Below are 53,785 nucleotides of genomic sequence, written 5' to 3' on the forward strand. Positions count from 1 at the left end.
GCCGACGCGGTTGAGGAATACCTGGTGCAGCTGGTGATGGCCACCCGCACCCCGGCCAAGTTCGACGCCGAACTGGCCGACTGGATCGCCTACGGCGCCAGCCCGCGCGGCTCCATTTCGCTGGACCGCTGCTCGCGCGCGCACGCCTGGCTGGCCGGGCGCGACTTTGTCAGCCCCGAAGACATCCAGGCGGTGCTGTTCGACGTGCTGCGCCACCGCATCATCCTCTCGTTCGAGGCCGAGGCGGCGGGGATCGACCAGGACCGCGTGGTCCAGCGCATCCTCGACGTTGTCGCCGTTGCCTGAACCCATGCCCACCACCCAGCTGGCACAACCCGGCATCCGCATCGGCCTTGCCGAGCTGATCGACATGCGCCATCGCGTGCGCGAAATCCAGCTGTTTTCCAAGCCCGGCCAGCGCAGCCCGCTGGTAGGCCTGCACCACTCCAAGTTGCGCGGGCGCGGCGTGGATTTCGACCAGGTGCGCGTGTACCAGGCCGGCGACGACGTGCGCAACATCGACTGGCGCGTCACCGCCCGTACCCAGGAGCCGCACACCAAGCTGTTCCACGAAGAGCGCGAGCGGCCAATCTTCATCCTCGTCGAGCAGAGCCAGCGGCTGTTCTTCGGCTCCGGGCTGATGTTCAAGTCGGTGCTCGCGGCCCAGGCTGCAGCGCTGTTCGGCTGGGCCGCGCTGGGTCATAACGACCGCATCGGCGGGCTGGTGTTCGGCGACAACGAGCACCACGAAATCAAACCCCGGCGCAGCAAGCAGAGCCTGCTGCAACTGCTCAACCGCCTGGCCAAGGTCAACCAGGGGCTGCACACCGAGGCCACGCCCGGGGCCGACAGCCTGGGCCTGGCCCTGCGCCGCGCCCGCGAAGTGCTGCGCCCCGGCAGCCTGGCCATCGTGATTTGCGACGAGCGCTCGCTGAGCGCACAGGTGGAACAGCACCTGGCCATGCTCTCGCGCCATTGCGACCTGCTGCTGCTGCCGGTGTCCGACCCGCTCGACCATGCCCTGCCCGCCGCCGGCCTGCTGCGTTTTGCCCAGCGCAGCGCGCAGCTGGAGCTCGACACCCTCGACGCCAACCTGCGTCAGGCCTACCGTCAGCAGGCCGAAGCGCGCATCGAGCGCTGGGAGCTGATGGCGCAGAAGCTGCGCGTGGTGCTGCTGCCACTGAGCACGCAGAGCGAAATGATCGAGCAACTGCGTGAACACATGAGCGCCCAGCGGCCGCGGAGCGCCTCATGAACCCGCTTGACCAGCTGCACCCGCTGATCGAGCCGGCGCCGGTCGGGCTGTGGCCACCCGCGATCGGCTGGTGGCTGCTGCTGGCCTTGCTGCCGCTGCTGGCCTGGGGCCTGTGGCGGCTGCGCCGCTGGCGCCCCACCAAGCGCCGCATCGTGCGTGCCGAACAACCGCTCGACCCGGTGCGCGTCGAAGCCCTGGCCGAGCTGGCCCGCCTGCCTCGCCCGTACGACGGCGCCCCGGCCGGTGCGTGGCTGCAGCAGATCAACGCCCTGCTCAAGCGCCTGTGCCGCAACCATTATCCGGGGGCCAACAGCCATACCCTCAACGGCCGCCAGTGGCTGGCGTTTCTCGACAACCGCTGTCCGGCCGCCGGCCTGACCCGCTGGATGGTGCTGGTCGAAGGCGCCTACAAACCCGAGTGCAAGCTCGACGACAAAGCCATCGTCGGGCTCAGCCAGGCCGTCGAAACCTGGATCCGCAAGCATGTTTGAACTGGCCTGGCCTTGGGTCTTCACCCTGCTGCCGCTGCCATGGCTGGCGCGCCTGCTGCTGCCTGCCGCCGACAGCGGCGAGCCAGTGCTCAAGGTGGGCTTCCTGAACGAACTGGAAAGCCTGGCCGGGCGCCGTGCGCGGCTCAACCTCCCAACCTGGCGCCAGCAGGCGCCGTTCGTCATCATCTGGCTGTTGCTGCTGTGCGCCGCCGCCCGCCCGCAATGGCTGGGCGAGCCGGTGCCGGTGGCCGCCAGCGGCCGCGACCTGCTGGTGGCGGTCGATGTGTCCGGGTCCATGGACTTCCCCGACATGCAGTGGCAGAACGAAGACATCAGCCGCCTCGATCTGGTCAAAGCGCTGCTTGGCGACTTTCTGCAAGACCGTGAAGGCGACCGCGTGGGCCTGATCCTGTTCGGCAGCCAGGCCTACCTGCAGGCCCCGCTCACCTTCGACCGGCGCACCGTGCGCACCTTCCTCATGGAGGCGCAGATCGGCATCGCCGGCAAGAACACCGCCATCGGCGACGCCATCGGCCTGGCGGTCAAGCGCCTGCGCGAGCGCCCGGCACAAAGCCGGGTGCTGGTACTGATCACCGACGGTGCCAACAACGGTGGGCAGATCCACCCGCTGACCGCCGCGCGCCTGGCAGCCCAGGAAGGCGTGCGCATCTATACCATCGGTATCGGCGCCAACCCCGAAGCCAGTGGCACCCCCGGCTTGCTCGGCCTCAACCCGAGCCTGGACCTGGACGAAGCCGCGCTCAAGGAAATCGCCGACATCAGCCACGGCGCCTACTTCCGTGCCCATGACGGCGCCGAGCTGGACGCCATTGGCGACACCCTGGACCAACTGGAGCCGGTGGCCCAGCAACCGACCCAGGCGCGCACGGCCAAGGCCCTGTACGCCTGGCCCCTGGCCCTGGCGCTGCTGCTCAGCGTGCTGCTGGTAGGAGCGGTGCAATGGCCCGACAACCTGCTGCATCGCCTGCTGCGCAAGCCGCGCTTCCTGCAGCCGCACCCGGAATGGCGCCAGCGCCTCAAGCGCCTGCGTCTGAGGAGACGGCGATGATCGACCTGTGGCCACAATGGCTGCGCCCGCTCTGGCTGCTGGCCGTGCCGCTGCTCGGCTGGCTGCTGTACAAGCTGTGGCATCGGCGCAAACGTGCCGGGCGCTGGCAGATGATTCTACCGCCGGCGTTTCATGGCGTGCTGCTGGGTGGCGGCAGCGGCAGTAGCAGCAAGCTGCCGTGGGTGGCCCTGGGCCTGGCCTGGGCGCTGGTGATCCTGGCCCTGCTCGGGCCCAGCTGGCAGCGCCTGGAAGAAAACCGCCAGCGCCCGGCCGACCCGCTGGTGATCCTGCTCGAACTGACCCCGCAGATGCTCGCCGAGGACAGCCCGCCCAACCGCCTGGAGCAGGCCCGGCGCAAGGTTCTCGACCTGCTCGAACACCGCCGCGACAGCCAGACTGCACTGGTGGTCTATGCGGGCTCCGCGCACACACTGGTGCCGTTGTCCGATGACCTGGCCACCACCCGCAATCTGCTCGAGGCCGTCGACCCGTCGATCATGCCCAAACCCGGCCAGCGCGCCGACCTGGCCGTGCAAAAAGGCCTGGCGCTGCTGGCCCAGAGCGGCCTGGGCCAGGGCCGCCTGTTGCTGATCGGTTCGGCGCTCAGTGCAGCCGAGCGCCAGGGCATCGCCCAAGCCCTTGGCCGCCAGGGCCCGAGCCTGTTGATGCTGGGCATCGGCAGCCGCGAAGGCGCACCGGTGCGCCAGGCCAACGGTGAATACCTCAAGGACGATCAGGGCGGCATCCTGGTACCGCGCCTGGACAGCAGCAGCCTCAAAAGCTTCATCAGCGGCACCGGGGGGCGCTACCGCCATGCCCGCATTGACGACCTCGACCTGCGTGGCCTGGGCCTTTTCGACAACCCGCGCAGCGCCCGCAACGACGGCCAGACCCTGCAGCTGGACAGCTGGGCCGACCAGGGCTACTGGCTGCTGATCCCGCTGTTGCTGCTGGCCGCCTGCGCCGGCCGGCGTGGCTGGCTGTTCTGTTTGCCGCTGCTGCTGGCACTGCCTCAGCCCAGCCAGGCGTTCGAGTTCAACGACCTGTGGCTGCGCCCCGACCAGCAAGGCCAGCGCCTGCTTGAGCAAAACCGTCCGGCCAGCGCCGCGCGCCACTTCCACGACCCGCAATGGCGTGGCATGGCCCTGTACCAGGCCGGCGATTATGCCGCTGCCGCCGACGCTTTTTCCCAAGGCGACACGGCCGCAGCCCACTACAATCGAGGCAATGCCCTGGCCCGCAGCGGCGAGCTGGAAGCCGCGCTCGACGCCTACGAGCAAGCCCTGGAGCGCCAGCCCGACCTGCAACTGGCGCTGGACAACCAGGCGCTGGTGCAACAAATGCTGCAACAGCGCGAAGCCCAGGCCGAAGAACAGCCGCCACACAGCGATGCCCAAAGCACACCCGGCAGCGAAACCGAAGGCAACAGCAGTTCGGCCAGCAGCCCCGCGCAAGGCACGCCCGGCAGTGACCCACAAGCCAACGCCGAACAACCCGGCGAAGGCAGCAACAACACCCAGGCCACACCCGGTAACCAGGCAGGCGCGGATGACAGCGTCATCCAGCCGCCCCAGCGACCGGTATCGACCAGCCTCGATGCCGAACAGCGCCAGGCCCTGGAACAATGGCTGCGGGAGATCCCGGATAATCCGGCGGAGCTGCTGCGGCGCAAATTCTGGTATGAACAGCAATTGCATCAGGAAAACCCACGATGAGTCGCTTCGGCGTCTTTATTCTCAGTGCACTCTGGGCCGTACTGGCCCAGGCCGAACCGCTGCTACAGGCGAGTGTTGACCGTACCCGCCTGGAAGCCGGCGAAAGCCTGGAGCTGACCCTGGAAAGCCAGGACGTGACGCAGTTCGGCAAGCCCGACCTGCGCGCCCTGGAAGGCGACTTCGAAGTGCGCGGCACGCGCCAGCTCAACAGCCTGCACACGCTGGACGGTGAAACCCGCGCCAGCACCCGCTGGATCATCACCCTGCTGCCACGCCGCAGCGGCAGCCTGCGCATCCCCGAGCTACAGCTGGGCCAGTCGCACAGCCAGGCGATCGAGCTGCAGGTGCTGCAGGCCGATGCCAGCCGCCAGGACAGCGCCCAAGTGTTCGTCGAGGCAACCCTCGACAGCACCGAGGTCTACGTGCAGGCCCAGGCCGTGCTGACCTTGCGCATCTACCATTCGGTGGCGCTGTACGACGACAGCAGCCTCAGCCCGCTGCAACTGGAAAATGCCAAGGTCGAGCCGCTGGGCGAATCGCGCACCTATGAAAAGGAAATCAATGGTGTGCGCCACGGCGTGATCGAGACCCGCTATGCGCTGTATGCCCAGCAAAGCGGCAGCCTCGACATCCCGCCACTGACGTTCACCGCCACCGCCGCTGCCAGCAGCGATGAAGCGCCGCAAGGCAACGGCACGGCCCGCGCCGGTCGCCAGGTGCAGGTCAGCTCGCTGCCTTTGCGCCTGGCCGTGCGGCCGATTCCGCCGGCCTGGCCCGCGGGTGTGCCGTGGTTGCCAGCGCGCAGCCTGACCCTGGAAGAACACTGGAACCCCGACCCCGGCACCCAGCAGGTGCAGATTGGCGATTCGCTGACGCGCAACATCACGCTGCGTGCCGATGGCCTGTCCAGCACCCAGCTGCCACCGCTGCCGGCCACCGAAATCACCGGCCTGCGCCGCTACCCGGACCAGCCGTTGCTGCGCAACGAAATCAGCGAGCGTGGCATGACAGCCAACCGCGAAGAGCGTGAAGCGCTGGTGCCGACCCACAGCGGCACACTGGCGCTGCCGGCGCTGGAGGTGACCTGGTGGAACACCCGCGAAGACCATCTGGAGCACAGCAGCCTGCCGGCGCGCACACTGGATGTGCAGGACAACCCGGCCTTGAGCGCCGACACGCCGGTGGGTGAAAGCAGCAGTGTCAGCGCCCTGCTGTGGCCGTGGCAGCTGGCCACCCTGATGTTTGCCCTGAGCACAGTGCTGGGCTTTGCCCTGTGGTGGCGTGCGCGCTCGCGACCGGCGGTGCTGCGTGCCGCGCAGACCGGGCCCAGCCCGCGCACCTTGCTGGATGACCTCAAGCGCGCGTGCCAGGCCAATGATCCCCATGCCACTCGCCAGGCGCTGGATGCCTGGGCGCGACAGCAGCCGGAGACCCTGGCTGAGATGGCAGCGCGCTTTGTGCCGTTGTCGGATGCGCTGGATGGGTTGAACGGGGCGCTGTACAGCGAGAGCGGGCAGTATTGGCAGGGGGAGGATTTGTGGCGGGCGATCGGGGTTATTCCCTCGGCGGAGCAGGTGTTGGTGCCGGCTGGGGAGAATGGCAGCTTGCCGCCGCTTTATCCGAAATGATCCGGCTGGTGGGCGGCGTATCCGGGGGGGGGGGATCACAATGGGCCTGCCGACAATTCTCCGGCTTGGGTTACCATACCCCCTTCACGCAACGCCCATCCCCAGCCAAGCCCTCGCTTGCTCGACTCGACACCAACAGGTCATCCATGCGTCTGTTTCATACCTCCGACTGGCACCTGGGCCAAAGCCTGCACGGCCAGGAACGCGACTTCGAACACGCCTGCTTCCTCGACTGGCTGCTCGGCCAGCTGCGCCTGCGCCAGCCGGATGCGCTGCTGATCGCGGGCGATATCTTCGACACCGTCAACCCGCCGGTCAAAGCCCAGGAACGCCTCTACGACTTCATCGTCCAGGCCCACGAGCAACAGCCCAAGCTGGACATCGTGATGATCGCCGGCAACCACGACTCCGGCTCGCGCATCGAGCTGCCCGCCGCGCTCATGCGCCGCCTGCGCACCCATGCCCTGGGCCGCGTGCACTGGCTGGACGAGGGCCAGCTGGATGCCGAACGCCTGCTGATCCCGCTGACCAACGGCCGTGGCAAGGTCGCCGCCTGGTGCCTGGCCCTGCCGTTTCTGCGTCCGGCCGAAGTGACTGGCCCGCAACTGGGTGACGACTACCTGCAGGGCATCACCCAGGTGCACCAGCAACTGATCGCCGCCGCGCAGAAAAAGCGCAAGAAAGACCAGGCGCTGATCGCCATCAGCCACGCCCACATGGCCGGTGGCGCGGTGTCGGAAGACTCCGAACGCAGCCTGATCATCGGCAACGCCGAAGCCCTGCCGGCCAAGCTGTTCGACAAGGCCATCAGCTACGTCGCCCTGGGCCATCTGCACAAGCCGCAGAAGGTCAACCGCGAAGAGCGCATCCGCTACAGTGGCTCGCCGATCCCGCTGTCGTTCGCCGAAGTCAACTACCCGCACCAGGTGCTGGAAGTGGAGCTGAACGGCAGCGATCTGGTCAGCATCGAACCCCGCCCGGTACCGCGCGCCGTGGCGCTGCAACGGGTCGGCCCGGCGCCGCTGGGCGAACTGCTGCAGCAACTGGCCGAACTGCCGGTGATCGACCTGCTCGAAGACCCCAACCGCCAGCCCTGGCTGGAGGTGCGGGTGATACTGGATGAACCGCAACCGGACCTGCGCCAGCAGATCGAAAGCGCACTCCAAAGCAAGGCCGTGCGGCTGATCCGCATCAGCGCCGAATACGCCGGCCGCAACAATGCCGAAGACGATGGCCTGGCCTTTGTCGAACTGTCGCAGATGACCCCGCAGGACCTGTTCAGCCGGGCCTGGGAACAGGCCTACGGCAACCCCGCCGACGAGCAGGCGCTGGCCGACTTTGCCCTGCTGTTGCAGGACGTGCAGCTGGAAGAGGAGCAGCCATGAAGATTCTCGCCATTCGCCTGAAGAACCTGGCATCGCTGGCCGGCCCGATCGACATCGATTTCACCGCCGAACCGTTGGCCAGTGCCGGCCTGTTCGCCATCACCGGGCCTACCGGCGCCGGCAAAAGCACCCTGCTCGACGCCCTGTGCCTGGCGCTGTTCGGCACCGTACCGCGGCTCAACGACATTGGCCGCGAGGCCAAGGTGCCGGACGCCGACGGCGAGATCCCCACCTCCGACCCGCGCAACCTGCTGCGCCGTGGCACCGGCAGCGGCTTTGCCGAGGTGGATTTCGTCGGCATCGACGGCCGTCGCTACCGCTCCCGCTGGGAAGCCAACCGCGCCCGCGACAAGGCAAACGGCAAGCTGCAACTCAGCCGCCAGAGCTTCTACGACCTCGACAGCGAGCAGGTGCTGGCCAGCGCCAAGAACGAATTCAAGGCACTGGTCGAAGCCCGTCTGGGCCTGAACTTCGAACAGTTCACCCGTGCGGTGATGCTGGCCCAGAGCGAGTTCGGCGCCTTCCTCAAGGCCGACGACAAAGACCGCAGCGAACTGCTGGAAAAGCTCACCAACACCGCCATTTACACCCGCCTGGGCCAACGTGCCTTCAGCAAGGCCCGCGAGGCCGGCGACACCCACAACGCCCTGAAGGACCGCGCCAGCCACCTGCTGCCGATGGCCGCCGAAGCCCGTGCCGAGCTCGACCAGCAGTTGGAGCAGGCGCAGCAGCAGTTCAAGGCCGACCAGGCCGGCGAGCGCCAGCTGGAACAGCAACGCAGCTGGCTGAATGAACAACGCCAGCTGCAGGCCCAGCACAGCGAGGCCAGCAACGCCCTGCAGGCCGCCGAACAGGACTGGCAGCAGCTGGCCGAGCCACGCCTGGACCTTGCGCGCCTGGAGCGCCTGGCCCCGCAGCGCCACCAGTTTCACCGCCAGCAGACGCTGAATGCGCAGTTGCTGCCACTGGCGACGAAGATCACTGAACAACACCAGCAGCAAACCGAACTGCAGGTGCGTACTACCGAGCTCGAACAAGCGCAGGTCACCGCGCGCCAGGCCCTTGCCGATAAGCAGGCACAGCACGGCGAAAATGCCCCGCGCCTGCGCCAGGCTTTTGCCGTCCAGGACAACCTGGCGCGGCTGGATCAGGAGCTGGTGACACAACACAGCACCCGCCAACAGGCCGAGCAGGAAGTTACCGACGGCCAGCAGCACGTGCAGCAGCTGGAGGCCAATCAACAGCGCAGCCTGCAACAATTGGCACAGATCGACACGGCGCTCGCCGACAGCCAGCACCTGGCGGGCCTGGCCAACGCCTGGCACGCCTACCTGCCGCAACTGAAGCAGGTGATGCAGATCGGCGCCCGCCTGGCCAAAGGCCGTGAAGAACTGCCCGGCCTGCAAGCTCTGGCCAGCCAGGCCAATGTGCACCTGCAAGCCGAGCGTGACGCCCATGACCTGCTGTTCCGCGAGGCCAAGGCCGAGCCCCAGGCCCTGGCGGAGCAGATCGACCTGCTGGGCAGCATGCTGCAGGAAAACCGCAAGCAGCAACGCGCCGTTGAAGTGCTCGCGCGCCTTCATGGCCGTGAACAGGAGCTGCGCCAACAGCTGAATGCCGTGCGCGGGCGCCAGCAGCAGGCCATGCAGCAGCGCCAGCAGCTGATCAGCCAGGGCACCGCAGCCAAGGCCGAACTGGAAGCCGCCGAGCAGGCGCTCAACCTCACCCGCCAGTTGCTGGAACGCCAGCGCCTGGCGCGCAACACGAGCGTCGAAGAGCTGCGTGCCCAACTGCGCGACGGCGAGCCTTGCCCGGTGTGCGGCAGCGCCGAGCATCCCTTCCATCAACCCGAAGCGCTGCTGCAAAGCCTGGGTCGCCATGACCAGGCAGAAGAAGCCGCCGCGCAAAAGCAGGTGGAAAACCTCAACAGCACGCTGGTGGAGCTGCGCACCCAGCTGGGGGTGATCAACGCCCAGCTCAAGGATTATCAGCAGCAACAGCAGCAACTGGATGAGCAGCTGCAACCCTTGATGGCCGAGGTGCAGGCGCACAGCCTGTGGCCGGCACTTGCGCCGCAGGACGACAAGGCCCGCCGCGCCTGGCTGGACAGCCAGCTACGGCGTCTGGACGAAGTGATCAACCAGGACGAGAAGCGCCAGAGCGCGCTGCTCGCCCTGCAACGCGACGCCGCCCGCCTCAACCAGCAGCTGCAAGCCGCGCACGATGCCCAACAGCAGGCCCAGCGCCATCTGGAGCAACAGCATCAGGCCCTGGCAAACGACGAGCAGCAGCTGCAGCAAGGCCTGAACGACCTGGCCGGCGTGTTGCCCGATGAAGCCCTCAAGGCCTTGAACGACGACCCGGCCAATGCCTTTCTCGCCCTCGATCAGCAAATCGCCCAGCGCCTGCAACAACTGGAACAACGCAAGGACGAGCAGGAGGAACAGCAAGCCCGTCAAGCTCAGCTGGACAAGCTGCGCGACCAGCAACAGGCGCGCGCACAGGCGCTGCAGCAATTGCAGCAGAAACTCGCCACACTCGACCAGCAGCGCCAGCAGGCCCAGGCTTCGCTGGCCGAACTGCTGGGCGAACATGCCAGCGCCGAAGCCTGGCAACAGCACATGGACGCCGCGCTGGAGCACGCGCGCGCCCTCGACGCCGACACCGCCCAGCGCCTGCAGGCGTTGCGCACCCAGGGCGTGCAGCTGGCCAGCGAGCTCAACGCCAATGCTCAACAGCATCAGGCGCTGGACAACGAGTGCCAGCAGTTGCAAGGGCAGATTGCGCAGTGGCGCAGCGAACACCCTGAACTGGATGACGCCGGGCTGGATCGATTGCTGGCCATGGACGATGCCCAGGTCAGTGAACTGCGCCAGCGCCTGCAAGGCGCCGAAAAAGCCATTGAGCAGGGTCGCGTGCTCCTGCAGGAGCGCGAACAGCGCCTGCAGCACCACGCCGCGCAAACCACCGTGGAAACTTCGGCCGAAGCGCTGGAGCAAGCCCTGGCCGACTTGCGCGAACGCCTCGCCGGCCATGAGCAGCAATGCGCCGAATTGCGTGCGCAGCAGGCCGACGACCAACGTCGCCAGCAGGCCTCCCAGGCCTTGGCAGCAGAAATCGAGCAGGCCCACCAGCAGTGGCAACGCTGGGCGCGCCTGAGTGGGCTGATCGGTTCAGCCTCGGGCGATGTATTCCGCAAGATCGCCCAGGGCTACAACCTCGACCTGCTGCTGCACCACGCCAACGCCCAGCTACGCCAACTGGCCCGGCGCTATCGCCTCAAGCGCGGCGGCAGCGCCCTCGGCCTGCTGGTGCTGGACACCGAGATGGGCGACGAGCTGCGCTCGGTGCACTCGCTGTCGGGCGGTGAAACCTTCCTGGTGTCGCTGGCGCTGGCCCTGGGCCTGGCCTCGATGGCTTCCAGCACCCTGCGCATCGAATCGCTGTTCATCGACGAAGGTTTCGGCAGCCTCGACCCCGAGTCGCTGCAACTGGCCATGGACGCCCTCGATGGCTTGCAGGCCCAGGGCCGCAAGGTGGCGGTAATTTCCCATGTACAGGAGATGCACGAACGCATCCCGGTGCAGATCCAGGTGCGTCGTCAAGGCAATGGCCTGAGCGATGTGGAGGTGTGCGGGTGATTCTCTACTCGTTCCGCCGCTGCCCATGGGCCATGCGTGCGCGCCTGGCACTGCGCTATGCCGGGTGCCAGGTGCAGATCTGCGAGGTGGCGATGAAGCACAAGCCGGCAGAATTGCTGGCCTTGTCGCCCAAGGGCACGGTGCCAGTGCTGGACACCGGTGCCGGGGTGCTGGAGGAAAGCCTGGATATCATGCGCTGGGCGCTGGAGCAGAACGACCCGCAGGACTGGCGGCTACAAGGCGACCCGGCCGCAGCGCAGCAAGCTGAGGATCTGATTGCGCGCAATGACAGCACGTTCAAGGTGCAGGTAAACCTGTACAAGTATGCCGAGCGCTATCCCGAGCATTCCCGCGAGCATTACCGCCTGCAGGCCGAGGCCTGGCTGGCGGAGCTCGAAGGCCTGCTGGATGGGCGGGGCAACTTGCTGGCTGACCATCCAAGCCTGGCCGATGCCGCGTTGCTACCCCTGATGCGCCAGTTTGCCGGGGTCGAACCGCTGTGGTTCGCCGAGGCGGCTTATCCGCGGGTGCGGAGCTGGCTGGAGAGGTGGCTGGCTTCGGAGCTGTTCAAGTCGGTCATGGCCAAATGAAATCTGCTCCTGCACTGGCCCTATCGCCGGCAAGCCAGCTCCCACAGATACCGCGCTGGGCGTGAGGCCTGCATATCCCTTGTGGGAGCTGGCTTGCCGGCGATAGGGCCAGTACAGGATTCAATGGTTATGTTTGCCACTCAGGGCCGCGTGGAAGTTGGCACTCTGGCGCAGGTACTGCTCGGTGTAGCTGTGGTTTGCGGATGCCTTGCGAGTGGAATCGGCATGGGCATGCGTGGGCAGTACCACTGAGGCAGAAATGGCGGATGCGGCGATGACCGGGAAGAGATTGAAGTTCATCTGGGCTGACCTCGACGGCGGTGGTTTGACGGTGGCCCGTTTGGGCCTTGGATCAAACTTACGCCGCAGAGGCCGCATGCAAAAATTCATTGCGGCAGTATCGATTATCACGCCGATCGATATCACTCCAGGAACTTCAGGTCCGAAGGCGCCTCCTGCTTCAGCGTCTGCACCGTCTCCAGCAGCTTGCCGCTGCGCGGATCGCGGCGCATGACCACGATCTGGTTGCTCTTCTGGTTGGCCACCAGCAAGAAGTTGTCACTCGGGTCGAGGGCAAACTCGCGCGGGTGATCGCCTTCTACCGACCGCCGCTGCAGAAGCGTCAGCTGGCCATCGTCCTTGCCCACACTGAACACCACGATCTGGTTCGCCGTGCCGCGGTTGCTGACATACAGGAAGCGCCCGTCGGCCGACAGGTGCAGCCCCCCCGCCGCCTTGGCTGCCGCATCCGGCTGTTCGGTCAGCGGCAAGCGCTGGCGCGGGAGCAGCGCAGCGTCCTTGACGTCGAACATCACCACTTCGCCGCTCATTTCCAGCGTCAGGTAGGCATGCCGGCCCTTGGCGTCGAACAGCAAATGACGGGGTCCACTGCCCGGCGGCAAGTCCACCGCAGCAGGGCTTGCCGGGCTCAATGGCTTGTCCACGCTGGCACCGTCATAGCTGTAGATGAACACCTTGTCTGCGCCCAGGTCGCAGGCGTAGACATGCTGGCCGTTGGGCGACAGTACCAGCGAATGCACGTGAGCACCGGCCTGGCGCTCGGGGTTGACGCCGCTGGGCTTGTGCCGCAACTGCTGTACCAGCGGCTTGAGCTTGCCGTCCTTGGCCACCGGGATCACCACCAGGCTGCCACCGGGGTCGGGTGCAACTGCATAGTTGGCCACGAACAGGTAACGCTGGTCACGGCTGAGGCTGGCGTGAGTTGGCTCGTCGCCCTTGGTGGTCACCTGGTTGAGGGGCTTGATCTCGCCCTTGGTGCTGACGCTGAAACTGCTGGCGTGACCACCGGGGGTTTCATTGACCGTGAACAGCTGACGCTGATCGGCCGACAGCACCAGCCACGACGGGCTGACGCTCTTCACCACCTGCTGCGGCATGGGGTCGATATGGCCGGTTTTTTCGTCGAACTGGTAACGGTAGATACCCTGGCTGGCGCCATCGGTGTAGCTACCGACCAGCAACGTGGCGGCATGGGCGTTGAAAGTCAGGCTCATCAGGCTAGCGGTCAGCAGGCTGGTCCAGATCCGGTTCATCTTGGTCTTCATCCGGGGCACGAAAGGCACTCATACAGACTAGCCGATGCTCGCCATTGGCATCGTCGAGCTGCCATTCATCACCGTTGGCGATGGCGGCGGCGACTTGTTCAGAGGTGAAAGACCAGCGGCGCAGTTGACGGCCGTCCATGCATTCGATGGTCAGGCCGGTTTCGTCGCTGGTGAAGTCGAAGGCATGCAGGCCGTCGATCAGGAGCATGTCGCAAGACTGCAGGGCGGTGGCGAGGGGGGACATGGAGGTACCAATTTGAAATGAGCCGGCATTATAGCCTTGGGGCTGCTTTGCAGCCCATTCGCAGCACTAGGCTGCTCCTACAGCAGATCGCGAACGCCCTGGCAGGAGCAGCCTTGTGCTGCGAATGGGCCGCACAGCGGCCCCCTGCGATTCAATGGGCGAAAATCGATCCCCCTTCCTTGCCCACCATCTTCTCAGGCTTGATCAGGAACCGCGCCAGCGCCGGCAACAACCACAGCGCACCGAACATGTTCCACAACAGCATGAAGGTCAGCATCAGCCCCATGTCCGCCTGGAACTTGATCGCCGAGAAGATCCAGGTGCACACCCCGATGGCCAGGCACAACCCGGTGAACAACACCGCCTTGCCGGTCGAGCGCAGGGTTTCGTAATAGGCCTCCTGCAACGGCAGCCCGGCACGCAGGAAGCTTTCCAGACGGCTGTAGATGTAGATGCCATAGTCCACGCCAATGCCCACCCCCAGCGCCACCACCGGCAAGGTCGCCACCTTCACCCCGATCCCCATGTAAGCCATCAGTGCGTTGCCCAGCACCGAGGTCAGCACCAGCGGCAGCACGATGCACAAGGTGGCGGCAAACGAACGGAAGGTGATCAGGCACATCACCGCCACGCAGATATACACCAGGATCAGGATGGTCAGCTCGGCCGACTTGATCACTTCGTTGGTCGCTGCTTCGATCCCGGCGTTGCCCGCCGCCAGCAGGAACTGCAGGCCTTCCTTGTTATGGCTGTCGGCAAACGCCTTGGCCGCAGCGGTGACCCGCTCCAGGGTTTCGGCCTTGTGGTCGTTGAGGAACACCAGCACCGGCGCCAGCGAGCAGTCGCCGTTGTACAGGCCGTCGGCGCGGGCAATGGAGTTGTTGAGGATATCGGGGTTGCGCGACAGGGTTTCCCATTTCAGGTTGCCCTCGTTCATACCCTTGATCACCTGCTTGGACACAGTCACCAGGGAAATTGCCGACTGCACGCCGGGCGTGTTCTGCATGGTCCACATCAGCTCGTCGATCGGGGCCATGGTCGCGTGCACCGAGCACTGCTCGGACGGGGTCTTGACCATGATTACCAACACATCTGAACTGGTCGAGTAGTTGCTGATGATGAAGTTGTTGTCCTGGTTGTAGCGCGAGTCTGGGCGCAGCTCTGGCGCGCCCTGGTCGAGGTCGCCGATTTTCAGGTTCTGGCTGTACCACAGGCCACCGGCAAAGGCGACCAGCGCCAGCACCACGGACACCGGTGCCACCTTGGCGCTGGCGAAGTTCGACAGCAGGCGCCAGAACGGGTGCTCGCGGGTCGCGTCTTTCTTGCTGCGCTCGACCGCCTTCTTGCTGATGCCGACATAGGAGATGGCCACCGGCAACAGGATCAGGTTGGTGAACACGATCACCGCCACGCCGATAGAGGCGCCGATCGCCAGTTCGCGAATCACCCCGATGTCGATGATCAGCAGGGTGATGAAGCCCACCGCATCGGCGAGGATGGCAATCATCCCCGGCAGGAACAGCTGACGGAAGGTACGCCGCGCTGCCGTAAGCGCATTGTCGGCGCCGCTCGACTGCAGGGCGATGCCATTGATTTTCTGCACCCCGTGGGAAATACCGATGGCGAAAATCAGGAACGGCACCAGCATCGAGTACGGGTCCAGGCCAAAGCCCACCGCATGCATCAGCCCCAGCTGCCAGACCACCGCTACCAGGGTGGTGATGAGCACGGCGATGGTGCTGCGGATACACCAGGTGAACCAGTACAACAGTACACAGGTAATGGCCAGGGCGACGCCGAAGAACATCGCCACCATCACCAGGCCATCGATCAGGTCACCGACCTTCTTGGCGAAGCCGACGATGTGCACTTTCACATTGGGGTTTTGCGCCTGGAACTTGTCGCGGATCTTTTCTTCGAGCAGGTGCGAGAACTGCTGGTAGTCCAGCTTCACCTGCTTGCCCGGGTCCTGCGGGTCGGGGTAGCTCTCCAGCAGCGGCACGTCGACGATGCTGGACTTGAAGTTGTTGCCCACCAAGCGCCCAACCTGGCCGGACTTGAGCACGTTGTCACGCAAAGTGTCGAGGCTGTCCTGCGAGCCGTTGTAGGTGTTGGGGATCACCTCGCCACCGGAAAAGCCCTCTTCGGTGACCTCGCTCCAGCGCACGCTGGGGCTCCACAGTGACTTCAGCCCGGCGCGGTCGACGCCCGGTATGTAGAACACCTCGTCATGGATCTGCCGCAGGGTCTCCATGTAGTCCTTGTCGAAGATGTCGCCGTTCACCGCTTCCACCGAGATGCGCACGGTGTTGCCAAGGTTGGCCAGGTCGTTGCGGTGCTCCATCATCTGCTCGATGAACGGGTGCTGCAGCGGGATCATCTTCTCGAAGCTGGTGGAGGGGCGAATCTGCGTGGCCTGCCAGAACAGGAAAATGCTGACCAGCACGCACAGGGCGATGACCACGGGGCGGTTGTTGAAGATCAGGCGTTCGAGCAGTGTGGCCTTGTCCTGGTGGTGCGGCTGCATGCTGATGCTCTCCCTGCTGGTCATGGACGCACCTGCGCGGCAGGCTGGTCCGCACCTTCGGCGCTGGCCAGGTGTACACCACCCTGTCCCACCAGCAGCAGGCCACCGTCGGCCAGGCCGCTGACGCCGGCCAGGGCAATGCGGTCGGCGCGGTTGTAGACGCTGAAGGTGTGGCCGTCGTCGCTGCTGCGCAGCACGCTGCCGCCATTGCCGACCAGCACCAGGTTGCCATTATCGAGAAGCGTAGCGCTTGCCAGGCCGAATTCGAGCGCGCCGCGCGCGGCCTTCAGCTCGATAGGCTGCCAGCTGTCGCCGAAGTCGGTGGAACGGAACAGGTTGCCGCGCAGACCGTAGGCCAGCAGGGTGTGTGCCTGGGCAGTGCCGATCACGCCGAACAGCGAGCCCTCGTAGGGACCCTGGACCTTGGCCCAGGTTTGACCGTTGTCGGCGGAGCGGAACATGCCACCCTGCTCGCCAACGATGAACAGCCCGGCGTCACGCACCCGGGCGATGCCGTTGAGGTGCAGCTGGTCGGGGTTGTCCAGGCGCTCGGCCGCGTCCTGCCAGTGCTGGCCGCCGTCAGTGGTTTCCAGCAAGGCGCCGTAGGCACCCACGGCAAAACCGTGCTGGGCGTCAAGGAAGGTGATGTCGAGCAAGGGTGCTTCGCGGGCAAGGTCTTCGAACTGCTTGCTCCAGGTGGCGCCACCGTCGCTGCTGGCGAGGATTTGCGCGTCATGGCCGACCGCCCAACCGCGCTTGTCGTCGAAAAAGAACACGGCGGTGAGCAGTTGCCGGGTGGGTACCCGGGCCTGGGTCCAGGTGCTGCCCTGGTCATCGGAGAACAGGATGTGGCCGCGATCCCCCACCACCACCAGGCGTTTGCCGGCATGGGTGGCGCCGATCAGCAGGCTTTGGCTGGCCTTGGCCGATTCGGTGGAGTATTCGTCGGCTGCGGCGGCCTGGGCGCTGTCGGCCCATACCCCCAATGCCAGCGCCAGCACTGCGCTGGCGGCCAATGGCCAGGCACCACGCCTGGTCTGCGTCATCACCCGCTGCTTCATGACCATCCCCTGTTGTGTTGTTCTTGTTGGGTCTGTGCTGTGAAAAGCCTGTGTTAGAGGCTTGGGGGGATCGTATCGGGGAAGGTTGCGCGATTACAACGCGCGGGACGTTATGTTTTGTTAACCGGAAAAAACCGGGGCCGCTGCGCAGCCCATCGCCGGCAAGCGCGGCTCCCACAGGAATACCACAACCTTCAAGTCTGTGATTATCTTGTGGGCTCCCACAGGACTATCACAACCTTCGGCGCTTGTGATTATCTTGTGGGAGCCGCGCTTGCCGGCGATGGGCTGCACAGCAGCCCCGGTTTCTAGCAGGCTTACGCCAGGCTCTTGCTCACCACTTCATAGACATCGCTGGACAGCTCGCCGGACGCGAGAATCCGCTCCAGCTCGCCTTTCATCAGGCCCTGACGCGCAGCGTCATACTTGCGCCAGCGGGTCAGCGGCGCCAGTTGACGCGAGGCAATCTGCGGGTTCAGCGCATTCAGCTCGATCACCAGGTCGGCCAGGAAGCGATACCCCGAGCCATCCGCCGCATGGAAGTTGACCAGGTTCTGCCCGGCAAACGCACCGACCAGCGCACGCACCTTGTTCGGGTTCTTCAGGGTGAACGCCGGGTGCTGCATCAGCGCCTTGACCCGCGCCAGCCCGCCCGGCAGCGTGCTGGCCGCCTGCACGCTGAACCACTGGTCCATCACCAGCGGGTTGTCCTTGAAGTGCTCGGCAAAGGCTTCCAGCGCCCTGGCCCGCTCGGCTTCGAACGGCGAGTTGACCAGCACCGCCAGCGCGGTAAGGCGCTCGGTCATGTTGTCGCAGTGCTCGAACTGCTCCAGGGTCGCCTCCAGCACCTGCGGCTTGCCGCTCTGCATCAGGTACGACAGCGCGATGTTCTGCAGGCTGCGGCGGGCGAAGTGCTCGGCCGAGGCCACGTAGGCAGTGCCGCGCGACACCTCACGATGGGCCTGGTAGCGCGCCCACAGGGCGTCGAACAACTGTGCGGCGATCTGCTTGCGGGCGAACTCGCGGGCATTGTGGATGGCATCCACGTCGGCCACCTGGCTGATTTCGGTCAGGTAGGCCTCACCCGGCAGCGAGAGCATTTCCGCGACCATGGCCGGGTCCAGCGATTCATTGCCCAGGACAGTGCCCAAGGCCTTGATCAGCCGCTGGTCGAGCTGCAGCGCTTCACCGCGCTGGTGCTGGCCGATCAGTTCCTGCAACACCTGCACCGACAGCTGTTGGCCCGCTTCCCAGCGGTTGAAACCGTCGCTGTCATGCTGCATCAGGAACATCAGCTGATCGCGGTCGTAAGGGAAGCTGAGCTTGACCGGGGCGCTGAAGCCGCGCAGCAGCGACGGCAGCGGCTTGGCCTTGAGGCCATGGAAGGTGAAGGTCTGCTCGGCCTCGGTCACCGACAGCACGCGGCTGCTACCCTGGGCAGCGGTTTCGCCAGCCAGTTGCAGCGGCAGGTCATTGCCTGCGGCATCCAGCAGACCCAGTTCCACGGGAATCACGAACGGCAGCTTCTGCGCCTTGTCCGGAGTCTGCGGGCAGCTCTGGCGGAAGGTCAGGCTGTAGGTCTGCGCGGCGGCATCATAGGCTTCACTGACGTCCAGGCGGGGGGTGCCAGCCTGGCTGTACCAGCGCTTGAACTGGGTGAAGTCGACGCCATTGGCGTCTTCCATGGCCTTGATGAAATCGTCGGTGGTCACCGCCTGGCCATCGTGGCGCTCAAAATACAGGTCGCTGCCCTTGCGGAAGCCATCGGCACCCAGCAGGGTACGTACCATGCGCACCACTTCGGCGCCCTTCTCGTACACGGTCAGGGTGTAGAAGTTGGAGATCTCGATGAAGCTGTCCGGGCGCACCGGGTGGGCCATGGGGCCGGCGTCTTCGGCAAACTGATGGGTGCGCAGGTAGGCCACGTCCTCGATCCGCTTGACCGTGCGCGAGTTCATGTCGGCGCTGAACTCGGCATCGCGGAACACCGTGAAGCCTTCCTTCAGCGACAGCTGGAACCAGTCGCGGCAAGTAACGCGGTTACCCGACCAGTTGTGGAAGTACTCGTGCGCGACCACACCTTCGACGCGCTGGTGCGCGGCATCGGTAGCGGTTTCGGCGCGGGCCAGCACACAGCTGGAGTTGAAGATGTTCAGGCCCTTGTTTTCCATGGCGCCCATGTTGAAGTCATTGACCGCGACGATCATGAAGATGTCCAGGTCGTACTCACGGCCATAGACTTCTTCGTCCCAGCGCATGGACTTCTTAAGGCTGACCATGGCGTGGTCGCACTTGTCGAGGTTCTCGGGCTCGACGTAGATGCGCAGCATCACATCACGGCCTGACTGACGCGTGAAGTTGTCCTCGACGCACCACAGGTCACCGGCCACCAGCGCGAACAGGTAGGCTGGCTTCTTGAACGGGTCTTCCCAGGTTGCCCAGTGGCGGCCATCCTCGGCCGGCCCGCTGCCCGTCGGGTTGCCGTTCGACAGCAGGACCGGGTAGCGATGCTGCTCGGCGATCACCGTGGTGGTGAAGGTGCTCATCACGTCCGGGCGGTCGAGGTAGTAGGTGATCTTGCGGAAGCCCTCGGCCTCACACTGGGTGCAGAACATCTTGCCGGACTTGTACAGGCCTTCCAGCGCGGTATTGCTTTCAGGGTGGATCTTCACACTGGTATCGAGGGTGAAGTTCGCGGCCTTGGGGTGCAGGGTCAGGCTGTCGGCTTCGAGCCGGTAGTCGCCCGGCTGCAGTTCCTGGTCATCCAGAGCCGCGCGCTGCAGCTCCAGCTGCTGGCCATCCAGCACCAGTGGCGGCAGGCCGGCCCCGCGCTCGGGGTTGCGGCGCATGACCAGTTGCGCATGGACCAGGGTGTGGTCCTCGAACAGTTCGAAGGTCAGGTGCGTCTCGTCGATCAGGTACTCGGGCGCCTGGTAGTCCTTGAGGTAGATCACTTGCGGTTGTTCGGTACGCATGTGCAGGTCCTTTTTACTGGAGCACGGCCAACTGGTAGGCCGTGTACTTGCGAATATTGATCACACCGGTATCGAAGATCAGGTACTGGCCCTTGATACCCATCAGCGTACCTTCAACCACTGGGTTCTTGTCCAGGTTGTGGCTGACGATCTTGGTCGGGTAGGCCTCGACCGGGTAGCGCATCTGCACCACTTCGGCGTCGGCCAGCGGCTGGATGGCCTGCAGCCCGAAGCGTCCCTGCAGCTCGCGCAGGCCGTCGGCGCAGGCATCGAAGATCTGGTCGCGGATGGCCGGCAGGTCCAGCACCTCGGCGTCGCTCTTGAGCAGCGTGCGCCAATTGGTGCGGTCTGGCACCTGGCTGCGCAGGATATCCTCGACCAGCCCGGATTGCTGGCGGGTGGCCACGCGCATGATCGGCAGGGCCTGGCTGGCACCCTGGTCGAGCCAGCGGGTGGGCAGCTGGGTGGCGCGGGTGATGCCGACCTTGATGCCCGACGAGTTGGCCAGGTAGACCACGTGATCGGTCATGCAGAACTGTTCGCCCCACGACGGTTCGCGGCAGGTGCCGGCGTCATAGTGGCATTTTTCCGGGGCCATGATGCACACATCGCACTGGGCCAGCTTGGTCATGCACGGGTAGCAGTATCCCTGGCTGAAGCTGGTCTTGGTGCGCTTGCCGCAATGGCTGCAGTGAATGGCGCCGAGGTATTCCAGGCGCAGGCGCTGGCCAATCAGCGGGTTGACCGGCACCTGCGTGTCATCCAGGCGAAAGCTGTACTGCACCACCGGTGCCTGCAGGCTTACCGTCATCTTGCTCAAAGAGCCACGAGCGAGTTCGATCAATGTACCGAGTCCGACTTGAACAGAATATTGGCGATCGGCGCCGACTTGGAGGCGCATTCCTGCGGGCCCATGTAGCCGGTGCGCTGGTCTTCGGGCAGGTTTTTCATCTCCCAGGCAATAACGGCCTGCAGCGACAGTTCTTTCTGCTCGGCGGTGAGCTTGCGGCCATCCGACCATTTACCGATTTCCACGGCCAGTTTCAGGCTCTCGTAGATATCCGGGGTGATGTTTTCGATCATTTGCGCGAAAGTGGACATAGTGTCTCCTGATTCAAGCCGACAGTTTACGCCGGGCCAGCGCCCCGCCCAAGAGCCCGGTCAGGCATCCGATGAGCAACCCGCCGACATGCGCGGCGTTGGCGATCTGGCCCAGGCCCAGGGTGCCGACCACGCCGGTCAGGCACACCACGAGCCAGATCAGCATCATCACCAGCACACCCTTGGGCAGGTTGAAGTAACGGTTGGGGGCAAGCCACTGGTATAGCCAGATGTGCCCGAGCAGGCCGTACAGCACGCCGGACAGGCCACCGAACAGGCTCGGCCCGCTGGTGTAGTGCTGGGCCAGGTTGGACACCAGGCTGAACAGCAGAGTCAGGCCCAGCAGCATCCACGGGCCCTGGCGCAGCTCGATGCGTTTGCCCAGTTCCCAGTACCACAGGCTGTTCATGGCCAGGTGCAGCACGCCGAAGTGCAGCAGCATGGGCGACACCAGGCGCCACCACTGGCCTTGATCCAGGCTTTGTGCCAGCGAGGTGAAGTACAGGTAGTCGCCCTGCACGCGGAAGTCGAGGAAGGTGAACCAGCTGATGGTGGTGAAGTTGTCGCCCAGGCTGGTCAGGCCGGCGACGATGAAGCACAGCAGCAGGGTCAGGGTGGTGATTTTGCAGGCTTTGGCCTGGGCTGCCAGGGAAGGTTGCGTGGGGCCATTAGCGGGTAAACCCGCTCCTGCGGGGTCATCGGTTGCCGGGATATCGGCGTTACCCTCCGGGAAGCGCTGGTAGAGTTCGCGGACGTCTTCGGCCAGGGTATCGGGGGCCCAGAGCACCTGGACCTCGCCCTCTTCACTGACCCGGTGCGGCACCTGCAGGCGCTGCAGCAGGTGGACGAAGCCGCTGAGGTCGACCGACAGCGGCAGGCGCATCACTTCGATAATGTTCATTGGTTGGCCTGTGGGCGGTCGACGTCGACCCAGACGAACTTGTGCGGGTCGATGCGGGTTTCATCATCCAGCCGGTACGCAACCATTTTGCCGTAGAGCACGGCGCTGTAGTCCAGGCAGGCCAGGTTGGGGCGGATGGGCGCGGGATGGCCGCTGCGCCAGTAGTGGCCGACAAACAGCAACGGCTCGTCTTCGCCATAGCGCAGCAGGGCGTTCTTCTGGCTGTGGCTGAGCGGTGCACTGGCCACCGCTTCGGGCAGGGCATCGGGCTGGAACACGATGTCGCCGTAGGTTTGCGGGTCTTCTTCCCAGAACTTGGTGCGGAAAAAGGCGCGGGTCAGGCCATCGCCGCCGGTCAGGGTCAGGCCGTCGGGCAGGCGCATGTCGGTGCCGCGCAGCAGGCGGTTGCACACGGTGGCGGCGAAGCTGTTGCTTACCGCCGAGGCCTGGATGAAATGCTGGTCGATACGCCCATCGGGGTATTGCTGGCGCAGCGGCTCGATCAGCCGTGGGTCCCAGCAGGCATGCACCAGGCGGAAGCGCCCGGCGTCGATGAACAGCGGCAGCTGGTAGAACCAGTTGACGAAGTCGTGCCAGTCGCCCGGGTGTTGGGCGAACTGGGTGAGGGTTTCGTCTATCAGCCGGGCATGGCGTGGCGTATGTTCACGCACGTATTCCTTGCCGCTGCCGGGCAGCGCCGGGGTCACCCAGCCGAGGGCGTTGTATTCGTGGTTGCCCATGATGCAGAACGCCTGCCCCGCCTCGACCATGTCGTGGACGATGTGCAGCGCCTCGCGGATGCGTGGGCCGCGGTCGACGATGTCGCCAAGGAACAGCGCCTGGCGCCTCGGGTGGCGCCATACGCCGGCTACACGCTTGTATCCGAGGGCGTCGAGCAGGCGTTCGAGGGTGAGTGCACAGCCGTGCACGTCACCGATGATGTCGAAACTTCGCGCCGGATCGAGCATCAGTCGTCCCTGCTCCCCAGGCGGCTGCCCCAACCGAGCTTGGTGCGGCAGACCTCGTAGTAATTGTGGTCCAGCGGGTGGATCAGCCGCAGTTTCTGCGGTTTCTTGCTGACCGTGATGGTGTCGCCGGGAGCGCAGGTGAAGTGGTTCTGGCCGTCACAGGACACCTGCGGGTAGATCTGCAGGTCCTTGGACACCACGATCTTGAGCTCGCTGTTGCCGTCGACCACGATCGGCCGGCCCGACAAGGTGTGCGGGTACATCGGCACGATGACGATGGCATCGAGCTTGGGGTGCATGATCGGGCCGCCAGCCGACAGCGCATAGGCGGTCGAGCCAGTGGGGGTGGCGACGATCAGGCCGTCGGCCTTCTGGCTGCAGACGAACTGGCCGTCGATATAGATCTCGAACTCGATCATGCGAGTGGACTTGCCCGGGTGCAGCACCACATCGTTCAGCGCATCGCCCTGGCCGATGGCTTCGTGATGGCGACGCACCTCGGCCTGCAGCAGGAAGCGGTTTTCCACCAGGTAGTGGCCGTCGAGCACTTCGGCGACCTTTTCTTCCAGTTCGTCGGGGCGGATGTCGGTAAGGAAGCCCAGGTTGCCACGGTTGATACCCAGCACCGGAATGTTGTGCCGGGCCAGGGCGCGCGCAGCGCCCAGCAGGCTGCCGTCGCCGCCGACGACGATGACCAGGTCGCAGACTTCACCCAGCAGCTTGCGGGTGGAGGTTTGCAGGCCGTGACCGGGCAGCACTTCGGCGATGGTGTCCTCGAGGATCACGTGCAAGTGGCGGTCGAGGAGGAATTTTTTCAGTCGGCGAATGGTGTCGAGCACCTGCGAGCTGCCAAGGCGACCGATGATACCGATATTGCGAAATTGCTCCATGGGGCTCCTGCGAGGCTCTGCGGCGGGTGACGATGCGCCGATTATGGGCGAAACCACCGGGCAGCGGCAAACCGGCTATGCTCGCAGCATGACGCCATTCGCCCAGCTCGACGACCTGCCCCGGCAACTGCAGCGCCCCGCCGTGCGCGACCTGGCCTGGGCGCTGCTGTCGCCGCCCTTGCTCAGTGCCCCGCCCTGCCCCCAGCGCCACCCATTGGCAGGCAGCCTTTGGGCGGATCAACCGCGCCAGCTTGAAGACTGGCTGCGAGCGCTGGATGCCGACGATCGCCCTTTGCAGGACTGGCTGGCGAAATTGGGTAGCGGGCGCCTGGGGCACTATTACGAACGGCTGTGGCAGTTTGCCCTGGGCCAGGCGCCGGGCATCGAACTGCTGGCGGCCAACCTGGCGATCCGCGACGGCGGGCACACCCTGGGTGAGCTGGACGTGGTGCTGCGCGACCGCGACGGGGTGCACCATCTGGAACTGGCCATCAAGCTGTATCTGGGGCCGGAAGGCTCCGGACACGACCCCTGCACCTGGCTGGGGCCGGGCTGCCATGACCGGCTGGGGATCAAGCTTGGGCACCTGGCGAAGCACCAGTTGCCGATGTCGGCGGGGGCACACAGCCGCGTTCTGCTGGCCCGGCTTGGGGTTGGCCAGGTGCAGGCACATGCATGGCTGGGCGGCTACCTGTTTTATCCATGGGCCGGACATGCCGAGCCGCCGGCGGGTGCCAACCCGCAGCATCTGCGCGGGCGTTGGCTGCGGCGGCGGGACTGGGTCATGGCTGAGGGTGAGCGCTGGCAGCCACTGCAAAGGCATGCCTGGCTGGCGCCGGCGCGGGTAGAAGCGGGTGAGTGCTGGCAGGCAGAACAGTTTGCGGCCTGGCTGCATGTGTTGGCACGGCAGGCGCCGGCGCAGTTGCTGGTGCGGCTGAAGCCGGATCCCGACGGTACCTGGCAGGAGGCAGAGCGGGTGTTTCTGGTGGCTGACAGCTGGCCATTTTTGCCCGAGGCATGATGTTGCCTGTACCGGCCCTATCGCCGGCAAGCCAGCTCCCACAGGTACTGCGCAGGCCTCGGGCTCAACGCCGTACCTGTGGGAGCTGGCTTGCCGGCGATGGGGCCAGCACAGACAACACAGTTTTCACAGACCCAGCGCAATGATCTGTTCCCGGTAACCCTTAAAGTGGTACCTGAGCGCCAACAAGAGCGCCATCCCGACCTGATGACGAGGAACGACCATGGTTTCATCCACCCCCGCGACCCCACTACGCGCGCCTGTCGATTGCCCTGCACTGGCTGATGCTGGTGCTGCTGGCAGCCGTCTACGCCTGCATCGAACTGCGCGGCCTGTTCCCCAAGGACAGCGCTGAACGCAACCTGATGAAAGACCTGCATTTCATGCTCGGGCTCAGCGTGTTCGTGCTGGTCTGGCTACGCCTGGCCGTGCGCCTCAGCCGCCCGACCCCGCCGATCCTGCCCAAGCCACCGGCCTGGCAGACCGGCCTGGCGCACCTGATGCATCTGGCGCTGTACCTGATGATGATCGGCTTGCCGCTGGCCGGCTGGCTGATCCTCAGCGCCGCCGACAAGCCGGTGCCGTTCTACGGCCTGGAGCTGCCGCACCTGATCGGCGCGGACCCGGACCTGGCCAAGTTCATCAAAGGCTGGCATGAACGTATCGGCAGTTGGGGCTACTGGCTGATCGGCCTGCATGCACTGGCAGGGCTGTATCACCACTATGTGCAGCGCGACAACACGCTGCTGCGCATGCTGCCTTACAAGTAGCCGCGCCGACCCTGCAGGCCACCGGTATGCACGAAGATCAGGCGAGTGCCGGGCGCGAACAGCCCGGCCTCGACCTGTTCGCGCAGCGCCATCAGCGCCTTGCCAGTGTAGAGTGCTTCGAGAGATACGCCGGTGTGCTGCTCGCAGTGGGCGACGAAGGCTAGCAGCTCATCGTCGAACGTGCCGAAGCCACCCCGGCAAGCATCGTGCAGCTGGTAGCCTTGTCCGCCTGCCAGTGCCGCCACCGTTTCCGCCACGCCATGATCCCTGGGTACGGCCAATGCGCCATGCACGGTGTGCGCACCCGCCTCGGCCATTACCAGCCCGGCCAAGGTGGTACCTGTACCGGCAGCCAGCCACCAGCTGTCATAGTCCGACCAGCCCAATGTCGCGATTTGTGAGCGCGCCTGCTGCAGGATCAGTGCACAGCCTTGGGCACCGGCCAGCCCGCCGCCGCCTTCGGGGATGCAATGCCAACCGGGGTAGTGTGCCTGCCAGGGCTCCCAGAACCCTGGTTCGTTGCGTGCGCGATAGCCGCCATAGCCAAGCCAGTGCAGCTCCATGCCCAGCGCCTGCAGGTCGCGCACCGTGGGCGTGTCCTGGGCGTGGCCGCGCAGCAGGCCGGCGGTGGCAAAGCCGAAGCGCTTGCCGGCGGCGGCAAGCGCGTGCAGGTGGTTGGAATGGTTGCCGCCGAGGCTGATCAAGCCCGGGGCTTTGCTGTTGCCAGCTTGCTGCAGATGATGGCGAAGCTTGAACCACTTGTTGCCGCTGATCAGCGGGTCGATCAGGTCCAGGCGGAGGATCGCGGCTTCAACCCCCCCGTGTTGCAGCCAATGCAGGCTCAGGGGTTGCAGGGGGGCTGGGGGAAGCTCGAGTGCATGCATGCATCGCAGTTTACAGGGAAATCGGGTCGCTTTGCGCCCATCGCCGACAGGCCAGTTCCCACAGGCCTGAAAAGCTACGCGGTACCTGTGGGAGCTGGCTTGCCGGCGATGGGCCGCATAGCGGCCCCGGCATCCTCAAAGCTCAGCCGCCAGTCTCGACCCTTGATTGATCGCCCGCTTGGCATCCAGTTCGGCCGCCACATCAGCCCCGCCTATCAAGTGCACCGACTGCCCCTGCGCCACCAGCCCTTCCTGCAGTTCGCGCAAGGGATCCTGCCCGGCGCAGATCACCACGTTGTCCACCGGCAGCACCTGCGGCTCGCCGTCCGCCACGCGAATATGCAAGCCGGCGTCGTCAATACCCAGGTATTCGACACTGCTCAGCATCTGCACCCGCTTGTTCTTCAGCCCGGTCCGGTGAATCCAGCCGGTGGTCTTGCCCAGGCCATCACCCACCTTGGATTTCTTGCGCTGCAGCAGGAATACCTGACGCGCCGGGGCATGCGGCTCGGCCTTGATCCCGGCCACACCACCGCGCGCTTCAAGATGGCGATCGATGCCCCACTCCTTCCAGAACGCATCACGGTCCTGGCTGGTGGCCACGCCCTGGTGTACCAGGTACTCGGAAACGTCAAAACCGATGCCGCCCGCACCAATCACCGCAACCGCCTTGCCCACCGGCTTGCGCTCGAGCAGCACATCCAGGTAGCTCAGCACCTTGGCATGCTCGACCCCGGGAATGGCCGGGATGCGTGGGGCGATACCGGTGGCCAGGATGATCTCGTCAAAGCCACCGTCTACCAGCGCCTGGACGTCGACACGGGTATTCAGGCGCAGGTTCACGCCCGTGCTGGCCACCTTGTTGCGGAAGTAACGCAGCGTTTCATTGAATTCCTCCTTGCCCGGCACGCGCTTGGCCACGTTGAACTGCCCGCCGATTTCGCTGGCGGCGTCAAACAGAGTCACCGTGTGGCCACGCTCGGCCGCCACCGTGGCCGCAGCCAGGCCGGCCGGGCCTGCGCCGACCACGGCAATACGCTTCACCTGCCGCACAGGCAGGTAGTTGAGTTCGGTTTCATGGCAGGCACGCGGGTTGACCAGGCAGCTGGTCAGCTTGCCGCCGAAGGTGTGATCCAGACAGGCCTGGTTGCAGCCGATGCAGGTGTTGATGTCATCAGCCCGGCCGGCGGCCGCCTTGTTGACGAAATCCGGGTCGGCCAGGAACGGCCGAGCCATCGAAACCATGTCCGCATCACCCTCGGCCAGCACCGCCTCGGCCACCTCGGGGGTGTTGATGCGGTTGGTGGTGATCAACGGAATGCTCACCACGCCGCGCAGCTTGGCGGTAACTTTGCTGAACGCCGCGCGCGGCACCTTGGTGGCGATGGTCGGGATACGCGCTTCGTGCCAGCCGATGCCGGTGTTGATCAGGGTCGCGCCAGCCTGCTCGATGGCCTTGGCCAGCAGCTCGATCTCGTCCCAGGTGCTGCCCCCCTCCACCAGGTCGAGCATCGACAGGCGGAAGATAATGATGAAATTCGGCCCCACCGCGCCACGCACCCGGCTGACGATCTCGACCGCCAGGCGCATGCGGTTCGCATAACTGCCGCCCCAGCGATCGGTACGGTGATTGGTATGGGCAGCGAGGAACTGGTTGATGAAGTAGCCTTCCGAACCCATGATCTCGACGCCGTCATACCCCGCGCGCTGGGCCAGCACCGCGCAATTGACGAAGTCGGCGATCTGCTTCTCGATGCCCGCTTCGTCCAGTTCCTTGGGCTTGAACGGGTTGATCGGTGCCTGGAGCGCACTGGGCGCCACTTGGCGCGGGCTGTAGGCATACCGCCCGGCATGCAGGATCTGCAGGCAGATCTTGCCATCGGCAGCATGTACCGCCTCGGTGACAATGCGGTGCTTGTCGGCCTCTTCTTCGGTGCTGAGCTTGGCCGCACCGGAGTACACCCCACCCTCATCGTTGGGCGCGATACCACCGGTCACCATCAGGCCGACGCCACCACGGGCGCGCTCGGCAAAATACGCCGCCATGCGCTCGAAACCACCGGGGCGTTCTTCCAGGCCGGTATGCATCGAGCCCATGAGCGTACGGTTACGCAAGGTGGTGAAGCCCAGGTCCAGCGGTGCGAGCAGGTGCGGGTAGCGGTCGGCGGCCATGGAAAGGTCCCCAGGTGGCGTGATCACGGAATGCGGGTGCCTCACCGGGCCCCGTCGATTGTCTGTCAGCGACATTAAACAGCCGTTTGAATCTGCTCAATGATCTTAACTCACAAGTTCATGACCCTATCGAACAGCTGGTCGCGCAATTGTGCCGGTGGGGTATCCTTGGTGGCGTCGATAGCAGGTTATGAACAAATGACCTTCCGCTGGCAGACGGTTTGCTCGTACCCTTGTCACGGTTTCAACTGAAATAGACACGGTTCAATGCGAAAACTCCTGGCAAGCGCCTTGGCGCTGGTGATGATCGCCGCCCTTTGCGGCTACGGCTTCTGGACCCAGCAGCGCCCGGAAGGCCACTACCTGTCCGACCTGCGCATCGAGCTGGCACTCAACCATGGGGTGCCAGGTGAGCGCGGCAACCTGCTGGGCGTCGAGCCACTGCTCTACCCCAGTGATTACCAGAACCTGCAGCGCCTGCACCGCAAGCTGGCCGCTTACCTGGAGCAGGCGCGTGCCCACGGGCTGGTCAGCCCACGCACAGTGGTGGTGCTGCCGGAGCACATCGGCACCTGGCTGTGGGCGCGCGGTGAGAAAAACGAGCTTTACCAGGTGACACAAAGCCGCGAGGCCCTGCAATGGCTGGAGCTGAGCAACCCGCTGCGCTACGGCCTGGCCATGCTCGGCAGCGACGGCGACGACTGGCGCGCCGATGCGCACCTGCGCATGAAGGCCGAACAGATGGCGGCGGACTACCAGCAACTGTTCGGCGGCCTGGCCAAGGAGTTCGGCGTTACCTTGGTAGCCGGCTCCATCGTGCTGCCTGCGCCCTATGTGAAACACGGCGTACTGCATGCCGGCCGTGGCCCGCTGTTCAACAGCAGCGTGGTGTTTGCCGGTGACGGCTCGCTGCTGGGCGAGCCCCAGCGCCAGCAGTTCCCCGACAGCGAAATGCGCCGCTACGTTCACGATGGCCGCCAGCACCCGTTGCAGGTCGTGCAAACCCCTGCCGGGCGCCTGGGCGTGCTGGTGGGCAGCGACAGCTGGTACCCGCAGAACCACCAACAGCTGGCACAGCAGTCGGTACAGCTGATTGCCAACCCGGTGTTCCTGACCGGCAAGGGCAGCTGGGACGCGCCGTGGCGTGGCAATCGTCATCAGCAGGCCAGCAACGGGCTTGCCTTGCAGCGCGGCGAAGTCAGCGAGCGCACCGCCTGGCAACGCCTGACCGAGGCAGCCGGAGCCAGCGTCAGCAGCATCAGCGTGTTCATGCGGGGGCAGTTCTGGGAACAGGCCGGTGATGGCCAGGGCTTTGCACGCCAGTCGGGTGAGTTGCTGGCGGGTACGCCAAGCCCCGGCGCCCGCCTGCTGAACCTGTGGTTGTAGGCCCATGCCCCGCCCCCGCGTGCGCCTGGGCGACCTGTCGGTCGGCTTTGTCCAGCCGCTGAGCGAAGCCCTGCTCCAGCTGGGCCATGACCCCGAGCCGCTGCTGCGCCGCTATGGCCTGGACGCGGCACGCCTGGGTACAGCGGGCGCGCGCTTGTCGATCCCCCGCTACATGCACCTGGGCCACGCCGCCATCGAACTGTGCGGGGAGCCTGCGCTGGGCCTGTACATGGGGCGCCTGAGCCGCCTGGCGCATGCCGGCCTGGCCGGGGTCACTGCGGCCCAGGCGCCCACCCTGGGCGAGGCGGCGCGTACCCTGCTGCGCTTCGAGCCGCTGTATGCGGCCAACTACCGTGGGCACTCCAGCTTCCATGAAGATGCCCACGGTGCCTGGCTGCGCTTCTACTCCATCAGCCCTTACAACGCCTACAACCGCTTTGTGGTCGACTCGCTGCTGGCTGGCTGGCTGGCACAACTTGCGGACCTGGCCGGTACGCCGGTGCACGCCGAACGCCTGGAAATAGAATTCGCCGCGCCCGCCTATGTTGCCAGTTACCAGCCCCTGTGCAGCTCACCCGTGCAGTTCAATGCCGACGGCAACCAGCTACGCCTGAGCCAGGCTACGCTGCAGCTGGCCAACCCACGGCATTGCCCGAGCACCTGGCAGCACCTGCTTCAACTTTGCGAGGGCGAGTTGCAGCAGCGCACACGGGTGCGCAGCCTGGGTGAGCGCATCACGCACCTGCTGGGCCCGCTGCTGCATGGTGGCCGTGAACCGGACCTGGAAGAAGTGGCGCTGCACCTGCAACTGCCGACCTGGACGCTACGCCGCAGGCTGGCCGAGGAAGGCACGCGGTTTCGCGACTTGCTCAGCGAGACACGGCGCGACCTCGCCGAAACCTACATCCGCGATACGGAGCTGGCCTTCGGCGAAATTGCCTATCTGTTGGGGTTTGCGTCGGCCGAGGCGTTCCAGCGCGCGTTCAAGCGCTGGACGGGCCTTACGCCGGGGGAGTTCCGCCGCAGCCAGCGGCGGGCGGGCTAAAGCTCGGTGGCGTCGTCAGCCGGTTCCGGGGTGTCCAGTTCGTAAGCCTGGGTTTCGAGTAGTTCTTCCTGGTATTCATCCATGGCCCTGCGTCCTCTTGCTCATTTATCTTGGTCGGTATCGCCTTCAACCTAAGCAGGTAGGGTGAAGAAATGATGACAAGCTTATGAGTGGTAAACGTAGCAGGTGTTCCGGAAGTTATCGCCGCGCGTCTGTTACAGAAGTTGTGTACGTTCCGCACCGGTCGATCAAAGAGAGGGGGAAGCGGCTTCGGCAGGCTGCGCGTCTTGCTGTACCTGAATCGGCGCCGCATCCGCGGGCGGCGCCACAGGCTGCGAGCCTTGGCTGTCATCCACTACTGGCGCCGCTACCGCCTCAGTGGCCGGTGCAGCAGCCTCAGGCACCGGTGCCGCTTCAGGGGCTGGGGCTGGGGCTGGGGCTGGAGCTGGAGCTGGAGCTGGAGCTGGAGCCGCAACAGCCTGCTCGGGCAGGCCGAGGGTCACGGTCGGCTTTTCGGCCTTGGGCGCCTCGGCCTTGGGCTTGTCCACTTTCTTCGGCTTGGGCAGGTAGCTCTCCACCAAAGCGAAATAGCGGTCATAGAACTGCGCCGCCGTCACCGTCTCGCTGGCCACCTTGACCATCGAGTCGTCACTGGAGCCGATCGGCATCGACACCGAACCGAGCACCCCCACACCCAGGCTGGCAGAGGTGTTGGACTTTTTCAGCGCGTAGCGATCCTGCAGGGCGTTGGCGAACATGGTCGAGCGCTGCTCGTCACTCGCGTCCGGTGCGCAGGTGACGTTGAAGCTGATCTGCAGGTGATTGTCGCTGTTCTGCTGAAAGCTCTTGTTACCCACCACCTGGTTGGCGCCGCTGTTGGTGATGATGTAGCCCTGGCTGAGCAAGGCACGCCGGGCGGCCTCGCAAGAGCCGGCGTCGCTCACCGGAAAGCTGCGCGAGTAGGTGCCCGAGTCATCGAAGTTCTCGTGCTCGTAGACGGCGGCCTTTTTCGAAGAGCAACCGCTCACCCCCGCCAGCACCAGGGCCAGCCCGAGCGCACCAAAGACGGAAGATCTGGTCATTGCGAATTCCGGGTATGTCGAGAAGGTGCCTATTGTGCAACACAGCAGGCAGGCACAGGAACCGCTGGTCGGTGAAGAACCTGTCAGGTTGGTGTAAATCCGGGTAAAGACAGAGGATCGCCAGGTGCAGAAACGAAAAAAGCGACCCGAAGGTCGCTTTTTTCGTAGCTTCAAGGCGTTCAAGGGGCCTTGAGGCGAAGATGGCGCAGCGGACGGGACTCGAACCCGCGACCCCCGGCGTGACAGGCCGGTATTCTAACCGACTGAACTACCGCTGCGTATCATTCAGGCTTGCGCCCGATTGAAACCTGGGTCTACCCTTCCGGCGCAGTGGCCTCAGGGCAGGCACAAAAAAAGCGATGACGTGATCGCTTCCTCTGTGTGTGCTTCAAGGTGTTCTAGGGACCTTGAAACGAAGATGGCGCAGCGGACGGGACTCGAACCCGCGACCCCCGGCGTGACAGGCCGGTATTCTAACCGACTGAACTACCGCTGCGTATCGTTCAGGCTTGCGCCCGATTGAAACTGGGATCAGCCAAAGGCAATTTGCCTTGTGGCTTCAGACCGGTGCCAGGCACCCATCTGTTACTTGAAAATGGCGCAGCGGACGGGACTCGAACCCGCGACCCCCGGCGTGACAGGCCGGTATTCTAACCGACTGAACTACCGCTGCGCAGTGCATTCCTCTCCGGCATTCAGCTTCTTGCGAAACCGTTTGCACCAGGAACTCTCAGGAAGTGGTGGGTGATGACGGGATCGAACCGCCGACCCTCTGCTTGTAAGGCAGATGCTCTCCCGGCTGAGCTAATCACCCCGCGATGTTGCTTGTTGCGTTTGCTTCGCTGAGGCCGCGAAATTTACGCAGGTGGCGAAGCTAAGTCAATAGCCCCATTGAATTTTTTTTCAAAAAGACAGGGCAGAGCATCACGCTCAGGTGTAGATCATCTTGCGGGTCATGCCGCCATCGACCACAAACTCCTGGCCGGTGACAAAAGCCGCCTGACGCGACAACAGCCAGGCCACCATGGCCGCAACATCTTCCACGGTCCCTACCCTGCCCGTGGGGTGCTGGGCATGGTCGGCTTCGGTCAACGGCTCGGCACGGCGCTGTGACGGGTCGCGGGCGTCGATCCAGCCCGGGCTCACCGCATTGACGCGGATCTCCGGGGCCAGGCTCATGGCCAGCGCATGGGTCAAGGCCACCAGGCCGCCCTTGCTCGCCGCATAGGCTTCGGTGTCAGGCTCGGACTGGCGCGCCCGGGTGGACGTCAGGTTGACGATCGCCCCATTGTGCGCACGCAGGTACGGCGCACAATGCTTGGCCAGCAGCATCGGGCCGTTGAGATTGACCGCCAGCACGCGGTTCCACTGCGCCAGGCTGAGGCTTTCGAGGGTCTGGTTGTGCGGGTTGGCGATGGCCGCGTTGCACACCAGCGCGTCCAGGCGTCCAAACTGGCCCAGCACCTCGGAGACCCCGGCGCTGACCTGGGCCTCGTCGGCGACATCCATGGTGATGAACCAGGCATTGTCGCCCAGGGCCTTGGCCGCCTTGGCACCACGCGAGCGATCAAGGTCGCTGAGCACCACCTGCCAGCCTTCGCAGATCAGCCACGCGGCAATGCCCAGGCCGATGCCGCGGGCGGCACCGGTTACCAAGGCTACCCGGCCGTTGTGGCCGGGCACAGCGCCGCCGATCTCCATCACAGCGCGGCCAGCCCACGCGCCAGGTCGGCCTGCAGGTCGGCCACGTCTTCCAGGCCCACGGCAACGCGGATCAGGCTGTCGCGGATACCTGCGGCTTCTCGCTCCTGCGGCGACAGGCGGCCGTGGGAGGTGGTAGCCGGGTGGGCGATGGTGGTCTTGCTGTCACCCAGGTTGGTGGTGATCGAAATTACCCGGGTAGCGTCGATGAAGCGCCAGGCGCCTTCCTTGCCACCCTTGACCTCGAAGCTGACCACCGCACCAAAACCACTCATCTGGCGCTTGGCCAGTTCGTGCTGCGGGTGGCTCGGCAGGCCGGCGTAATGCACCTTTTCCACGCCATCCTGCTGCTCCAGCCATTCAGCCAGCGCCTGGGCGCTTTCGCAGTGCGCGCGCATGCGCAAGCGCAGGGTTTCAAGCCCCTTGGTGAAGATCCAGGCGTTGAATGGGCTGAGGGTGGGGCCTGCGGTACGCAGGAAGCCCACCACTTCTTTCATCTGCTCGGCACGGCCGGCAACCACGCCGCCCATGCAGCGACCCTGGCCGTCGATGAACTTGGTGGCCGAATGGAACACGATGTCGGCGCCCAGTTTCAGCGGCTGCTGCAGCGCCGGGGTGCTGAAACAGTTGTCGACCACCAGCATGGCCCCACGAGCATGGGCAATTTCGCTGAGGGCGGTGATATCGACCAGCTCGGCCAGCGGATTGGATGGCGACTCGACGATCAGCAGCTTGGTATTGGCCTTTATGGCCTGTTCCCAGCCACCGAGGTCGACCAGAGGCACATAGTCCACCTGCAGGCCGAAGCGCTTGAAGTATTTTTCGAACAGGCTGATGGTCGAGCCGAAGACGCTTTGCGACACCAGCACATGGTCGCCGGCACTGCACAGCGACATCACCACGGCCAGAATCGCCGCCATGCCGGTGGAGGTGCCCACGGCCTGCTCGGCGCCTTCCATGGCCGCCAGCCGCTCCTCGAAGGCGCGTACGGACGGGTTGGTGTAGCGCGAGTAGACGTTGCCCGGCGTTTCACCGGCAAAGCGCGCAGCAGCATCGGCTGCCGTGCGGAACACATAGCTGGAGGTCAGGAACAGCGCTTCGCTGTGCTCGCCCTCCGGTGTACGGTTTTGACCGGCGCGTACCGCCAGGGTGTCGAATCCGACACCCTCGAGGTCGCTGTCCAGTCGCCCGGCATCCCATTGATCCGTCATGCCGTCGCTCCCTGAATCAGTTGTTGTAGAGGTCGATGATCGCGCTGACCGCCTGGTGCTTGACCTTGGCCAGGTCATTACGGGCCTGCTCGATACGCTCGAGGTAGGCTTCGTCGATATCGCCGGTGACGTACTCACCGTTGAATACCGCGCAATCGAAGTGATCGATCTTGATCTTGCCGCCACCGACCGAATCGATCAGGTCCGGGAGGTCCTGGTAGATCAGCCAGTCGGCGCCGATCAACTCGGCCACCTGGTCGGTGGTACGGTTGTGGGCGATCAGTTCGTGAACACTCGGCATGTCGATGCCGTAGACGTTGGGGTAGCGTACAGCCGGGGCTGCGGAGCAGAAGTAGACATTCTTGGCGCCAGCTTCACGGGCCATCTGGATGATCTGCTTGCAGGTGGTGCCGCGCACGATCGAGTCGTCCACCAGCATCACGTTCTTGCCGCGGAATTCCAGCTCGATGGCGTTGAGCTTCTGGCGCACCGATTTCTTGCGCGCGGCCTGGCCGGGCATGATGAAGGTACGGCCGATGTAGCGGTTCTTGACGAAGCCTTCGCGGAACTTCACGCCCAGGCGATTGGCCAGCTCCAGCGCGGCCGTGCGGCTGGTGTCCGGGATCGGGATAACCACGTCGATATCATGCTCGGGGCGCTCGCGCATGATCTTGTCGGCCAGCTTTTCACCCATGCGCAGACGGGCCTTGTACACCGAGATGCCATCGATGATCGAGTCCGGGCGCGCCAGGTACACGTGCTCGAAGATGCACGGCTGCAGTTTTGGCGCTTCGGCGCACTGCTTGGTGAACAGCTGGCCGCCTTCGGTGATGTACACCGCTTCGCCCGGGGCCAGGTCGCGGATCAGGGTAAAGCCGAGCACGTCGAGGGCCACGCTTTCGGAGGCGATCATGTACTCCACGCCTTCGTCGGTGTGGCGCTGGCCGAACACCACCGGGCGGATGCCGTTAGGGTCACGGAAACCGACGATGCCGTAGCCGGTGATCATCGCCACCACGGCGTAACCGCCGACGCAGCGGCTGTGCACGTGGGAAACTGCAGCGAATACGTCTTCCTCGGTGGGCTGCAGCTTGCCGCGCACCGCCAGCTCATGGGCGAACACGTTCAGCAGCACTTCCGAGTCGGAGTTGGTGTTGACGTGGCGCAGGTCGGACTCGTAGATCTCCTTGGCCAGCTGCTCGACGTTGGTCAGGTTGCCGTTGTGTGCCAGGGTGATGCCATACGGAGAGTTGACATAGAACGGCTGGGCCTCGGCCGAGGTCGAGCTGCCCGCAGTCGGGTAGCGCACGTGGCCGATGCCGATGCTGCCGACCAGGCGCTGCATGTGGCGCTGCTGGAACACATCGCGCACCAGGCCATTATCCTTGCGCAGGAACAACCGGCCGTCATGGCTGGTCACGATACCGGCAGCGTCCTGGCCGCGGTGCTGGAGGACCGTAAGCGCGTCATACAGCGCCTGATTGACGTTCGACTTACCGACGATACCGACGATGCCACACATGCGACGCAACCCCTACTTTGACGAAACTTGAGTGAATAGCGCTCAGGGCTTAGCAGGCCCGAGCAACTGTTCCTTGAACGGAAGATCAGCGGGAGCGCTGATCAGTCCACCGGGCGTCCATTGGCCGGTAAAACCCAGGATCAGGTTTTTCGACCAGTCGGCGACCAGGAGAAATTGTGGTATCAGGCGTGATTCCTGCCACCAGGTATCTTGTTGCACCGGCCCCAGGCTGATCAGGCCTATGGCCACCACCACCAGCAAAGCCCCGCGCGCGGCACCGAATGCCATGCCCAGGAAACGATCGGTGCCGGACAATCCGGTCACGCGGATCAGCTCGCCGACCAGGAAGTTGACCATGGCCCCCACCAGCAAGGTGGCGACGAAAAGAATGGCGCAGCCAGCGATGACGCGCATCGATGGCGTCTGGATATAGCTCTCAAGATACACCGAGAGCGAACCGCCGAACATCCAGGCAACCGCACCGGCAATGATCCAGATGAGCAAGGACAAAGCCTCTTTGACGAAGCCGCGCTTGAGACTGATCAGTGTGGAGACGGCGATGATCGCGATGATCGCCCAATCAACCAGGGTAAATGCCACGGTGCTGCCTGCAGACGTTTGAGGCGGCGCATTTTACCAGAGCGCAGGGCTGGGAGTAAGCGGAATGTCAGCTGGATTGGTGTTTGCTTCATCGCCGGCAAGCCAGCTCCGACAGGGATCGCGCAAGCTTCTGGAATCAGGGGAAAACAGCTGCTTCCACCGGGATTGCACATGACTTGAGGCCGATGCGGTCGAGGTGGGAGCTGGCTTGCCGGTGATGGGCGGCATAGCCGCCCCGCGGCTATCAGCTGCGCTCGGGCTGGAAGCGCACGACAAAGCCCTTGAGACTGTTCTGGCGGTTGACCGCATCACGCACGCGCTCGGCCTCGGCCCGCTCGATCAGCGGCCCGACGTACACCCGGTTCATGCCACCCGCCGAACGGATATAGGCGTTGTAACCCTGGCTACGCAAGGTCTGCTGGAGTTTTTCTGCCCCTGCACGGTTGGACAGGCTGGCCAACTGGATAGACCAGCTGACCGGCAAGCCATTGACATCGATCTTCGAGGGCGCTGCAGCCTTGGCCTCGACTTTAGCTGCAGGTGCCGACGCCTGCGGCTTGACCGGTTGGGCCTGGGCCTGGGCCTGGGCCTGGGCCTGAGCCTGCGGCGACGGCGTGATCGGCTGGCTGGGGGGGCTGGCCGGTGCCGTCGACTCGTTGACCACCACCGGCGCCGGTTGCGGTTCTTCCGGAATCACCTGTGGCTCAGGCACGGCGACCGGCTCTACCTTCACTTCCGGCAAGCTGGGCATGGCCGGTGCCTGCGGGGCCTCGACGTGCACCTGGCGCATCTCGTCCTCGCGGGTGAACAGCATGGGCAGGAAAATCACCGCCAGCGCCACCAGCACCAGCGCACCCACCATGCGCTGTTTAATCCCTTTATCCAGCACTGCCATCTACTCCACCCTCATGGGCGTGCCGCTCCAGCCATTCCAGCGCCTGGGCAACACAGAAAAACGAACCGAACAGCAGGATCTGGTCATCCGCCGTCGCCTGCGCGCATTGCCCCTCAAGGGCGGCGTCGACACTGGCATAAGACTTCACTGCGGCGCCGAGGTTCGTCAAGGCCGTAGCCAGTTCTGCAGCCGGGCGGCTACGCGGGGTATCCAGCGGCGCCACGGCCCAGTGGTCGACCAGACCCTGCAGCGGCGCGACAACACCGCCCAGGTCCTTGTCCGCCAGCAGGCCGAACACCGCCAGGCGGCGCCCCTTGAGCGGCCGGGCTGCCAGGCGTCGGGCCAGGTACTGCGCAGCATGGGGGTTATGCCCCACATCCAGCAGCAGCTCCACCCGCTTGCCCTGCCAGCTCAGCACACGGCGGTCGAGGCGACCGGTGATGCGGGTATCCAGCAGCGCCTGGCGAACCTGCCCTGCGTCCCAAGGCAGGCCCATCAACAGGTAAGCCTGCAAAGCCAGGGTAGCGTTTTCCATGGGCAGATCGAGCAGCGGCAGGCCGCCTAGTTCGACTTGCGCGCCATCGGCTGCAGTGCCGCGCCAGCTCCAGCTGCCATCGGTGCTGCTCAGGTCGAAATCACGCCCGCGCAGGAACAACGGCGCGGCCAGGTCGGCAGCCTTGTCCAGCAACGGCTGCGGCGGATCCAGGTCACCGCACAACGCAGGCTTGCCCTGGCGGAAGATGCCGGCCTTCTCGAAGGCCACCCGTTCGCGGGTATCGCCCAGGTAATCGACATGGTCGACGCCGATACTGGTCACCAGTGCCAGGTCGGCATCCACCACATTGACGGTGTCCAGGCGACCACCAAGGCCCACTTCCAGCACCACGGCATCCAGCTGCGACTGGTAGAACAACCAGAACGCGGCCAGAGTGCCCATCTCGAAGTAGGTCAGGGAAATTTCGCCCCGCGCCGCCTCGACGGCGGCAAAGGCGTCGCACAGTTGCTGATCGCTGGCCTCTTGACCCTCGATCAGCACCCGTTCGTTGTAACGCAACAGGTGCGGCGAGCTGTACACGCCAACCTTCAGCCCCTGGGCACGCAACAGCGAGGCTACGAAGGCGCAGGTGGAACCCTTGCCGTTGGTGCCGGTTACCGTCACCACGCGTGGCGCCAGCTTGCCCAGCGCCAGCCGGGCAAGCACCTTCTGCGACCGCTCCAGGCCCATGTCGATGGCCGAGGGGTGCAATTGCTCGAGGTAGGCGAGCCATTCGCCCAGGGATCGTTGTTTCATCACGCGACGGCAGCCGCCTCACGCGCTTGCTCCGGGGTTTCCTGGCCGGTCATCTGCGCCAGCAGGCGGGCCAGACGCGGGCGCAGTTCGCCACGGGAGATGATCAGGTCGATGGCGCCGTGCTCCAGCAGGAACTCGCTGCGCTGGAAGCCTTCTGGCAGCTTCTCGCGCACGGTCTGCTCGATCACCCGCGGGCCGGCGAAGCCGATCAGTGCCTTCGGCTCACCGACGATAACGTCGCCGAGCATTGCCAGGCTGGCGGAAACACCGCCGTACACCGGGTCGGTCAGCACCGAGATGAACGGGATGCCTTCCTCGCGCAAGCGCGCCAGCACGGCAGAGGTCTTGGCCATCTGCATCAGCGAGATCAGCGCTTCCTGCATGCGTGCACCGCCAGAGGCGGAGAAGCAGATCATCGGGCAGCGGTTTTCCAGCGCGTAGTTGGCAGCACGCACGAAACGCTCGCCGACGATGGCGCCCATGGAACCCCCCATGAACGAGAACTCGAAGGCGCTGACCACGATCGGCATGCCCATCAGGGTGCCGCTCATGGAGATCAGCGCGTCTTTCTCGCCGGTCTGCTTTTGCGCGCCGGTCAGGCGGTCCTTGTACTTCTTGCCATCACGGAACTTCAGGCGGTCGACCGGCTCCAGGTCAGCGCCCAGCTCGGCACGGCCTTCGGCGTCGAGGAAGATGTCGATACGCGCGCGTGCACCGATGCGCATGTGGTGGTTGCACTTGGGGCAGACATCCAGGGTCTTTTCCAGCTCCGGACGATACAGCACGGCCTCGCAGGCCGGGCACTTGTGCCACAGGCCTTCTGGCACCGAGCTCTTCTTCACCTCGGAACGCATGATCGAAGGGATCAGTTTGTCGACTAACCAGTTGCTCATGCTTTCTTTCTCCAGTATTGGCAGGCGGGGGACCGGTGTCGCCGGCCCTGCCCTTGAGCTCAAAATCTTATGGAACGTTGCTGGACCGGCCGCGAGACTTCCCGCGCGCCACTCCAGCGCTAATGTGTTGTTTTGCCGTCAGATGTACTGACGACTGCCGCGCAGGGCTGCGAAAGTTATGGACGATGGCGCGCAGCCAGCCGTCACATCTGCCATCACGCCTGTTTCACCGCACGCATGAAGGCTTCGATTTTAGCCGCATCCTTGATGCCCTTGGCCTGTTCGACGCCGCCGCTGACATCCACCGCGTAAGGCTGCACCTGGGCAATGGCCCGACCGACGTTATCGGCCGACAGCCCGCCGGCGAGGATGACTGGCTTGCTCAGGCGCGCCGGCACCAATGACCAGTCGAAGGCTTCACCGGTTCCCCCGGGTACGCCCTTCACGTAGGTGTCCAGCAAAATACCGCGGGCACCCGAATAGGTTTTGCAGGCTGCTTCCAGGTCGTCGCCCGGGCGTACGCGCAAGGCCTTGATCCAGGGGCGGTGGAAACCCTCGCAGTCCTGCGGGGCTTCATCGCCGTGGAACTGTAGCAGGTCCAGCGGCACCACTTCGAGGATCTCGTTCAGCTCGCAACGCGTGGCGTTGACGAACAGCCCGACCGTGGTCACGAACGGCGGCAGCTCGGCGATGATCGCCCGAGCCTGGAGCACGTCCACAGCCCGGGGGCTCCTGGCATAGAAGACGAAGCCGATGGCATCGGCACCCGCTTCGGCAGCGGCCAGTGCGTCCTCGATGCGGGTGATCCCGCAAATCTTGGTGCGTACATTGCTCATGGACAGCGAACCCTGCTGGTTACGGTGAAAGGCCGGATGTTAGCAAATGACTTTAGCGCCCGTCAGTCAGCCAACGCCTCGAAACCGGTCAGAAAGTGTGGGCCAATGTAACGCTGGGGCAGCGCGAACTCCTCCGGGTACTCCACCTGCACCAGATACAGCCCGTAAGGATGTGCGGTCACCCCGCCTTCGCTGCGGTTGCGCCCTTCCAGCACCTCGCGCGCCCAGGTAACCGGGCGCTCGCCGGCACCAATGGCCATCAGCACCCCGGCAATGTTGCGCACCATGTGGTGCAGGAAGGCGGTGGCGCGCACGTCCAGCACGATCATCTGGCCATGGCGGGTAACGCGCAGGTGGTAAATGTGCTTGATTGGCGACTTGGCCTGGCACTGGCTGGCGCGGAAGGCGCTGAAGTCGTGGGTGCCGAGCAGGAACTGCGCGGCTTCGGCCATGCGCTCGACGTCCAGTGGACGGTGGTTCCAGGTAACTTCCTCGGCCAGGTGCGCCGGGCGGATCGGGTCGTTGTAGATGACGTAGCGGTAGCGCCGGGCACAGGCCTTGAAGCGGGCATGGAAGTCGGCCGACATCGGCCGCGACCAGACCACGCTGATGTCGTGCGGCAGGTTGAAGTTGGTGCCCATGGTCCAGGCGCGTTCGTCGCGCACGGCGCGGGTGTCGAAGTGCACGATCTGCCCGCAGCCGTGTACGCCGGCATCGGTACGCCCGGCGCAGACCACCGCGATTGGCTCGTTGGCCACCGTGGACAGCGCCTGCTCCAGCGCTTGCTGCACGCTCGGCACACCGCTGGCCTGGCGCTGCCAGCCGCGGTAACGCGCGCCCTTGTATTCCACGCCCAGGGCGATACGGGAGTAGCCTTCGGCCGCAGATTCGGTGGCGGCGCTGTCGATGATGTCCAAGAGCATGAAACCTGTGGGGTGTACGGAATGGCGGGGATTATAACGACAACGGCAGCCGCGTAGGGCTGCCGTTGAAGGTGTATCGCGTTCCAGGACCTCGATCAGACCAGTCGAGACAACATGTCCTCGGCTTCCTGACGCTGGGTGTCGTCGCCGTCCTTGACTACCTCATCAAGGATGTCGCGCGCGCCCTGGTTGTCACCCATGTCGATATAGGCACGGGCCAGGTCGAGCTTGGTGGCCACTTCATCACTGCCGGAGAAGAAGTCGAAGTCGAGGTCGTCCAGCGGCTCTGGCTCCGGCTGTGCAGCCGCATCCTCGCTGGTGAAGTGCGGCTCCAGCGACGGCGACTCGAGGCTCTGCGACAGTTTGTCCAGCTCGGCGTTGACGTCGTCCAGCTCCGAAGCGAAGCTCTTGGCGGCTGGCGAGTCATCTTCCAGCGACAACGACAGGTCGAAGTCTGACGGCAGGTCGAAATCGGAGATCGGGTCGAACGCCGGCACGCTGTCGAAGGCATCCAGCTCCGCAGCGACATCCACCGGGGTCTCTGCCACTGCTTGCGGGGCAGCCGGGGTGACAGGCTCGGTGATATCGAGGTCGAAATCGGACAGGTCCACAGCAGGCTGGGGCTCGGCCTGGGCCAGCATGGCCTCGAAGTCTGCATCGGCCTCAGCCTGCAGCTCGGCGTCCACGGCAAACGGTTCTTCTTCAGGCTGCGCCTCTTCCAGCGAAGGCTCATCCAGTACCGGTTCGTCGGGCTCGGGCGCCTGCGCCAGCGGCTCGTCCAGCAGCGGTGCTGCCAGCGGGTCCTCTTCGGGCAGGTCTTCACCCAGGCTCAAGTCAAAGGCGCTGTCCAGGTCCTGCTCGTCCAGGCCTGGCTCATCGAGGGTCGACACTTCGTCGAAGGCATCCAGTTCAGCCTCCGGCTCGAGTGCTGCCTCAGGCTCCGCTTGCGCTACAACATCCGGCTCGGGCTCGAATTCCGGCACTTCTTCAGGCACAACGTCAGCCACCGCTGGCGCTTCAGGCTGATCCTGCAGCAGGCCCTGCACGTACTGCTCATCCATTTCGGCAGCCAGCGCCGCCGCACCCAGGCCGGCTGCGGCCAGGCTGAGCATCGCCGGGTAGCGTTCCTTCAGCCCGGCGACTTCTGCAGCATTCTGCTCGGTTGCCGGCAGCTTGCGCTCCTGCTCGACGAACGCGCTCTGGTCACCTTGGCGGGCGTACACGTCCATCAGCTTCAGGCGCAGGTCATCACGCTGCGGCGCTGCGGCCACGGCGGGCTCCAGCAGCTCGGTAGCGCGGTTCAGGCGGCCTTCGGCCAGGCATTGATCGACCTCCGCCAGCAAACCGGGGTACGGATCTGTTTCAGGCTCGGGCAGCGGTTCGGCGACTGGCGCAGCCGCTTTTTCTGCAGCAACGGCAGCGGCGGCCGACGCGGCCACCACGGCTGGCGACAGGGTGACGCTGGGCTCCGAGACTTCAACGCCATCAAGGCTATCGGTATCGGTGTCAAAGCCCGTGCCTTGCTCTTCTTCCAGTGCCCGCGCCATCCGCAAGTGTTTCTCGGCCTCTTGCTGGGCCTTGCGCTTGCGCGCCAGCAGCCACAGCAGCAGGGCCAGTACCAGAAGGGTAGAACCGGCAATCAGCCAGAGCAGCCACGGGTTGCCGAGGATCTGCTGGAGTGCGCTGTCCGGCTGGCTGGCAGGCGCTGGCGCGGCAGCAGGTGCCGACTCGGGCGCGGTGTCGACGGCAGCGGGCGCTGGCTCGACCGAAGGCTGCGCAGCGGCGGCTGGCTGGCTCACAGCAGCGGCAGCCGTTGCCGGGGTGGCTGCGCCCTGCCCTTCGAGGCGCGCGAGCTGGTTGTTTTTCAGCTCGATCAGACGCTGCAGCTTGTCCAGCTGGCTCTGCAGGTCGGACATGCGGCTTTGCAGTTCTTCGTTGTCACGGCGGCTGGTGTCCAGACTTTCCTGGGCCAAGGCCAGCTTGTCGCTGAGGGCTTTGGTCTGACCGCCACTGGCCTGGTTGCCCGGGCTGACCAGGCGCAGGTTGTCACCTTGGGCGATAACCGACGGCGCGGCCTCGGCGGCGCCACGGCGGGTGGCGTCCAGCTGGCGGGCACGCGGGCCCAGGCGGCGGCCTTCACGCCAGGCGGCATACTGTTCGGCCACCTCGCTGTTGGCCTCTCCCTGCGCGATGTTCTGGACCTGCTGCTGGTCGGGCAGGCGCAGTACCTGGCCAACCTTCAGCTGGTTGATGTTGTTGCCGATGAATGCGTCCGGGTTCAGCGCCTGGATGGCGATCATGGTCTGCTGGATCGAGCCACCCTGGGTGTTGCGCGCGGCAATCTGCCACAAGGTGTCGCGGCGCTGGGTGGTGTAACTGCTGGCACCGGTGACCGCCGAGGCAACGTTGCCGGCCGCCTGCTTGTCGCCCTGGGCCCTGGCCTGGTCGAGCAGTACGCTGTAGTCACGCAGCAGACGGCCTTGCGGCCACATTACCTGGACCAGGAATTTGACCACTGGCCCCGGCAGCGGTTGGCTGGAGGTCACCCGCAGCACGCTTCTGCCGTTGGGGTTGATCACTGGTGTGAAGGTCAGGTCTTCGAGGTAGGTCGGAAACGCCACCCCGGCCTTGCTGAACTCTTCCGGGGGCGCCAGGCTCGGCGCTACTTCGGCCGCCTTGAGGTCGCGCACGTCGAGCAATTCGATCTCGGCGTCCAGCGGCTGATTCTGTGCCGACTTCAGGGTCAGCTCCCCCAAGCCCAGGGCATTCGCCATGCCAGACGACAGCGCGGATGCTGCAGCCATGGCCAGAACCAGTTTGCGAATTCGAAGCATGACCTCTTCCCTTGTATGAATCGTCCCGAAACCTGCATGCGGAGCAGGACAAATATGCTCGCCAGTATCTTTTACGGCATGTGTTTAATCAACAATTGTGCCACTTGCACGGCATTGAGCGCGGCGCCTTTGCGCACGTTGTCGGTGGTGAGCCAGAGGTTGAGCTGCTGGTCTTCATCAACACCGTGACGTACACGACCAACATAGACCACGTCTTGGCCCACTGCGTCACCTACCGGGGTCGGATAATCATCACGCTCCACCAGCTCGAGGCTGTCAGCCGCCTCCAGGGCCTGGTTGACGGCGTCCAGGTCGACCGGGCGACGGCTTTCTACGGCCACACTGAAGCTATCGCCGAAAAACACCGGGACTTGAACGCAGCTCACGGAAATCTTCAGCTCAGGCAAGTCCAGCAGCACGCGCAGCTCGCTGACCAGGCGGCGCTCCAGCAGCGTGTGGCCCTGCTCATCGGCTGCGCCGACCTGGGCCAGCAGGTTGAACGCCACCTGACGGTCGAAGAAACGCGGCTCAAGCGGGCGGGCATTGAGCAGTTCGGCGGTTTGCCGGGCAAGTTCGCTGACCGCTTCGCGGCCTTGTGCAGACACCGCCAGCGCGGCCATCACCTGCACCCGCTCGATGTCCAGCAGGCTTTTAAGCGGCGCCAGCGCCACGGCCAGGGCAACGGCGGCCGAGCATGGGCTGACAATGCGTGCCGGCAGTGCCAGGCCGGCCAGGCGTTCGGCGTTGGCTTCGGGCACCAGTGCCAGGGCATCGTCCAGGCCACCGGACAGGTCGATGACCGAGCAGCCGGCCTGCAGCGCCTTGCCGGCGAAGCTGCGGCTGACAGCGGCGCCGGTGGCGAAGAAGGCCAGCTTGACCTGGGCGAAGTCGAAGCTGTCGACTTCACGCACCTTGAGCTTTTTGCCGGCGAACATGACGCTGCTGCCTGCCGATTCCATGCTGGCCAGCAGGTGCAGGGTGCCGACCGGGAACGCCAGTTCTTCGAGGACCTGTACCAGGGTTTCACCGACGCTGCCGGTGGCGCCGACGACGGCGATATCGAATGTTGGGTTCATGCGGGCTGCCTCTGGCGAAACGGGAGCGGCACTTTACTCGGATTGTTGGGGCGAGGCCAATGCCGTCTATGCGCTTCTCGTATCGGCCTCGATGAACATTTGCGGATATAAAAAAACCCGCGCTGTCGCCAGCACGGGTTTTCGGTCACAGCAGAACGATCAACGCTCCAGCAGGATCCGCAGCATGCGGCGCAGCGGTTCGGCGGCACCCCACAGCAGCTGGTCGCCCACGGTGAACGCACCCAGGTACTGCGAACCCATGTTCAGCTTGCGCAAACGGCCAACCGGTACGTTCAGGGTACCGGTGACGTTGGTCGGGCTCAGTTCCTGCATGCTGATTTCACGCTGGTTCGGCACCAGCTTCACCCAAGGGTTGTGCTGGCTGATCATGCCTTCGATATCGGCGATCGGCACGTCCTTGTTCAGCTTGATGGTCAGCGCCTGGCTATGGCAACGCATGGCGCCGATGCGCACGCAGATACCATCGACCGGGATCGGGCTCTTGAAGCGGCCGAGGATCTTGTTGGTCTCGGCCTGGGCCTTCCATTCTTCGCGGCTCTGGCCGTTTGGCAGCTCCTTGTCGATCCAAGGGATCAGGCTGCCCGCCAGCGGCACACCGAAGTTCTCGGTCGGGTACGCCTCGCTGCGCATCGCTTCGGCCACCTTGCGGTCGATGTCGAGGATGGCGCTGGCCGGGTTGGCCAGGTCTTCGGCGACGGCCGCGTGGGTGGCGCCCATCTGCTTGATCAGCTCGCGCATGTTCTGCGCACCGGCACCCGAAGCTGCCTGGTAGGTCATGGCGCTCATCCACTCGACCAGGCCGGCTTCGAACAGGCCGCCCAGGCCCATCAGCATCAGGCTGACGGTGCAGTTGCCGCCGATGTAATTCCTGGTACCGGCGTCCAGCTGCTGGTCGATGACCTTGCGGTTGACCGGGTCGAGGATGATCACTGCGTCATCCTGCATGCGCAGGGACGAAGCAGCGTCGATCCAGTAGCCCTGCCAACCGGCTTCACGCAGCTTGGGGAACACCTCGTTGGTGTAGTCGCCGCCCTGGCAGGTCAGGATCACGTCGAGGGTCTTGAGTTCTTCAATCGAATAAGCGTCCTTGAGCGGCGCTGTATCCTTGCCGACGTTGGGGCCTTGGCCACCGACATTGGAAGTAGTGAAGAACACCGGCTCGATGAGGTCGAAATCCTGCTCCTCCAGCATCCGCTGCATGAGCACGGAACCGACCATACCGCGCCAACCGATCAGACCTACACGTTTCATCGCAACTACACCTTTGCTAAAAGTGGGCCGCCACCAGGAATTTGGGGTGGCGGGCCAGAGAGATTACAGATTCCGCAGCGCTGCGACTACTGCGTCGCCCATTTCCTGCGTACCTACTTTACGGCAGCCTTCCGAGAAGATGTCGCCGGTGCGCAGGCCCTGGTCCAGGACCAGGCTTACCGCCTTCTCGATGGCATCGGCGGCAGCCGTCTGGTTGAAGCTGTAGCGCAGCATCATCGACACCGACAGGATGGTCGCCAGCGGGTTGGCGATGCCAAGGCCGGCGATGTCCGGCGCCGAGCCGTGGCACGGCTCGTACATGCCCTTGTTGTCGGCATCCAGCGACGCCGAAGGCAGCATGCCGATGGAACCGGTCAGCATGGAAGCTTCATCCGACAGAATGTCACCGAACATGTTGTCGGTCACCATCACGTCGAACTGCTTGGGTGCACGTACCAGCTGCATGGCAGCGTTGTCGACGTACATGTGGCTCAGCTCGACATCCGGGTAGTCCTTGGCCACCTCTTCGACCACTTCACGCCACAGCTGGCTGGAAGCCAGGACGTTGGCCTTGTCCACCGAGCACAGCTTCTTGCCACGTACCCGGGCCATGTCGAAGCCGACACGGGCAATGCGGCGCACTTCGCTTTCGCTGTACGGCAGGGTGTCATAAGCCTGGCGCTCGCCACCTTCCAGCTCGCGCTGGCCACGCGGGGCACCAAAGTAGATGCCGCCGGTCAGCTCGCGGACGATGAGGATGTCCAGGCCGGCGACGATTTCCGGCTTCAGCGACGAGGCATCGGCCAGTTGCGGGTAGAGGATGGCCGGGCGCAGGTTGGCGAACAGACCCAGTTGCGAACGGATTTTCAGCAGGCCGCGCTCCGGGCGGATATCACGCTCGATCTTGTCCCACTTCGGCCCACCCACGGCGCCCAGCAGCACGGCATCGGCCTTGCGCGCACGCTCCAGGGTTTCGTCGGCCAGCGGCACGCCGTGCTTGTCAATGGCAGCGCCGCCGATCACGTCGTGCTGCAGGTTGAAACCGAGCTGGAACTTGTCATTGGCCAGGTCCAGCACCTTGACCGCTTCGGCCATGATTTCCGGGCCGATACCATCACCTGGGAGAATCAGAATCTGCTTGCTCATGCTTTCCTCTATTCATTCACGCGGTGCGGCCATGCGGGCCCCACCGAAAGGTTCTTAACGCTCTGCCCACAACACCAGCACGTCGGTGCTGAACGAGCCATCGGCCTCGATCTGGTAATACTGCCGTACTTCTTCACCCATCGCTTGCTGCAATTGGCGAATGGCCATGCGCATCGGCTCGGGCGTACGCATGCGCTCGACCCAGGTGCTCCACTCAAGGCGCAACGGCTGGCGGGTGTGACTGCGCACATGCAGGCCGGCTTCGCTGACCTGGCGCTGCCATTGGGCGGCGGAGTAGTCGCGCACGTGGCTGGTGTCGCGCAGCACTTCGACCGTTTGCAGGTAGGTGTCGAGCAGCGGGCTGCCGGGTGACATCACATCGATGAACGCCGCCACGCCACCAGGCTTGAGCACCCGACGCACTTCGCGCAGGGCCAGGCCCAGGTCGCTCCAGTGGTGGGCGGAGTAGCGGCTGAAGACGAAGTCGAACGCGCCATCGGCGAACGGCAGGCGCTCGGCCGCGCCGCGCTCGGTGGTGATATTGGCCAGGCCGCGCTCGCTGGCGGCGCTGGCGACCACGTCGAGCATGGCTTGCGAGAGGTCGTAGGCGACCACTTCGGCGACCAGCGGGGCGACGTGGAAGCTGACATGACCGGCACCGCAGCCCAGGTCCAGCACGCGGGCATGGCCCTGGCCTGCCAGCTCGGCTTGCAGCAGGGCAAATTCACTGCCCTGGGCGTGCACGGCGCTGCTGAGGTAGGCGCTGGCCTGTTCGCCGAACTGGCGCTGGACCACATCGGTGTGCTGGGTGCTGGTCATGGCTAAATCCTTTGGTATTTTTTGTTGCCTGTGTCGGCCCTATCGCCGGCAAGCCAGCTCCCACAAAGAACCCACAGTATTAAGACCTGTTGTATTCCTGGGGGAGCGGGTTTACCCGCGAAGAGGCCGGCACAGCCAGTACAAATGCCGGCTATATCAATCAGGCATCACGGAACAGCCAAGGCTGGCTGGCGCGGTGCTTGCCCTCGAAGGCCTTGATCGCATCGCCGTCCTGCAAGGTAAGGCCGATATCGTCCAGGCCATTGAGCAGGCAGTGCTTGCGGAACGCGTCGATTTCGAAGTGCAGCACCTTGCCATCCGGGCGGGTCACTGCCTGCGCCTGCAGGTCAATGGTCAGCTGGTAACCCGGGTTGGCCTCGACCTGCTTGAACAGCTCGTCCACTTCCTCATCGCTGAGGATGATCGGCAGCAAACCGTTCTTGAAGCTGTTGTTGAAGAAGATGTCGGCAAAGCTTGGCGCGATCACGCTACGGAAGCCGTACTCGTCCAGGGCCCACGGGGCATGCTCGCGGCTGGAACCGCAACCGAAGTTCTCCCGCGCCAGCAATACACTGGCACCCTGATAACGCTCGTGGTTGAGCACAAACTCATTGTTCAACGGGCGTTTGCTGTTGTCCTGATAGGGCTGCCCCACGTCCAGGTAACGCCATTCGTCGAACAGGTTGGGGCCAAAGCCGGTGCGCTTGATCGACTTCAGAAACTGCTTGGGGATGATCTGGTCGGTGTCGACGTTGGCACGGTCCAACGGCGCGACGAGGCCAGTGTGCTGGGTAAAGGCTTTCATGCTGCGCTCCCTTGGATCAACTCGCGAACATCGATGAAGTGGCCAGTCACCGCAGCAGCGGCAGCCATGGCCGGGCTGACCAGGTGGGTACGCCCACCGGCGCCCTGGCGGCCTTCGAAGTTGCGGTTGGAGGTGGACGCGCAGTGCTCGCCACTCTCCAGCCGGTCCGGGTTCATCGCCAGGCACATCGAGCAGCCTGGTTCACGCCATTCGAAACCGGCTTCGACGAAGATCTTGTCCAGGCCTTCACGCTCGGCCTGGGCCTTGACCAGGCCCGAACCCGGCACAACGATGGCCTGCTTGACGGTAGCCGCCACCTTGCGGCCCTTGGCGATTTCCGCCGCAGCACGCAGGTCTTCGATACGCGAATTGGTGCACGAGCCGATGAACACGCGGTCCAGCTGGATATCGGTGATGGCCTGGTTGGCGGTCAGGCCCATGTACTTCAAGGCGCGCTCGATCGAGCCACGCTTGACCAGGTCGGCCTCGGCGGCCGGGTCCGGTACGCGCTGGTCGACGGCCAGGACCATCTCGGGCGAGGTGCCCCAGCTGACCTGCGGCTTGATCTGGCCGGCATCCAGTTCGACCACGGTGTCGAACACCGCATCGTCATCGGAAACCAGGTCTTTCCAGGCTTCTACAGCACGTTCCCACTGCTCGCCCTTCGGCGCGTACGGGCGGCCTTCGACGTAGGCAACGGTGGTGGCGTCAGTGGCCACCAGGCCGACACGTGCACCGGCTTCGATGGACATGTTGCAGATGGTCATGCGGCCTTCCATCGACAATTCGCGGATCGCGCTGCCGGCGAACTCCATGGCGTGGCCGTTACCGCCGGCGGTGCCGATCTTGCCGATCACGGCCAGGACGATGTCCTTGGCGGTAACGCCGGCAGGCAACTGGCCTTCCACGCGCACCAGCATGTTCTTCATCTTCTTGGCGACCAGGCACTGGGTGGCGAGCACATGCTCTACCTCGGAGGTACCGATGCCGTGGGCCAGGGCACCAAAGGCGCCATGGGTGGAGGTGTGCGAGTCGCCGCAGACCACGGTCATGCCTGGCAAGGTGGCACCCTGCTCCGGGCTGATGACGTGGACGATGCCCTGGCGCACGTCGTTCATCTTGAATTCGACGATGCCGTATTCGTCACAGTTCTCGTCAAGGGTCTGCACCTGCAGGCGCGATACCTGGTCGGCGATGGCCTCGATGCCGCCCTTGCGCTCTGGCGTGGTCGGCACGTTGTGGTCTGGCGTGGCGATGTTGGTGTCGATGCGCCAAGGTTTGCGGCTAGCCAGGCGCAGGCCTTCGAAGGCTTGGGGCGACGTCACTTCGTGGATGATGTGGCGGTCGATGTAGATCAAGGACGAGCCGTCATCACGGCGCTTGACCTCATGGGCTTCCCAGAGTTTGTCGTAGAGCGTTTTGCCAGCCATCAGACTGTTCCTCATCAGCGTTCTTTCTATGCCAAAAACCCCTTGGCTTGTATGGACGATGCTATGGGGTTAGATTGAATAACTCAAATTCATAATTTTTATGCTTTGGATAACCCAAAGGAATACAAGCCCATGGATCTGGCCAACCTCAGTGCCTTTATCGCCATTGCCGAAACCGGCAGTTTCTCCGGGGCGGCCGAACGCCTGTTCCTGACCCAGCCGGCCATCAGCAAACGCATCGCCGGCCTGGAGCAGCAACTGGGCGTGCGCCTGTTCGACCGCCTGGGTCGTGAGGTGACATTGACCGAGGCCGGGCGCGCCTTGCTGCCAAGGGCCTACCAGATACTCAATGTGCTCGATGATACCCGACGGGCCCTGACCAATTTGACCGGGGAAGTGAGCGGTCGCCTGACCCTGGCCACCAGCCATCACATCGGCCTGCACCGCCTGCCCCCACTGTTACGGGCATTCACCCGCCAGCACCCCGCCGTAGCGCTGGATATTCAGTTCATGGATTCGGAACAGGCCTACGATGAGATTCTGCATGGCCGCGCCGAAATTGCCGTGATCACCCTGGCCCCCGAGCCCCACCACCTGGTCAAGGCCGTGCCGGTGTGGGACGACGCCCTGGATTTCGTCGCCGCCCCCGAGCACCCACTGGCGAACGACCAGGCCGTCAGCCTGGCGGATGTCGCCCGCCACCCGGCGGTGTTCCCCGGCGGCAACACCTTTACCCACCATATCGTCCAGCGCCTGTTCGAAAGCCAGGGCCTGACGCCGAACATCGCCATGAGCACCAACTACCTGGAAACCATCAAGATGATGGTCTCGATCGGCCTGGCGTGGAGCGTGCTACCGCGCACCATGCTCGACGAACAGGTTGCACCCATCGCCTTGCCCGGCATACAGCTGTCGCGCCAGCTAGGCTACATTCTGCACACGGAGCGAACGCTGTCGAACGCAGCCAGGGCATTCATGGCACTGCTCGACAGCCACGCAGGGCCCGCCTGACCGGTAGTCAGCTCGGCATTTCCAAGTTCAAGGACGCGTCATTCGCCAAAGGTCTGGTACCGATGCCCAAATCAGCAAACCGCTTTTTGCGCCTGCCGCGCATACCGGCGGCCGACCCCCAGGAATCGGAGCAAGCCTGGCAGAATGCCCCACAACTGCTGGCCGCGCTCAACGGCGCGCGCCTGGGAGCCTGGCTGTGGGACATCGAAAGCGGCCGGGTAAGCTGGTCACGGGGTACCCAGGCCCTGTTCGGCTTCGACCCGCAGCGCCCGTTGCCGGCCGATGTCGACTACCTCGACCTGCTGCCCGAAGAAGACCGCGCCCGCACGCGCCAGGTGTTCCAGGCGGTGTTCAATGGCGAGCCGGTGGAGCAGGCGATGCGCCACCGCATCCGCTGGCCGGACGGCAGCCTGCACTGGCTGGAAATAAACGGCAGCCTCACCCTTGACCAGCATGGGCGGCCGCAGATGATCGGGGTAATCCGCGAAATCACCCGCCAGCGCGAGCGCGAAACCGCGCTGATCAATTCGGAAAAACGCTTCGCCACCCTGTTCCACCTGAGCCCCAACGCCATTTTGCTGACCCGTCGCCACGACGGCATGATCTTCGAGGTCAACCAGCACTTCGAGGACATGTTCGGCTGGCCCGGTAGCCAGGTGATCGGCAAGACCAGCCTGGAGCTCGGCCTGTGGGCCAACCCCTAGCAGCGCCATCAGGTGATTGAATCGACCCGCGCCAACAACGGCCCGCTGATCCTCGAAGTGCAGTTCCGCGCCTCCAGCGGCAAGGTACATGACGGGATCCTGTGCACCCAGGGCATCGAACTGGAAGGCGTGACATTCCTTATAAGCACCTTCGTCGACACCACCGAACGCAAGCGCGCCGAACAAGCCCTGAAGGACAGCCAGGAACGCCTTGACCTGGCCCTGGACTCGGCGCAACTCGGCACCTGGGACTGGCATATCCCCAGCGGCATGCTCTACGGCTCGGCGCGGGCTGCGCAGCTGCACGGCCTGCCGCCCATCCCGTTTCACGAATCGTTCGATGCCTTTTTCGAAGGGGTGCCCGAGGACGAGCGCAACTCGATGCGCCAGGCCTACCGCAGCCTGCGCGAAGGCCCGGCGGGCAACTACCAGATCACCTACCGGGTACAG

43 protein-coding genes, 4 tRNA genes and 2 pseudogenes are annotated in these 53,785 nt (G+C 64.7%); 15 read left to right on the plus strand and 34 right to left on the minus strand.

Features of this window, described 5'->3' with window-relative positions; translation table 11 throughout:
- The 9 genes from HP546_RS00270 to HP546_RS00310 all read left to right on the plus strand — a co-directional run.
- The coding region (locus HP546_RS00270; RefSeq protein WP_218584398.1) for a MoxR family ATPase at positions 1-306 on the plus strand (306 nt) is incomplete at its 5' end.
- Positions 307-310: 4 nt separating this feature from the next.
- The gene (locus HP546_RS00275) at positions 311-1,255 is read left to right on the plus strand and encodes a DUF58 domain-containing protein (RefSeq protein WP_172218542.1); all 945 of its coding nucleotides are present in this window, start codon (positions 311-313) and stop codon (positions 1,253-1,255) included.
- The gene (locus HP546_RS00280) at positions 1,252-1,746 is read left to right on the plus strand and encodes a DUF4381 domain-containing protein (protein ID WP_172218544.1); all 495 of its coding nucleotides are present in this window, start codon (positions 1,252-1,254) and stop codon (positions 1,744-1,746) included. Before HP546_RS00275 ends, HP546_RS00280 begins: the two co-directional genes overlap by 4 nt.
- Positions 1,739-2,815: a VWA domain-containing protein gene (locus HP546_RS00285; RefSeq protein WP_172218545.1), complete on the plus strand. Its 1,077-nt coding sequence runs from the start codon at positions 1,739-1,741 to the stop codon at positions 2,813-2,815. Before HP546_RS00280 ends, HP546_RS00285 begins: the two co-directional genes overlap by 8 nt.
- Positions 2,812-4,530, plus strand: coding sequence for a tetratricopeptide repeat protein (locus tag HP546_RS00290; protein ID WP_172218547.1), 1,719 nt, complete (start codon positions 2,812-2,814; stop codon positions 4,528-4,530). Before HP546_RS00285 ends, HP546_RS00290 begins: the two co-directional genes overlap by 4 nt.
- The gene (locus HP546_RS00295) at positions 4,527-6,158 is read left to right on the plus strand and encodes a BatD family protein (protein WP_172218549.1); all 1,632 of its coding nucleotides are present in this window, start codon (positions 4,527-4,529) and stop codon (positions 6,156-6,158) included. The genes HP546_RS00290 and HP546_RS00295 overlap by 4 nt, the downstream gene beginning before the upstream one ends.
- Before the next feature lie 146 nt (positions 6,159-6,304).
- On the plus strand, positions 6,305-7,543 hold the full coding sequence (locus tag HP546_RS00300; RefSeq protein WP_172218551.1) for an exonuclease SbcCD subunit D C-terminal domain-containing protein: 1,239 nt from the start codon (positions 6,305-6,307) through the stop codon (positions 7,541-7,543).
- Positions 7,540-11,184: an AAA family ATPase gene (locus HP546_RS00305; protein ID WP_172218553.1), complete on the plus strand. Its 3,645-nt coding sequence runs from the start codon at positions 7,540-7,542 to the stop codon at positions 11,182-11,184. Before HP546_RS00300 ends, HP546_RS00305 begins: the two co-directional genes overlap by 4 nt.
- Positions 11,181-11,774: a glutathione S-transferase gene (locus tag HP546_RS00310; RefSeq protein ID WP_172218555.1), complete on the plus strand. Its 594-nt coding sequence runs from the start codon at positions 11,181-11,183 to the stop codon at positions 11,772-11,774. Before HP546_RS00305 ends, HP546_RS00310 begins: the two co-directional genes overlap by 4 nt.
- Positions 11,775-11,894: 120 nt before the next feature.
- Here HP546_RS00310 and HP546_RS00315 read toward each other — a convergent pair whose 3' ends face one another.
- The 11 genes from HP546_RS00315 to HP546_RS00365 all read right to left on the minus strand — a co-directional run bounded on the left by HP546_RS00315 (position 11,895) and on the right by HP546_RS00365 (position 24,006).
- Positions 11,895-12,074 (minus strand): hypothetical protein, encoded by a 180-nt coding sequence (locus HP546_RS00315; protein WP_172218557.1) that lies wholly within the window; start codon positions 12,072-12,074, stop codon positions 11,895-11,897.
- A 122-nt stretch (positions 12,075-12,196) separates the two neighbouring features.
- Positions 12,197-13,327, minus strand: a complete 1,131-nt coding sequence (locus HP546_RS00320) for a lactonase family protein (protein ID WP_172218559.1) — start codon at positions 13,325-13,327, stop codon at positions 12,197-12,199.
- A complete protein-coding gene (locus tag HP546_RS00325; protein WP_172218561.1) occupies positions 13,293-13,583 on the minus strand; it encodes a DUF5629 family protein in 291 nt (96 codons plus the stop codon). Before HP546_RS00325 ends, HP546_RS00320 begins: the two co-directional genes overlap by 35 nt.
- Positions 13,584-13,734: 151 nt before the next feature.
- Positions 13,735-16,134 carry an RND family transporter gene (locus tag HP546_RS00330; RefSeq protein ID WP_372242402.1) on the minus strand — a complete coding sequence of 800 codons (2,400 nt, stop codon included), beginning with the start codon at positions 16,132-16,134 and terminating at the stop codon, positions 13,735-13,737.
- Positions 16,131-17,156 (minus strand): WD40/YVTN/BNR-like repeat-containing protein, encoded by a 1,026-nt coding sequence (locus HP546_RS00335; protein WP_372242403.1) that lies wholly within the window; start codon positions 17,154-17,156, stop codon positions 16,131-16,133. The genes HP546_RS00330 and HP546_RS00335 overlap by 4 nt, the downstream gene beginning before the upstream one ends.
- 332 nt (positions 17,157-17,488) lie before the next feature.
- On the minus strand, positions 17,489-20,146 hold the full coding sequence (pepN, locus tag HP546_RS00340) for an aminopeptidase N (RefSeq protein ID WP_172218565.1): 2,658 nt from the start codon (positions 20,144-20,146) through the stop codon (positions 17,489-17,491).
- A gap of 13 nt (positions 20,147-20,159) precedes the next feature.
- On the minus strand, positions 20,160-20,990 hold the full coding sequence (locus HP546_RS00345) for a DUF2797 domain-containing protein (RefSeq protein ID WP_172218567.1): 831 nt from the start codon (positions 20,988-20,990) through the stop codon (positions 20,160-20,162).
- Positions 20,987-21,247: a YeaC family protein gene (locus HP546_RS00350; RefSeq protein WP_172218569.1), complete on the minus strand. Its 261-nt coding sequence runs from the start codon at positions 21,245-21,247 to the stop codon at positions 20,987-20,989. The genes HP546_RS00345 and HP546_RS00350 overlap by 4 nt, the downstream gene beginning before the upstream one ends.
- 13 nt (positions 21,248-21,260) lie before the next feature.
- Entirely contained in the window at positions 21,261-22,148 is an 888-nt protein-coding gene (locus HP546_RS00355; RefSeq protein WP_172218571.1) for a rhomboid family intramembrane serine protease, read from the minus strand.
- Positions 22,145-23,116: a metallophosphoesterase gene (locus tag HP546_RS00360; protein ID WP_172218573.1), complete on the minus strand. Its 972-nt coding sequence runs from the start codon at positions 23,114-23,116 to the stop codon at positions 22,145-22,147. The genes HP546_RS00355 and HP546_RS00360 overlap by 4 nt, the downstream gene beginning before the upstream one ends.
- Positions 23,116-24,006, minus strand: a complete 891-nt coding sequence (locus HP546_RS00365; RefSeq protein WP_016485536.1) for an NAD(+) kinase — start codon at positions 24,004-24,006, stop codon at positions 23,116-23,118. The genes HP546_RS00360 and HP546_RS00365 overlap by 1 nt, the downstream gene beginning before the upstream one ends.
- Here HP546_RS00365 and HP546_RS00370 point away from each other — a divergent pair.
- On the plus strand, positions 24,005-25,027 hold the full coding sequence (locus tag HP546_RS00370; RefSeq protein ID WP_172218574.1) for a DUF1853 family protein: 1,023 nt from the start codon (positions 24,005-24,007) through the stop codon (positions 25,025-25,027). The two genes, HP546_RS00365 and HP546_RS00370, sit on opposite strands and share 2 nt — an antisense overlap.
- Positions 25,028-25,250: 223 nt before the next feature.
- Positions 25,251-25,797: pseudogene (locus HP546_RS00375) on the plus strand (cytochrome b).
- Here the strand turns inward: HP546_RS00375 and HP546_RS00380 are convergent.
- Both HP546_RS00380 and HP546_RS00385 read right to left on the minus strand, forming a co-directional pair.
- The gene (locus HP546_RS00380) at positions 25,788-26,681 is read right to left on the minus strand and encodes a 1-aminocyclopropane-1-carboxylate deaminase/D-cysteine desulfhydrase (protein WP_172218575.1); all 894 of its coding nucleotides are present in this window, start codon (positions 26,679-26,681) and stop codon (positions 25,788-25,790) included. The pseudogene HP546_RS00375 and the gene HP546_RS00380 overlap by 10 nt on opposite strands.
- A gap of 135 nt (positions 26,682-26,816) precedes the next feature.
- Positions 26,817-28,853 carry an NADPH-dependent 2,4-dienoyl-CoA reductase gene (locus tag HP546_RS00385; protein WP_172218576.1) on the minus strand — a complete coding sequence of 679 codons (2,037 nt, stop codon included), beginning with the start codon at positions 28,851-28,853 and terminating at the stop codon, positions 26,817-26,819.
- A gap of 267 nt (positions 28,854-29,120) precedes the next feature.
- Here HP546_RS00385 and HP546_RS00390 point away from each other — a divergent pair, with 267 nt between their 5' ends.
- Together HP546_RS00390 and HP546_RS00395 are read left to right on the plus strand one after the other, a co-directional pair.
- Positions 29,121-30,239: a nitrilase-related carbon-nitrogen hydrolase gene (locus HP546_RS00390; RefSeq protein ID WP_172218577.1), complete on the plus strand. Its 1,119-nt coding sequence runs from the start codon at positions 29,121-29,123 to the stop codon at positions 30,237-30,239.
- 4 nt (positions 30,240-30,243) lie between these two features.
- A complete protein-coding gene (locus tag HP546_RS00395) occupies positions 30,244-31,284 on the plus strand; it encodes an AraC family transcriptional regulator (protein ID WP_172218578.1) in 1,041 nt (346 codons plus the stop codon).
- Positions 31,285-31,532: 248 nt separating this feature from the next.
- Here the strand turns inward: HP546_RS00395 and HP546_RS00400 are convergent, their stop codons facing one another.
- From HP546_RS00400 to leuC, 21 genes are all read right to left on the minus strand, one after another.
- Entirely contained in the window at positions 31,533-32,366 is an 834-nt protein-coding gene (locus HP546_RS00400; RefSeq protein WP_172218579.1) for a DUF2242 domain-containing protein, read from the minus strand.
- A gap of 201 nt (positions 32,367-32,567) precedes the next feature.
- Positions 32,568-32,644: transfer RNA gene (locus tag HP546_RS00405), tRNA-Asp, on the minus strand.
- A 141-nt stretch (positions 32,645-32,785) separates the two neighbouring features.
- Positions 32,786-32,862, minus strand: a tRNA-Asp gene (locus tag HP546_RS00410).
- Positions 32,863-32,962: 100 nt separating this feature from the next.
- Positions 32,963-33,039: transfer RNA gene (locus tag HP546_RS00415), tRNA-Asp, on the minus strand.
- A 65-nt stretch (positions 33,040-33,104) separates the two neighbouring features.
- Positions 33,105-33,180: transfer RNA gene (locus tag HP546_RS00420), tRNA-Val, on the minus strand.
- 116 nt (positions 33,181-33,296) lie between these two features.
- The gene (locus HP546_RS00425) at positions 33,297-34,067 is read right to left on the minus strand and encodes an SDR family oxidoreductase (RefSeq protein WP_172218583.1); all 771 of its coding nucleotides are present in this window, start codon (positions 34,065-34,067) and stop codon (positions 33,297-33,299) included.
- Positions 34,067-35,278 (minus strand): O-succinylhomoserine sulfhydrylase, encoded by a 1,212-nt coding sequence (locus HP546_RS00430; protein WP_172218584.1) that lies wholly within the window; start codon positions 35,276-35,278, stop codon positions 34,067-34,069. The genes HP546_RS00425 and HP546_RS00430 overlap by 1 nt, the downstream gene beginning before the upstream one ends.
- A 16-nt stretch (positions 35,279-35,294) precedes the next feature.
- Complete coding sequence (gene purF, locus HP546_RS00435) at positions 35,295-36,800, minus strand: amidophosphoribosyltransferase (protein WP_172218585.1); 1,506 nt, start codon at positions 36,798-36,800, stop codon at positions 35,295-35,297.
- A 42-nt stretch (positions 36,801-36,842) separates the two neighbouring features.
- The gene (locus tag HP546_RS00440) at positions 36,843-37,400 is read right to left on the minus strand and encodes a CvpA family protein (protein WP_172218586.1); all 558 of its coding nucleotides are present in this window, start codon (positions 37,398-37,400) and stop codon (positions 36,843-36,845) included.
- Positions 37,401-37,644: 244 nt separating this feature from the next.
- Positions 37,645-38,295, minus strand: a complete 651-nt coding sequence (locus tag HP546_RS00445) for an SPOR domain-containing protein (protein ID WP_172218587.1) — start codon at positions 38,293-38,295, stop codon at positions 37,645-37,647.
- The gene (gene folC / locus HP546_RS00450; RefSeq protein ID WP_172218588.1) at positions 38,279-39,586 is read right to left on the minus strand and encodes a bifunctional tetrahydrofolate synthase/dihydrofolate synthase; all 1,308 of its coding nucleotides are present in this window, start codon (positions 39,584-39,586) and stop codon (positions 38,279-38,281) included. The genes HP546_RS00445 and folC overlap by 17 nt, the downstream gene beginning before the upstream one ends.
- Positions 39,586-40,479 (minus strand): acetyl-CoA carboxylase, carboxyltransferase subunit beta, encoded by an 894-nt coding sequence (gene accD, locus HP546_RS00455; RefSeq protein WP_172218589.1) that lies wholly within the window; start codon positions 40,477-40,479, stop codon positions 39,586-39,588. Before accD ends, folC begins: the two co-directional genes overlap by 1 nt.
- A gap of 215 nt (positions 40,480-40,694) precedes the next feature.
- Positions 40,695-41,315: a phosphoribosylanthranilate isomerase gene (locus tag HP546_RS00460; protein ID WP_172218591.1), complete on the minus strand. Its 621-nt coding sequence runs from the start codon at positions 41,313-41,315 to the stop codon at positions 40,695-40,697.
- 62 nt (positions 41,316-41,377) lie between these two features.
- Positions 41,378-42,238, minus strand: coding sequence for a tRNA pseudouridine(38-40) synthase TruA (gene truA / locus HP546_RS00465; RefSeq protein ID WP_172218593.1), 861 nt, complete (start codon positions 42,236-42,238; stop codon positions 41,378-41,380).
- A 95-nt stretch (positions 42,239-42,333) separates the two neighbouring features.
- Positions 42,334-45,072, minus strand: a complete 2,739-nt coding sequence (locus tag HP546_RS00470) for a FimV/HubP family polar landmark protein (protein WP_172218595.1) — start codon at positions 45,070-45,072, stop codon at positions 42,334-42,336.
- A gap of 71 nt (positions 45,073-45,143) precedes the next feature.
- Positions 45,144-46,148 (minus strand): aspartate-semialdehyde dehydrogenase, encoded by a 1,005-nt coding sequence (locus HP546_RS00475; protein ID WP_172218597.1) that lies wholly within the window; start codon positions 46,146-46,148, stop codon positions 45,144-45,146.
- Between the two features lie 159 nt (positions 46,149-46,307).
- Entirely contained in the window at positions 46,308-47,420 is a 1,113-nt protein-coding gene (gene asd, locus HP546_RS00480; protein ID WP_172218599.1) for an aspartate-semialdehyde dehydrogenase, read from the minus strand.
- A gap of 63 nt (positions 47,421-47,483) precedes the next feature.
- Positions 47,484-48,566, minus strand: a complete 1,083-nt coding sequence (leuB, locus tag HP546_RS00485) for a 3-isopropylmalate dehydrogenase (RefSeq protein WP_172218601.1) — start codon at positions 48,564-48,566, stop codon at positions 47,484-47,486.
- A 54-nt stretch (positions 48,567-48,620) separates the two neighbouring features.
- Positions 48,621-49,385, minus strand: a complete 765-nt coding sequence (locus HP546_RS00490) for a class I SAM-dependent methyltransferase (protein ID WP_172218603.1) — start codon at positions 49,383-49,385, stop codon at positions 48,621-48,623.
- A 160-nt stretch (positions 49,386-49,545) separates the two neighbouring features.
- Positions 49,546-50,190 (minus strand): 3-isopropylmalate dehydratase small subunit, encoded by a 645-nt coding sequence (gene leuD / locus HP546_RS00495; RefSeq protein ID WP_172218605.1) that lies wholly within the window; start codon positions 50,188-50,190, stop codon positions 49,546-49,548.
- Entirely contained in the window at positions 50,187-51,620 is a 1,434-nt protein-coding gene (gene leuC / locus HP546_RS00500; RefSeq protein ID WP_172218607.1) for a 3-isopropylmalate dehydratase large subunit, read from the minus strand. Before leuC ends, leuD begins: the two co-directional genes overlap by 4 nt.
- 132 nt (positions 51,621-51,752) lie before the next feature.
- On the opposite strand from leuC, the gene HP546_RS00505 reads away from it, so the two are divergent.
- Together HP546_RS00505 and HP546_RS00510 are read left to right on the plus strand one after the other, a co-directional pair.
- Positions 51,753-52,631 (plus strand): LysR family transcriptional regulator, encoded by an 879-nt coding sequence (locus tag HP546_RS00505; RefSeq protein ID WP_172218609.1) that lies wholly within the window; start codon positions 51,753-51,755, stop codon positions 52,629-52,631.
- 62 nt (positions 52,632-52,693) lie between these two features.
- Positions 52,694-53,785: pseudogene (locus tag HP546_RS00510) on the plus strand (PAS domain-containing protein); the annotation flags it as partial.

The sequence above is a fragment of the Pseudomonas sp. CM25 genome, from assembly GCF_013179705.1.
Classification (GTDB): domain Bacteria; phylum Pseudomonadota; class Gammaproteobacteria; order Pseudomonadales; family Pseudomonadaceae; genus Aquipseudomonas.

Coding starts and splice junctions, on each gene's coding strand:
- HP546_RS00280 (WP_172218544.1), top strand. CDS start 1,252: ATGAACCCGCTTGACCAGCTGCACCCGCTGATCGAGCCGGCGCCGGTC.
- HP546_RS00390 (WP_172218577.1), top strand. CDS start 29,121: ATGCGAAAACTCCTGGCAAGCGCCTTGGCGCTGGTGATGATCGCCGCC.
- HP546_RS00295 (WP_172218549.1), top strand. CDS start 4,527: ATGAGTCGCTTCGGCGTCTTTATTCTCAGTGCACTCTGGGCCGTACTG.
- HP546_RS00475 (WP_172218597.1), bottom strand. CDS start 46,148: ATGAACCCAACATTCGATATCGCCGTCGTCGGCGCCACCGGCAGCGTC.
- HP546_RS00470 (WP_172218595.1), bottom strand. CDS start 45,072: ATGCTTCGAATTCGCAAACTGGTTCTGGCCATGGCTGCAGCATCCGCG.
- HP546_RS00320 (WP_172218559.1), bottom strand. CDS start 13,327: ATGAACCGGATCTGGACCAGCCTGCTGACCGCTAGCCTGATGAGCCTG.
- HP546_RS00335 (WP_372242403.1), bottom strand. CDS start 17,156: ATGACGCAGACCAGGCGTGGTGCCTGGCCATTGGCCGCCAGCGCAGTG.
- purF (WP_172218585.1), bottom strand. CDS start 36,800: ATGTGTGGCATCGTCGGTATCGTCGGTAAGTCGAACGTCAATCAGGCG.
- HP546_RS00355 (WP_172218571.1), bottom strand. CDS start 22,148: ATGAACATTATCGAAGTGATGCGCCTGCCGCTGTCGGTCGACCTCAGC.
- HP546_RS00285 (WP_172218545.1), top strand. CDS start 1,739: ATGTTTGAACTGGCCTGGCCTTGGGTCTTCACCCTGCTGCCGCTGCCA.
- leuB (WP_172218601.1), bottom strand. CDS start 48,566: ATGAGCAAGCAGATTCTGATTCTCCCAGGTGATGGTATCGGCCCGGAA.
- HP546_RS00380 (WP_172218575.1), bottom strand. CDS start 26,681: ATGCATGCACTCGAGCTTCCCCCAGCCCCCCTGCAACCCCTGAGCCTG.
- asd (WP_172218599.1), bottom strand. CDS start 47,420: ATGAAACGTGTAGGTCTGATCGGTTGGCGCGGTATGGTCGGTTCCGTG.
- HP546_RS00505 (WP_172218609.1), top strand. CDS start 51,753: ATGGATCTGGCCAACCTCAGTGCCTTTATCGCCATTGCCGAAACCGGC.
- leuD (WP_172218605.1), bottom strand. CDS start 50,190: ATGAAAGCCTTTACCCAGCACACTGGCCTCGTCGCGCCGTTGGACCGT.
- HP546_RS00490 (WP_172218603.1), bottom strand. CDS start 49,385: ATGACCAGCACCCAGCACACCGATGTGGTCCAGCGCCAGTTCGGCGAA.
- HP546_RS00365 (WP_016485536.1), bottom strand. CDS start 24,006: ATGGAGCAATTTCGCAATATCGGTATCATCGGTCGCCTTGGCAGCTCG.
- truA (WP_172218593.1), bottom strand. CDS start 42,238: ATGCTCTTGGACATCATCGACAGCGCCGCCACCGAATCTGCGGCCGAA.
- HP546_RS00385 (WP_172218576.1), bottom strand. CDS start 28,853: ATGGCCGCCGACCGCTACCCGCACCTGCTCGCACCGCTGGACCTGGGC.
- HP546_RS00330 (WP_372242402.1), bottom strand. CDS start 16,134: ATGACCAGCAGGGAGAGCATCAGCATGCAGCCGCACCACCAGGACAAG.
- HP546_RS00460 (WP_172218591.1), bottom strand. CDS start 41,315: ATGAGCAATGTACGCACCAAGATTTGCGGGATCACCCGCATCGAGGAC.
- HP546_RS00305 (WP_172218553.1), top strand. CDS start 7,540: ATGAAGATTCTCGCCATTCGCCTGAAGAACCTGGCATCGCTGGCCGGC.
- HP546_RS00350 (WP_172218569.1), bottom strand. CDS start 21,247: ATGTCCACTTTCGCGCAAATGATCGAAAACATCACCCCGGATATCTAC.
- HP546_RS00395 (WP_172218578.1), top strand. CDS start 30,244: ATGCCCCGCCCCCGCGTGCGCCTGGGCGACCTGTCGGTCGGCTTTGTC.
- HP546_RS00315 (WP_172218557.1), bottom strand. CDS start 12,074: ATGAACTTCAATCTCTTCCCGGTCATCGCCGCATCCGCCATTTCTGCC.
- HP546_RS00325 (WP_172218561.1), bottom strand. CDS start 13,583: ATGTCCCCCCTCGCCACCGCCCTGCAGTCTTGCGACATGCTCCTGATC.
- HP546_RS00290 (WP_172218547.1), top strand. CDS start 2,812: ATGATCGACCTGTGGCCACAATGGCTGCGCCCGCTCTGGCTGCTGGCC.
- accD (WP_172218589.1), bottom strand. CDS start 40,479: ATGAGCAACTGGTTAGTCGACAAACTGATCCCTTCGATCATGCGTTCC.
- HP546_RS00275 (WP_172218542.1), top strand. CDS start 311: ATGCCCACCACCCAGCTGGCACAACCCGGCATCCGCATCGGCCTTGCC.
- HP546_RS00445 (WP_172218587.1), bottom strand. CDS start 38,295: ATGGCAGTGCTGGATAAAGGGATTAAACAGCGCATGGTGGGTGCGCTG.
- HP546_RS00300 (WP_172218551.1), top strand. CDS start 6,305: ATGCGTCTGTTTCATACCTCCGACTGGCACCTGGGCCAAAGCCTGCAC.
- HP546_RS00430 (WP_172218584.1), bottom strand. CDS start 35,278: ATGACGGATCAATGGGATGCCGGGCGACTGGACAGCGACCTCGAGGGT.
- HP546_RS00360 (WP_172218573.1), bottom strand. CDS start 23,116: ATGCTCGATCCGGCGCGAAGTTTCGACATCATCGGTGACGTGCACGGC.
- folC (WP_172218588.1), bottom strand. CDS start 39,586: ATGAAACAACGATCCCTGGGCGAATGGCTCGCCTACCTCGAGCAATTG.
- HP546_RS00400 (WP_172218579.1), bottom strand. CDS start 32,366: ATGACCAGATCTTCCGTCTTTGGTGCGCTCGGGCTGGCCCTGGTGCTG.
- HP546_RS00370 (WP_172218574.1), top strand. CDS start 24,005: ATGGGGCTCCTGCGAGGCTCTGCGGCGGGTGACGATGCGCCGATTATG.
- pepN (WP_172218565.1), bottom strand. CDS start 20,146: ATGCGTACCGAACAACCGCAAGTGATCTACCTCAAGGACTACCAGGCG.
- leuC (WP_172218607.1), bottom strand. CDS start 51,620: ATGGCTGGCAAAACGCTCTACGACAAACTCTGGGAAGCCCATGAGGTC.
- HP546_RS00425 (WP_172218583.1), bottom strand. CDS start 34,067: ATGGAGATCGGCGGCGCTGTGCCCGGCCACAACGGCCGGGTAGCCTTG.